Raw genomic sequence first — 54,015 nt, forward strand, 5'->3', positions numbered from 1 at the left:
GGGCCGTCGGGTGATGGCGATGCTCGCGGAGCTGGGTGATCCCGGGCACCGCCGCCGGATGCTCGGCCGGGTGGGGCTGGCGCTGGCCCAGGCCGGCCGGGCGGGTGAAGCCGCCGAGGTGCTGGCCGAGCTTCGGGCCTGCGCCCCGGTGCGAGTGCGGCTGCGTCCCCGGTGGGAACACCCTGTGCCCCGGCAGCGTCCGGCCGCCGCACCGGCCGGCCTGGCCGCCGACCACGGCGGCTGGCGGTGGCCGCACCCCGAGGCGGGAATCTGCGCGCTGATCGAGGGCAATCTCGCGCTGCACCAGGGCGACCGGGAGTTGGCGGCGGAGTGGTTCAGCGCGGCGGCTGAGGCCGGTGCGGATGGTTACCACCGCCGCGACACGGTGGAGGCGCTTGTCGGCCTCGCTGCCAGCACCGGCGATCCGGCCGTGCTGGACCGGTTGGAGCGGGTGTGCCAGGAGGGCGCGATCCGGCTGTTGCCGCACGAGGAGGAGCTGCTCTACGCGCTGGTCGCCGTCCGGGGAGGTCGGGCCGCCCGGTAGAACGATGGGGCCGCCGCGAACGGCGGCGGACCGTGGCGCTGGCCGGAAGCCGGCTCGACGGCCCGTGCCCGCGGCGGGCTCACCGGTCCGTCGAACCTCTGCGTCGGTCGGAGTGGCGCGGGCGAAGAGCCCCCTCGTTGCTAACCCCTCGCTGTCCGCCCGCGCCGGCACCCCCCGGTGATCCCTGCTGAGGCGAAGATTAGCCAGCGGGTGCCCGCCGGTTGGTCCGATTTCGCAATCGGTGTCCGGTGGTCCGGCAGTTCTGCCGGTCTTTCTGCCGGTACGTCTGCCGTCAGGCGGCCGGGCCGTCGGCGTCGCCGCACTGGCTGCCGCTCCCAGCGGTGGCGCAGGGATGTACGGCGTCGCGGACCCGCCGGAGGGCATCGAGCAGCGCCTCCAGCGACTTCGGGTCGAGCTGGCCGAGGAACCACTCCTCGATGATGCGCAGGTGCCCGGGGAGCACCTCGTTCCAGCGCTGCATCCCGGCCTCGGTCACCACCGCGAACGAGCTGCGCCGGTCGGAGGGGCAGGCGCGGCGGGTGAGCAGGCCGTCGCGTTCCATCCGGTCGACCACCCGGGTCACCCCGCTGGTGGAGAGGGTGGTCTGGGCGGCGAGATCGGTCATCCGGAGCTGGTTGTTGGGCGAGCGGGCCAGCCGCGTGAGCACCTCGAACTCGACCGGGGAGAGATCATGTTCTTCGAACTGGGCGGCGAACCGGGCCGACAGCGCGGCGTGCACCTCGTACAGGAGGCCAACGGCGGTGATCCCGGGGGCGTCGAACACGTTCATCACCCCTGCATCCTATCAGTTGTTGACACGGGGAATATTGAGCTGGTTATAGTTGCTACGTCAGCCGTTGGGCTACTAAACCAATCCGGAGGAGCATCATGACCAGCAGCACCGAGGCTGTGACCCGCGAGTGGGAGGGTCTCACCATTCCCACCCCCGGCACGTATGCGCTGGATGCCGCGCACAAGCGCGTCGGCTTCGTTGCGCGCCACATGATGGTGTCCAAGGTGCGTGGCGAGTTCACCGAGGCCGCCGCCACGATCACCGTAGCCGAGGACCCCATGCAGTCCTCCGTCACCGCGACCATCCAGGCCGCCAGCATCCACACCGGCGCGCCTGACCGCGACGGCCACGTGCGCAGCGGCGACTTCCTCGACGTCGAGAAGTTCCAGACCCTGGAGTTCCGCAGCACCGGGGTGAAGTCCCGCCACGGCAACGAGTTCGTCCTCCTCGGCGAGCTGACCATCAAGGACGTGACCCGCCCGGTCGAGCTGCATGTCGAGTTCGAGGGCGTCGGCCGCAGCCCCTTCGGCCAGGACATCTTCGGCTTCTCGGCGAAGACGGAGATCGACCGCGAGGAGTTCGGCCTGACCTGGAACGTCGCGATCGAGAGCGGCGGTGTGCTGGTCGGCAAGAAGGTCAAGATCGAGATCGAGGGCGAGGCCATCCGGCAGGCCTGACCCCGGTTCGTACGCACGGGCCCGCGCCAGACATCGGCGCGGGCCCGGCGTCGTCTTCATGTGCGGATCGTCACCGTTCGGGCACAGAGCTGACCCGATCACGCGGTGCGCCAGCTGGGTAGAGATGCCGTGAGAGCTCATCTCGCGGCGTCCCGGCGGTCCGGTCGCACGGATCGACGGCCGTCCGCCTCTGGTCCTGGCGAGGTGAGCGCTCTTAACGTTATGGGCTGACAACGCGCGTCGGACGGTACGGCTCGGTCGCGCCTTATGCCGGGAGGGGCACATGGGCAGGGACGTCGCGCAGGGCGCCTTCTCCCGGGAGGACCGCGTCCGCTACCGGCAGAAGGTCCGTCGGTGCCTGGACGTGTTCGCCCTGATGCTGGACGACTTCGGCTTCGACGCCGACCGGCCGATGACCGGGCTGGAGATCGAACTCAACCTGATCGACTCGACCGCCGAGCCGGCGATGCGCAACGAGGAGATCCTGGCCCATATCGCCGATCCGCTCTTCCAGACCGAGTTGGGTCAGTTCAACCTCGAACTGAACGCGCTGCCCCGGCTCATCGAGGGCACCGGCTTCGCCGACTACGAGAACGACCTGCGCGGCAGTCTTGCCCGAGCGGACGAGCGCGCCGCCAAGTCGGACGCGAAGATCCTGCTCGTCGGCATCCTGCCCACGCTCACCGAACAGCACCTGATCGCGGACAACCTCTCCACGAACGAGCGTTACCGGGCGCTCAACGACCAGATCGTCGGTGCCCGCGGCGAGGACATCGAGCTCGACATCCGGGGCGTCGAGCGGCTGCGTACGCACACCGACTCGATCGCGCCGGAGGCCGCCTGCACCAGCCTCCAGTTCCACCTCCAGGTCGCACCGGACAGCTTCGCCGACTACTGGAACGCATCGCAGGCCATCGCCGCCGTGCAGGTGGCGGTCGGTGCGAACTCCCCGTACCTCTACGGCCGGCAGCTCTGGGCCGAAACCCGGATCGCCCTGTTCGAGCAGGCCACCGACACCCGCCCGGACGAACTGAAGGCGCAGGGCGTACGACCCCGGGTGTGGTTCGGCGAGCGGTGGATCACCTCGATCTTCGACCTGTTCGAAGAGAACGTCCGGTACTTCCCGCCGCTACTGCCCATCTGCGAGGACGAGGACCCGGTGGAGGTACTGCACGCCGGCGGAGTGCCCAGGCTCGGTGAGCTGCGTCTGCACAACGGCACGGTGTACCGGTGGAACCGGCCCGTCTACGACATCATGGACGGCCGTCCGCACCTGCGGGTGGAGAACCGGGTGCTGCCGGCCGGGCCGACGGTGGTGGACATGCTGGCCAACGCCGCGTTCTACTTCGGCCTGGCCCGCGCGCTCGCGGAGGCGGACCGGCCGATCTGGAGCCAGCTGACGTTCAGCTCCGCCGAGGAGAACTTCCACGCCGCCGCCCGACGCGGCATGGACGCCGTGCTGCACTGGCCGAGGCTCGGCGACGTACCGGTGACGGAGCTCGTGCTGGACGTGCTGTTGCCCAAGGCCGCCGCCGGCCTGGACGGTTTCGGTGTCGCCCCGGCCCAGCGGGATCGCCTGCTCGGCGTGATCGAACAGCGCTGCCGTACCGGTCGCAACGGCGCGGCCTGGCAGACCGAGGCCGTCTGGGCGGCCGAACGGCACCGGGGCATGAACCGTGACGCGGCCCTGCACCACATGGCGCAGCGATACGCCGAGCTTCAGCGCAGCAACGAGCCCGTGCACACCTGGCCGGTCGACTGATCCGGTCGAGGCAGAACTCCGGGCCTGCCCGCGGCGATTCCCCGCGCCGGACGGGCCGACCGTGCCGCCGGTCACCGCGCACCATCGCGATCGCGTTCGATCGACCGTCGGTGCGCCATGCCGTCAGCCGGTCCGACGCGGCGGCCGGGCACGACGGCCGGGCCGGGCCGCCGGCTCGACGAGCTCACCGGCGGCCTGCGGCTCGTTCGGGTCGAGCCGATCCGCTTCCCCGGTACGCGGTGCGGGCACGCGCGGGGCGGTAGGAGCGCGGGGTGGCGTGACGTCGCCGCCGTCGGCGGGACGGGTGCCGGTCGGCGACGGCGTGGCGGCCGCGCCCCCGGTCGAATCGACGGTGGTGCGGGCCGTCACCGCGGGATCGGCGCCGGTCGGGACCGTCGGCTCGGTCGCCCGCTCCGACGTCTCGACCGTCCGCTCGGATCCGCTCGCCGTGCCGGTCGAGGGCGCGGCGGCACGCGACTCGACCCGTCGGGCACGGCCCTGCGCGAGCGCCGCCACCAGCACCGAACCGCCGACCCCGACGATCACCGCGTACGGCGCGATCAGGTGCGCCGACACCTGCTCCGGACTGATCGCGGACAGGCGCGGTACGGCCAGCAGGTACGCCACCGCCACGAACAGCGGCCCGGCCGCGCCGGAGACGGCCGCACCGATCCGGTGTTCGGCCGAGCGGGCGGGGCGCCGGGCGGCCAGCACGCCGACCACCAGCGCGGAGCCGAGGGACAACGCCGCTCCCGGCCAGTAGAGGTAGTCGCGGATCCAGAACTCCGGCCGGTCCGAACTGATCTGCCAGATGCCGAGCTGAGCGCTGGCCAGACCGCGTCCGGCGAGCACCCCGTCGACCACCGCGACCACGGTGAGAAGCCAGAGCCAGGCCACCGTGGCGATCACGTTGCCGGCGGCGGCCCGCGAGCGCAGCGCCCAGAGCGCGGTCAACACACCCATCAGCACGCCGATCGCCGCGTACCCGGCGGCGAGCCGCTGCGGGGTGCCGGTGTCCGGGGCCACCGCGACCCGGGCGGGAACCGCGACCAGCAGCACGGTGACGAGGCCGCCCAGTCCGGCCGCGACAGCGAGGGTGACTCGCCGAAGACTTCCGGCGCCGTTACCCGTTCGCCGGTCGGCCGGCATCGCGTCGTCCTGGCCGTCGAGCTGCGCGGTGCCGGGCCGTGCCGGTTCGGACGAACCGTCGGGCTGCGGTGTGGCGGTGTCGGAACCGGCTCCGAACTCAGTCGGGTCCGGCTCGCGGGTCGTCACCGTCCCGGCGGTGAGCGTGCGCTCGTGCAGCCGGTACGCGCAGATCGCGCCGAGGAGGGTCGAGGTGCCGGCGATCCAGGTGGCCCAGACCAGGCTGGCGACCCACGCCCCCCGGGCCGCACCGGCGTCGGCCGGTGCCCAGTTGATGATGCCCAACCCGTAGCCGAAGCCCAGTTGGGCCGCACCGGTGCCGGCGGCAACGCCGACGGCGGTCGCGATCGATCCTCCCCAGCCGCGTCTGGCCATGCCGGGCAGCGTAACGTCCCGTCGTCGGCGCGGCGAGTCGTCGACAACCGTCCCGCCTGGACGGTGGCGGCGGCGACCAGGCGGGAATCGGTACGGTCGCCGGTGACTGAGGCGGTGTCGGTATGACGGACGGGAACACGAGCGGAACCCTCGGCGGGAGAAGCGAGGGCAGCCCGGGACGGCTCACCGTGGTGCTCGGCGGCGGCATGGCCGCCGTGCTGCTCGCCGCGATCGGTGCGACCGGCGGTTGGCTGTTGGCGGCCGAGGACGTACGCCCGGAGAATCCGGTGGCGGCGCCGAGCGCGACCGGCGCTCCGAGCGATGGTCGCACCGAGCGGCCGACGCCCACGCGGACGACGCCGTCCGCGCCACGTAGTTCGGCGTCGACCCCCTCGGGGTTGACCGTTCCGCCGGTGATCGGCACCGACTTCACCGATGCGCGTGACGAGCTGCGCGACCGTCGGTTGGGCTGGCGACTGGTGTTCGGGGACGGCGTGGGCCGTACCGTCGAACGCACCGACCCCGAGGTCGGCCGCGAGATACGCCGGGGCATGACGGTGACCCTCTACGTGGCCGGGCCGCCGCCGCAGAGCGACGTGCCGGACGTCGTCGGCGACGACTGCGACGAGGCGGCGGATGAGCTGGTCGAGGAGGGCTTCTACCCGCAGTACCGGAGCGGGAAGCAGGGCACTGTGACAAGCCAGGAGCCGTCCGAGGGGAGCCCGGCGCGCTGGAACGACGAGGTTCGGATCTGGTGCGGGTCGCAGGAGCCGAGCCAGCCGGCGCTCTTCCCCGGGTCGGTGACCCCAACGGCCTGACCAGGGTCGGAGGTCGCCCGCCGTCGCCTGCGGGCGGGTCGGCACGTTGATCCGGGCCGATGGTTGCGTGGCCCGCTAGGTTGGCGGACAGAGGACCTGGACGCCCGCCCGGCTCGGGGAAGGACGTGCGATGAGCGACGACCGCCAGGAGCCACCCGCCGGCGACGGTGAAGGCGACGAGACCCGTCCGCTTCCGCGTTCCGGTGCCGAGCCGGGCGACCAGACCCAACGGCTGCCCGGCTCGACGGAGGGCGCCGGCGCGGCGGAGCCCCGGCGTGGACCTTCCGACGAGACGACCCCGATGGGCCGGGCCGGGGACCGCGGCGTCCCGCTACGGCCGGAGCGCGTCCCACCCTGGTCCGGCCGTGCCGAGGTGCCGCCGCCCCGCCCGCCCGACTATCGGGAGCCGGCCGGTGAGTGGTACCCGGAGGATCCGGGCGGGCGACGCTGGTGGCTGCCGATCCTGTGGGGCATCCTCGCGTTGCTCCTGGTGGCTCTGCTCGGCGTCGCGTTGTGGCTGCTGAACAACGCGGCGGACGAGCGGCGCGGCCCCGAGCCGACCGTGTCCCCCTCGCTGACCACCGTCGCGCCGAGCAGCGCCACCCCCACCTCGGCCGAGCCGACGACCGAGTCACCGACCAGTGCCTCGCCGACGGTCACGGAAGCGGTGGAAGTGCCGGTGCCGCCGCTGACCGGCCTGCCGCGGGCGAGCGCAGAGGCGCTGCTCGACCGGCTCGGGGTGAGCTACCGGGTGGAGTTCCGTCCGTCGGAGTTGCCGCCCGGGCGTGTGATCGGCACGGTCCCGGAGGCCGGCACGTTGGTGACCGAGGACGACGAGATCGTGCTCCTGATCTCCGAGACCACCACCACCTCGACGTCTCCGAGCAGCCCGTCACCGTCGGATACCAGCCCGACGGCTACCCCCTGACCAGCGGCGATTCCGCGGCACCGTCGAACCGGCGGTCACCACATCCGTCGTCGGGTGCCGACCAGGCCGAGCCCGGCCAGCGAGATGGTTAGCCCGAGGACGCCGGACCAGAAGAGCACCCGCCGGGTGTCGTCCGGCGAGTGCCGCCCGGTGGCGGTCTCTCCGGCCAGCGCGCCGCCGCCGGAACCGTTCGCCGGATCCCCTCCGGTCTGGTCGGCCGCGGCGTTCGGGTCGTCCAAGGCGTCGGTGTTCTCGTCGTCCAGCGGATCGCTGACGCCGGGCATCCCGTCCCAGCCGGGTTCGTCGTCCGGGTCGGGTGAGGTCCCTTCGCCGATCACGGTGATTTCGGGCGCGGGTACCGGCTCCGGCAGTTGGGTGGTCGAGGAGAGAGCGGGGTCGCGTACCACGACCGCGAGAGTGGTGGCGGCCCCGAAGAGCGCCAGGATTCCGAAGGCGTAGGCGATACGTGAGCGGTGTTGCCGCCGCGCGGCGGGCAGATTGAGCATGGCCATCCCAGGTTCAGGGTCCTGGACGCGCGGGGTGGAACATGCCGGGGTGGGCGTGCCCTGAGTCTAAGGCGAGACACGCCCACAAAATGCGGGTTCGCGGTGCTCAGCCCACCCGAACCGGCGTACGGGAGACCGGCCGACGCTGCCTGGCGGTGTGCGGTCGCTGCTGCGGTACGGGGCGCTGCTGCGGCACCTGCTGCAGCCCCTGCCGCTGGACGAAGATCGACCGCCGGTTGACCGCGTCCCCCGCCGCGTTCAACTCGTAGCCGTCGAGCCAGAGCCAACCGTCGTAGGTCGGCCAGTCGAGCACCCGGATCACCCGGAACTTGATGGGCCGGAGGAACTGGACACTCGCCGCGCGAGTCACGTGCAGTACGTCACCAGAGCGGGGAAGCACATGGGCTCCTGAAGGAAGTTGGCCGGCGGCTTCGCCGGCGAGTCTCGTCGGGGGGACTTTTCACGGGTCGGTTCGTCGAGGTCGTGTCTCGCGTACCGGTGGGTGGTGCGGGTGGTGGTGGTCGGGCCGTACCCGCTGGTGGCGTGCCGCCACCCGACCATCACCCGACTGCTCCCGGGTACCGCGCCCGCCGCCACAGCCAGCTGCCGTGCAGCGGCGAGGTCATCACCCTGGAGCAAATCTGGTTGTCGCCGGCCGGGTCGAGCCACTCGACAGGCCGCCCACGCTGCGTTGATCACCAACGGGTAGGCTGTCGAGACGGTGAGTAACCCCTGCCATACGGACAGACTGCACCAGCGACGTGCTTCATGCAAGTTGCACGTCGACTTTTGCCGATACGTGAGTGCGACACGTAAAACAGCGCTTGAAGCCATCGGCGTCCGGGCGTCACACTGAGAAACGGTTTCGCCCGCCCGCGGCCGGTCGACGACCGGCACCACCTCAAGCCGCGAACCGTCCGTTGTCGAAGCTTCGCGCCACGGCGGACGGCGACCATCGGCGCATTGACCGGAGGTACAGGGCGGGTGAGGGCGAACAGCCGACGATCCGGGACGACGCCCCTCCGCACGCTTCGCGGGCCGGGCACGAGACAGGGCGGGGTGGGCCGGTGAGCGAGCGGCGCAGCCCGACCATCCGACGGCGGCGGCTCGGCGCCGAGTTGCGCCGCCAACGCGAGGCGGCCGGCATCACCATCGAGGTCGTGGCCGAGCAGCTGGAGTGCTCGGCTTCCAAGATCTCCCGGATCGAGACGGGTCACACGACGGCCACCCCGCGCGACGTGCGGGACATGCTCCGGATCTACGGAGTGGTCGGCGTGGAGAGCGACGAGCTGGTCCAGATCGCGCGGGAGGCCCGGCAGAAAGGCTGGTGGCACCCGTACAGCACGGTTCTGGTCGGGGCGTACGTCGGCCTCGAGGCGGCGGCCAGCTCGATCCGCGCGTACGAGCAGCAGGTGGTGCCGGGTCTGCTCGAGACAGAGGAGTACGCCAGCGCGATGATCCGTGCCGCCCGGCCGGACTTCAGCCCGGACCAAGTCGCACAACGTGTCCGTGTCCGACTCGGTCGGCAGTCGTTGCTGACACAGGATGATCCGGTCGATCTGTGGGTGGTGCTCGATGAGACGGTGGTGAGCCGTCCGGTGGGCGGGGACGACGTGATGCGGAACCAGCTGAAACGGCTGGTCGAGGTCGCCGAGCTGCCGAACGTGACGCTGCAGATCCTGCCCTTCGAGGTGGGGGCGCACGCCGGCATGGACGGGACCTTCACCATCCTGAGCTTCCCCGAGGCCGGTGATCCGGATGTCGTGTACGCGGAGAACGCCACGGGTGGGCTCTTCCTCGAGAAGAGCGACGAACTGCAGAAGTACAGCTTCATCTTCGATCACATACGAGCGGCGGCCATTCGTCCGGAGGAGTCCATCGCACACATCGCGAAACTGGTAGAGGAGCCGTTGTGGAAATGGCGACCAAGGAGTTCCCTGTGGACCTGACGCAGGCTACGTGGTTCAAGAGCTCGAAGAGCGGGCCGAACTGTGACAACTGCGTGGAGGTGGCGTACGTGCCTGGGGCGGTCGGTGTCCGGGACTCGAAGGACAAGGCGGGGCCGGCCCTGATCTTCGCTCCGGCTGACTGGCACGCCTTCGTCGCCAGCACCAGGAACGGTGGCTTCGGTTCGCACTGAACCGTTGGGCAGAGCTGGCGGGGCGGGTCCGCGTTCGGATGGCCGGACGCGGACCCGCCCCTCGGCACTCCGAGGTCACCGGCTGATCGCCGTGATACCAGGTTTCGGGCCGTGGCGGGCGAGGATCCGCCGGAAATCCCGTCGCCACATGCGCTCCGCCTCGTTGAACCCGTCGGTACGGCGCCGGTCGAGAACCGGCCACGGGGGATCGGCAACCGAGCGAGGCAGGCGAGACGCATGACGACGATCGGGTCAGAGAACCTCACCAACGGGCCGGGAAAGCCGGAACGGTTCGGTGGCAAGTACCGCGGTGCGCGCCGGGACACCGTCCTGACCGAGGTGGGCTCGACCGACTCCGACTTGTCGGGGCGGGAGACGTCCGCGTCCGAGCCGTCGGCCGCTCCGATCACCCTGCCGTCGCTGGACCCGAACCCGCTCACCGAGCCCTCCTTCCCGCCGACCGGCTGGTCGACCGAGCCCGGTGACTCGCTGGTCGACCACCCGTTGCTGCGCGGACTGCTGATGGAGCTGCCGCCGAAGGGCAGCGTGCCGCCGCCCGGCTGGCTCGACCGCTGGTTCGAGGCGACCCGCGCGATCCTGGAGCTGCTATACGTGCAAGGGACGGCTCGCTCGCGTTGACGCGGTCTCCGGCACGCGGGCCCGCTCGGCGAGCCGGTTGTGCCGTAGCGCGTGCCGAACACCGACGGCAAGGATCCCGAGTGCCCCGGCGGTGATCGCCGGCCCGGTGACACCCGGCGCGGTGAACCGGTCACCGCCGCTCGCCGCAATCATCCCGGCCACCGTCAGCAGGGCGGTGACCTGCAATGGCAGCCCGATCAACGGATGCGCGGCCGCAGCCCGCAGCCCGTACGGCGCGGGCGTCCCCGGCGCCGTGGCGAACGCGCCGGCTCCGGCCCACAGCCGACGCACCCGGCGTACGGTGCAGACGGCGACGACCAGCGCCGGGACGGCGGTCACGTCGAGCGCGGCCGCGGCCCGGTCTGCCGGGGTGTTCCCGGCGCCGAGGAGCCCGGCCACCAGTACGGTCGCAGTCAGCGCGAGCCCGCTCAGGACCAGACCAAGCAGCCATCCGCTGTGCCGGCGGACCGCGCGGGCATTTGCCAGCCGGGGTAGCCCGTCCGCGAGGAGGCCGGCGGCCAGCCACACTGCGGCGACCGGTGGCAGGACGGCGAGATGACTCTCCATGCTGTCAGGATTTCCCGTCCGGACGGCTGGCGAATCCGGGCGGCTCCCCCGTTCGCCCCGGACGCGCTCCCGTAAGGGTCATCCTCGCGCGTTATGAAAGATTCGACATGTTTCTATGTAATACCTCCTCGACCTACTCTCAGCTAGATCGGCTGTCGTCGATCTGAGCGGGCACCCGTCTCGGACGACCGCCGGTCCGAGGGAGGTAGAGAGATGGGTCTTGCCCACAGGTCCGTACTCGTCGGGGTGGCCACACTGAGCATGCTGGCCGCCGCCACACCCGCACTGGCCGCCGAACCGACCGGAACGATCAGATCGGCGGGCGGGGACACCGCCGTGGCCGACAGCTACATCGTCGTCTTCAAAGACACCGCGGTCAGCCAGTCCGCCGTCGGTGACAACGCCGACCGCCTGGTCGGGCGGCACAGCGGGTCGGTCGCCCGCACGTACGACGCCGCGCTGCGCGGATTCGAGGCCCGGGTGGACGCGAAGGCTGCCGCACGGATCGCCGCCGACCCGGCGGTGGCGTACGTCGAGCAGAACCACACCGTCTCGATCGCCGGCACCCAGCCCAATCCGCCGTCCTGGGGGCTGGACCGGATCGACCAGCGGAACCTGCCCCTGAACAGCTCGTACACCTACCCGAACGCGGCGTCCAACGTGCGCGCCTACATCATCGACACCGGTATCCGGTTCACGCACAGCGACTTCGGCGGCCGGGCCGTCTCCGGCTACGACGCGATCGACGGCGGCGCCGCCGACGACTGCAACGGTCATGGCACGCACGTCGCGGGTACGGTCGGTGGCGCCGCCCACGGTGTCGCCAAGGGCGTCCAGCTCGTCGGCGTCCGGGTGCTCAACTGCCAGGGCAGCGGCACCAACGCGCAGGTCGTGGCCGGCATCGACTGGGTGACCGCGAACGCGGTCAAGCCGGCGGTGGCGAACATGAGCCTCGGCGGCTCGGCCAACAGCGCGATCGACACCGCGGTCACCAACTCGATCAACTCCGGCATCACGTACGCCGTCGCGGCCGGCAACGGCGACATCTTCGGCAACCGGCAGAACGCCTGCAACTACTCACCTGCCCGGGTCGGCCCGGCGATCACCGTTGGCGCTACCCAGAACAACGACTCCGCCGCCAGCTTCTCCAACTACGGCACCTGCGTCGACATCCTGGCGCCGGGCGTGAACATCACCTCCGCCTGGTACACGAGCAACACCGCGACGAACACGATCAGCGGCACCTCGATGGCCTCGCCGCACGTCGCCGGCGTCGCGGCGCTCGTGCTCTCCGCCGGCCCGGGGCTGACCCCGCAGCAGGTACGGGACAGCCTGGTCGACAACTCCACCCCGAACGTGCTGACCAACCTGGGCACCGGCACCCCGAACCGGCTGCTCTACGTGGTGAACGGATCCACCCCGCCGCCCACCAACGACTTCTCGGTCTCGGTGTCGCCGACCTCCGGCTCCACCGCGCCGGGCGGATCGGTGACGGCGACCGTGGGTACGGCCACCACGAACGGCTCCGCCCAGTCGGTCAGCCTCTCCGCCAGCGGCCTGCCGAGCGGCGCGACCGCCTCGTTCAGCCCGTCGACGGTGACCTCGGGCGGCTCCGCCACCCTCACCATCGCCACTTCGGCGAGCACGCCGGCCGGCAGCTACCCGGTCACGATCACCGGTACCGGCGCGTCGGCGACCCGTACGGCCACCTACACGTTGACCGTGACCGGCACGGGCGGTGGCTGCTCGGGGACCAACGGAACCGACATCGCCATCCCGGACACCGGAGCCACCGCGTCCAGCTCGATTGTGATCTCCGGTTGCGGCCGCAACGCCTCGGCCAGCTCGCAGGTCCCGGTCAACATCGTGCACACCTACCGCGGTGACCTCGTGATCGACCTGGTCGCCCCGGACGGCTCGGCGTACCGGCTGAAGAACAGCAGCATCTTCGACGGCGCCGACAACGTGAACACCACCTACACCGTCAACCTGTCCAGCGAGGCGGCGAACGGCACGTGGCAGCTGCGCGTGCGGGACGTCTACTCGGGCGACACCGGCTACATCAACACCTGGTCGCTGAATCTCTGAGGCCGGGATCCACGGGGCCCCTTCCGGCGCGTCGCGGAAGGGGCCCCACGCCCTGTCCGCGGTCCCCGTCCGGATCAGTGGGATCGTCTACCATGGATCTCCACTCTCAGCCCCGGGGACGGTTTGCGTGACGCGGAACTGGTCGTGGTTGAAGGAGAACGTGGAGTCGCTCGTCGCCCTGGCGCTCGCCATCACGGCCTGGCACTCGGCACAGGCCGTCCCGACATGACCAACCTGATCGTCGACCGCCCCGGGCGGGTCCCCCGGCGGACCCGCCGGATCCGGCACAGCCCGGACGTCACCCGCGACCTGGCCCGCAGCGTGCGGGCACTGCTCGCCTGACGCGGATTCGAGTCCCGTCGCCGGATGAGCGCGGTCAGACCGCGAAGCTCGCGGGGCGTTCGCTGGTCGGCGCCGGCGGGGCCGCCTTCCAGAACCGGAGCTTCTGCGCGAGCAGGCGGCCCAGGAACGCGGGGTTGAGGATCATGTACCGGCGCCAGAGTCGCTTCGGCTCCAGGCCCAGGCGCCAGAGCCACTCCAGGCCGGCCCGCTGCATCCACGGCGGAGGCTTGCGCAGCAGCCCGGCGTGGTAGTCGAAGGCCGCGCCGACGGCCATGAGCGGCATGTCGAGCAGCGGCCGCATGGCGTACGTGAAGACCTCCTGCCGGGGGCAGCCGAGCCCGACCAGGACGAGCCGAGCCCCGCTGGTCCGGATCCGATCGGCGATCTCGGCATCCTCGCCCGGCTGAACGGCCCGGAACTTGGAGGGCTCCACACCGGCGATCTTGAGCGCCGGGAACATCCGTTCCAGGGCCGGGATCAACCGGGACAACGTCTCCTCGGTCGAGCCGTACAGGTAGACCGGCAGACCCTCGTCGGCGAACCGGGAGAGCACGTGCAGGGTCAGTGTCGGACCGTAGACCCGGTCGGTGAGGCCCGCGTGGTGCAGCAGGTTGAGCGCCCAGCGCACCGGCTGCCCGTCCGGCGTGACGACGTCGAAGGAGTTGAGCCGGGCGTTGTGCGCCGGGTCGAGCACGCCGGTCATCACGCCGTGCACGGCCAGCGCGGTCAGCGCCAGCGGCCGGCGCTCCTGAGCGGCCGCAACAACCTGCTCGGTCGCCTCGGCGTAATCGGTGGCGTCGACGAGGACGCCGAGCACGTTGCGCTTCCGCTGCACGGTCATGCCGAAGGCACCCACTTGTCCACGTTGGCCTCGTAGATCTCCCGCATGATCATGGGCACGTCGTAGACCTGCTTCCACTCGGGATAGTCGGCCTGGAACGCCTCGTTCGAGCCGATCCACCACTTGTGGTCGCCGACCCGGTTGGCCTCGACGTACTCCGAGACCATCTCGTTGCCGGTGATCCGCTCGGCCTCGGCGAACGCCTCCTGCATGGAGGTGTTGGAGTGCCGCCCGCCGCCGAGGTTGTAGACGGCGGCCGAGCGGGGGTTGCGGAAGAACGCCTCGAACGCGGCGACCACGTCCGAGCTGTGGATGGCGTCACGGACCTGCTTGCCCTGGTAGCCGTAGATCCGGTACGTCCGGCGCTCCATGTTGGCCCGCATCACGTAGCCCAGGAAACCGTGCAGCTCCGTGGCCGAGTGGGCCGGGCCGGTCAACGTGCCGCCACGGAAGCACGCCGTACGCATGCCGAAGTAGCGGCCGTACTCCTGCACCATCACGTCCGCGGCGACCTTCGAGGCACCGAAGATCGAGTGCAGGCTGGAGTCGATGGACATGTCCTCCCGGATGCCCTGCTCGTACGGGTGCCCGGGCTCGATCTCCCAGCGGGTCGCGAGCTCCACGAAGGGAAGACTGTTGGGCCGGTCACCGTAGACCTTGTTGGTCGAGCAGTGGATCACCGGTGCCTCGATGCAGTGCTCGCGGACGTTCTGCAGGACGTTCAGCGTGCCGCCGGCGTTGACGTCGAAGTCGGTGAAGGGGTCGCGGACCGCCCAGTCGTGCGAGGGCTGCGCGGCGGTGTGGATCACCACCGCGATGTCCGAACCGTACCGCTGGAAGAGCTTCGCCAGCGCGTCCCGGTCGCGGATGTCGATGGCGTTGTGGGTGTACGCCGAGCCCATTTCCCGGCTCAACCGCTCCACGTTCCACGCGGTCGACGCCTCCGAGCCGAAGAACTGCTGCCGCATGTCGTTGTCGATACCGACCACGTCGAGACCGAGGCCGGCGAAGTGCCGGACCGCCTCGGAGCCGATCAGACCGCCCGACCCGGTCACCAACGCGACACTCACACGCCACTCCTGGTCCATCGGAGGCAGAGACCATCGGAGCATAGCGTGACGCTCGACATGCCCCGATACGTCGCGAGGGCCCCGCAATCCGCGGAGCCCTCGAGTGGTGGTGGGGAAGGGGGGAGTTGAACCCCCACGCCCTTTCGGGCACACGGACCTGAACCGTGCGCGTCTGCCATTCCGCCACTTCCCCGTGGCACAACCAGATCACTGTAACCCGGCCCGACCTCGCCGCCAGCGGCGGGGCCCGGCACATATTACGCTGTCCCGGTCATCGCCACGACCGGCTACCGTTCGTGGCGGACGAAAGAGTAGCACGGTAGAAGTGGCCCGTCCGAACGGGCCAGGACAGGGCGGCCGAGCGGCGTGTGAGCTGCACGCGCGCCGGCCGGATACCATCATGTCCTCGGGACCCGAGGAGGAGCCGGTGAGCGTGCTGCAACGCTTCGAGAAGCGTCTGGAAGGCCTGGTCGAGGGGGCCTTCGCCAAGGTCTTCAAAGGGGTGGTCCACCCCGTGGAGATCCTCAACGCCATGCAGCGGGAGGCCGAGGCGCACAAGGCGATCCTGGCCGGTGGGCGCACGTTGGTGCCCAACCGCTACGTGATCGATCTCTCGCCGTACGACCACAGTCGGCTGGCGCCGTACGCGGCTGCGCTGGCCCAGGAGCTGGCCCAGTCGCAGGCGGAGTTCATCGGCGAGCAGGCCTGGACGGTGTACGGCGACGTGATCGTCGAGATCGAGCGCGGCGAGGGGCTGGACACCGGCATGTTCCGGGTCACCGCCGAGGTCTACACCGGTGGCGACGTCGCCCCGGCCCCGGGCCCCGGCTACGACGCCGGCCCGCCGGCCTATCCCGCGTACGACCAGGGCGGCGGCTACGGTCCCCCGCCGGGACACGGCGGTGGGCGCAACGTACGCCTGGTCTCCGGTGACGGGCGCACCTACCCGTTGCAGATGGGCTCGACGGTCATCGGCCGGGGCGACCAGGCCAACCTGCGGCTGCCCGACGTCGGTATCTCCCGGCGGCACGCCCGCCTGGACTTCGACGGCGGTCAGGTGGTGCTGACCGACCTCGGCTCGACCAACGGCACGATGGTCAACGGCCAGCGGGTCTCGGCCGTCGCCCTCAACCCGGGGGACATGATCCAGCTCGGCACCACCACCCTGACCTTCCGCGTGGACGGCTGATCCGCGTTGCCGGAGCTCGTCATCACCGTCGCCCGGTTCGGGTTCCTGATCCTGCTGTGGATCTTCGTGTTCACGGTGGTCGGCGTCATCCGCCGAGATCTCTTCGCGGGTGCCCGCTCGGGCCGGCTGGTCGCCGCACCCCGGACGCTGGGCGCCGTGACCGGCCAGGCGGCGAAGCCGGCCAAGGTGAAGCGGGGAAGGGCGGCCCACCAGTTGGTGGTGACCGCCGGTCAACTGGCCGGCACTCGAATCACGCTCGGTGAGGCGCAGATCACCATCGGTCGTGCGGAGGACTCCACCCTCGTGATCACCGACGACTATGCCTCGGCGCGACACGCCCGACTCGTGCCGCGTGACGGGCAATGGTTCGTCGAGGACCTCGGTTCGACTAACGGCACCTATCTGGATCGCGCTAAGGTCACCGGACCGACCCCCGTCCCCCTCGGCGTGCCGATCCGGATCGGCCGCACTTCCCTCGAATTACGGCCATGACTCTGACCCTGCGCTACGCGGCCCACAGCGACCGCGGTCTGATCCGAGACGGCAATCAAGATTCCGTCTACGCCGGGCCGCGGCTACTCGCCGTCGCCGACGGCATGGGCGGCATGGCCGCCGGTGACGTCGCCAGCAACATCGTCATCGGTGCCATGGCGCCCCTCGACGAGGACGTCCCTGGAGACGCCCTCGTCGACGCGCTGCGTTCTGCCGTCGGCACCGCCAACCAACAGCTCCGCGACACCGTGGACGCCAACCCCCAGCTGGAGGGGATGGGCACCACGCTGACCGCGACCCTCTTCTCCGGCAGCAAGCTCGGCATGGTGCACATCGGCGACTCCCGTGCGTACCTGTTGCGCAACGGCGAGTTCGCCCAGATCACCAAGGACGACACCTACGTCCAGATGCTCGTCGACGAAGGTCGCATCAGCGCCGAGGAGGCGAGCAGCCACCCACAGCGGTCGCTGCTCACCCGCGCGCTCGACGGCCGGGACATCGACCCGGAGTACTCGGTCCGCCAGGTGCTCCCCGGTGACCGTTACCTGATCTGCAGCGACGGGCTCTCCGGTGTGGTCAGCGCGGACACCATCGCGGAGACCATGCGGGAGTACACCGACCCGCAGCAGTGCGTCGAGCGGCTCGTCCAGCTCGCGCTCCGCGGCGGCGGCCCGGACAACATCACGGTGATCATCGCCGACGCCACCGACCAGGACATCGTCGAGGCGACACCGATCGTGGGCGGCGCCGCCGCCCGGGACCGGGGCATGGCGACCTCGGCGGACACCTCCACTCCGGCCGCCCGGGCGTCGGCGCTCTCCGCGCCGCGCACGCCGGCGCCGGAGGAGCCGCCCGACGAGGAGGAGCCGGAGCGGCGCCGGCACCGGCCGGTGCGCGCCGCCGCGACGGGGCTCGCGCTGCTGGTGATCCTCGGTGGTGGTCTCTTCGGCGGCTGGAGCTACACCCAGCAGCAGTACTACGTCGGTGCGACCGAGGAGGGCCAGGTCGCGGTGTTCCGCGGGATCCAGGGCCAGATCGCCGGCCTGGATCTGTCCACCGTGCACTCCACCAGCCCCGCGGAGCTCGACGATCTGACCCTGGCCGCCCAGGAGCAGGTCAAGCAGGGCATTCCAGCCAAGAGTGAGCCGGACGCCGAGCGTCGGCTGGCCGAGCTGACCAGTGACAGCCCGACCAACCCGAACCTGAAGCCGATCTGCCTGCCGAACTCGCCCACGCCGACCGCCTCGCCGACCGCCTCGCCGAACGCACCGACCTCGTCAACTCCGGTGCCGACCGACGTGGCGACCACACCGACACCGAGCGGCAGTGCCTCCGTCGGCACGCCGACGGCCGGCACCCGCACCCAGACCGTCTCGAACAGCCCCAGCCCCAGCGGCAGCGTGGCCGGCACCGAGCCGACCAGCACGCCCGACGCGCCACCCTCCGACTCGGTTCCGCCGGCGCTCGACCCGGCTGCCTGCCGGTCGCCTGAGTGAGCGTCGGCCCGACCCCGAGGACCCTTCCGTGACCGCAGCGGCCACACCGGCAGCCTCGCCCGCCACAACGGGCGAGCAGCCCGGCGTACGCCTGGCCCGGTCTCGGCGCAACGCCGAACTCTCCCTGTTGCTGCTGGCCATGGTGCTCGTGGCCGCGTACGGGGCGACCGTCGAGGCGACCATGCTCGACACGGTCACCCCGGACTTCTGGATTCCGGCGGCCGCACTCGGCGCCGTCTTCCTCGGTCTCCACCTGGTCATTCGGTTCCTCGCCCCGTTCGCCGACCCGGCCCTGCTGCCGGCGGTGGCACTGCTCAACGGCCTGGGCGTGGGCTTCCTGCGCCGGCTCGACCTGGACGAGGCCGCCCCCGCCGCGCGAGAGGGCCTGGCCGTCTTCGCCGGCACGGGCGGCCGTCAGCTCGCCTGGACGCTCGTCTCGGTGATGCTCGCCGCCGGGCTGCTCATCCTGATGCGCGACCACCGGTCGGTCTCCCGTTACGCGTACACGCTGGGGCTGGCCGGCATCGTGCTGGTGATGATCCCGGCGGTGCTGCCCCGCCGGTTCTCCGAGATCAACGGCGCCAAGCTTTGGATCAAGTTCGGCGATGCCTTCTCCATCCAGCCCGGCGAGTTCGCCAAGCTGGCGCTGCTGGTCTTCTTCGCCTACTACCTGGTGCGCAAGCGCGAGGTGCTGTCGCTGGCGAGCCGCCGCTTCCTCGGCATCGACTTCCCGCGGGGACGCGACCTCGGCCCGGTGGTCGTGGTCTGGCTGATCAGCCTCCTGGTCCTGGTCTTCGAGAAGGACCTCGGCACCTCGCTGCTCTACTTCGGCATGTTCGTGGTGACGCTGTACATCGCCACCGAGCGGGTCAGTTGGCTGCTCATCGGTCTGGTGCTCTTCTTCGGCGGCGCCTACCTCGCGTACGTCCTCGGTGACCTCGTCGGCGGGCCGTTCGCCAACTTCTACCTGCGGGCGCAGATCTGGCTGGACCCGTTCGCCGACCCGCACAACGACGGCTACCAGTTGGTGCAGGGGCTGCTCGCGCTCGGCACCGGTGGGCTGTTCGGTGCTGGACCTGGCGGTGGCCAGCCGGGGCTGCTGCCCGAGGTGCAGAACGACTTCATCTTCGCGGGCCTGGGTGAGGAGATCGGCCTCTTCGGCCTCTCCGCGCTGCTCGTCATCTACCTGCTGATCGTCGAACGGGGGTTGCGCGCCGCGCTGGCGGTCCGCGACTCGTTCGGCAAGCTGGTCGCCGGAGGTCTGGCGTTCACCCTCGGGCTCCAGGTCTTCGTGATCGTCGGCGGGATCAGCAAACTCATCCCGCTGACCGGGCAGACCACCCCGTTCCTCTCCGCCGGTGGCTCCTCGTTGATGGCGAACTGGCTGCTCATCGCGGTGCTGCTGCGGATCTCCGACGGGGCCCGCCGGCCGGTGACCGGTGGGGGCGCGCCGGCACGACCCTCGGGCGGCCCGCCGGAGCAACTGCACGGTGCCCCCACGGAGGTGATCAGGCCGTGAACGCACCCCTGCGCCGCGCCGGTGTCGTCGTCATGATTCTTTTCGGGCTGCTCTTCGCGAACCTGAACTGGATTCAGTCCTACAAGGCGGACGAATACCGCAACAGCGACTACAACGGCCGGGTCCAGGTCGCCGAGTACGAGCGCAAGCGCGGCAACATCGAAGCCGGCGGCACGGCCCTGGCCACCAGCAAGGACACCGGCGGCAAGCTGAAGTTCCTGCGTACCTATCCGGCCGGGGCGGAGTACGCCCACGTGCTCGGCTACAAGCCGGTCAACCTGGCCGAAACCGGCATCGAGCGGGTGGAGGACGAGTTCCTGGCCGGCACCAGCGACCAGCTGATCGGCGACCGGATCAAGGACCTCTTCACCGGTGACCAGACCGGCGGCGGCAACGTCCTGCTCACCCTCTCGAAGAAGGCCCAGGACACGGCGTACAACCAGCTGCGGAACAACACGCTGGGTGTGAAGCGCGGCGCCGCGATCGCCATCGACCCGCGTACCGGGGCGGTGCAGGCACTGGTCTCCATGCCCAGCTTCGACCCGAACCCGCTGGCCAGCCACGACAGCACGAAGGCCGCCGCCGCGTACAACGAGTTGGAGAAGGACCCGGACGGCCCGCTGAAGAACCGGGCGCTCGGGGAGGTCCTGCCGCCCGGCTCCACCTTCAAGATTGTGGTCGCCGCGGCGGCGCTGGAGAACGGCGTCGGCAAAGATACGAAGATCCCCGCCGGTGCCAGCTACACCGCGCCGACCTCGGGCACCCCCATCCGCAACGCGGAGCCGAGCATCTGCCCGGAATCGCAGGTAACGCTGATCGAGGCGGTCACCGAGTCCTGCAACACGGGTTTCGCCCAGCTCGGTGTGCGGCTCGGTGCCGATGCGATCAAGGAGAAGGCTCGGCAGTTCGGCTTCGAGCAGGACGACCTGACCGTCGGTCAGCTCGGTGAGAGCGGGATGCCGGTGGCGGCCAGCCGGACCGGGGACATGCAGAACCCGGACGGCAGCACCGACCCGGCCGCGTTGGCCCAGTCCTCCATCGGCCAGAACAACGTGCGGATGACCCCCCTGCAGGGTGCGCTGATCGCCGCCGCCGTCGCCAACAAGGACGGCAAGCAGATGCGTCCGTACCTGGTGCGGCAGATGCTCGGTCCGGACCGGACCACCAGCTACTACACCGCCGAGCCGCGGGAGCTGCGGCAACCGATCAGCGGCCAGGTCGCGAGCGACCTGCGGGACATGATGGTCAGCGTGGTCGAGAACGGCACCGGCCGCAGGGCGCAGATCAACGGCTACACGGTCGGCGGCAAGACCGGCACCGCCCAGTCCGCACCGAACCGGCCCGACCACGGGTGGTTCATCGGGTTCGCCCTGGACAAGAACGGCACCCCGATCTCCGCCGTCTGTGTCGAACTGGAGCAGGCCGGGCCGGGCGGCAGCGGCGAGGCCGCGCGGATCGCTGGCAAGATCATGCAGGCCGTCGTCTCCGACCCCGGGAGTCGCTGACATGCTCAGCCCCGGGGTCCAGCTCGGCAACCGCTACCGCCTCGACGAGCGGATCGCCAGCGGTGGCATGGGTGACGTGTGGCGCGGTACCGATCAGGTGCTGGGCCGGACCGTCGCCGTGAAGAGCCTGCTCCCCGCACTGCTCGACGAACCGGGCTTCGCCGAACGGTTCCGCGGCGAGGCCCGGACCATGGCCACCATCAACCACCCCGGCGTGGTGGACGTCTACGACTTCGGCAACGACCAGCAGATCGCCTTCCTGGTGATGGAGTACGTCGAAGGTGACCCACTCTCGGCGACGCTGAGCCGGGTCGGGCGACTCACCCCGGCCCGAACGATGGCCCTGGTCGCCCAGGCTGCCGACGCGTTGCACGCCGCCCACGAGAAGGGGATCGTGCACCGCGACGTGAAGCCGGGCAACCTGCTCGTCCGGCCGAACGGCACGCTGGTGCTGACCGACTTCGGCATCGCCCGCTCCGACATGGTGGGGCAGCTCACCGCGGCCGGCTCGGTGCTCGGCACGGCCTCCTACATCTCGCCCGAGCAGGCCATGGGTCAGGTCGCTTCACCCGCCTCCGACGTCTACGCGCTCGGGGTGGTCGCGTACCAGTGCCTCGCCGGCCGCCGCCCGTTCGAGGGGGACAACCCCCTCGAGATCGCCATGAGGCATGTCCAGGAGATGCCCCGGCCACTTCCCGCCGACATCCCGCCGCAGGTGCGGTCGGTGGTCGAGCGGGCGATGGCCAAGGACCCGGCGGCCCGCTGGCCGACCGCCGCCTCGCTGGCCGGGGTGGCCCGCCAACTGAAGGCGGCGTTGTCCCAGCAGGCCCGGGCCGGCACGCAGTCCCGGCCGATCTCGGGCGTCCCGGCGTCGCCGGCCGCCCCGCCCGGGCGGGCCCAGGTGCCGGCCCCGCAGCAGTCGCGCCCGATGGCAGCGCCGCACCGGCCGCCGGCCCTCGCGTCGCCGGTGCCGCCGCCCGCTGCCGTTCCGCGTCCCGGCGTTGCCGTGCCGACCCAGCCGTCGCGTCCCACCGCGGTAGCTCCGGCCCTGGGGCAGCCTCCCCGATCGCCGATTGCTGCGGCCAGTTACCCGCGCGGCGCTGCCTCGGTGCCGCAGGCGCCCGCCCGGCCGGCTCCGCCCCCGGCGTACGTGGGGCAGGCCGGTCCGACGCTGCCGCCGCCCGTTCCGGGACGCTCCCGGCCGGGAATGGTGCTCGTGGCCGTGCTGATGGCCGTACTGGTCCTTGTCTGCTCGGGCGTGATTTCGTACAACTTGCGTAAGAGGGGCCAATCGGCACCGGTCACACCGCAGACAGTGGCCTCCGGCGCGCTACGGTTCGACGGACGCGAAGATCTGACCCGGACGTCGTACCGTCAGTTCGAGCGATTCCGACTGGCGAGCGGCGAGACGACGACGAGCGAAGGACGACAGACGCGATGACAGCCCAGGCCCGCCTGCTCGGTGGCAGGTATCAGGTCGGCGAGCTGCTCGGCTACGGTGGCATGGCCGAGGTGCACCGCGGTCGCGACCTCCGGCTCGGTCGGGACGTCGCAATCAAGATGCTCCGGACGGATCTCGCCCGGGACGCCACCTTCCAGATGCGGTTCCGCCGGGAGGCGCAGAACGCGGCGTCGCTCAACCATCCGGCGATCGTGGCCGTCTACGACACCGGCGAGGAGACCGCGCCCACCGGTGAGACGCTGCCGTTCATCGTCATGGAGTTCGTCAACGGTCGAACCCTCAAAGAGGTGCTGGGCGCCGAGGGGCGGCTCCAGCCGCGGCGGGCGCTGGAGATCTGCGCCGACGTGTGCGCGGCGCTGGAGTTCAGCCACCGGCACGGCATCATCCACCGGGACATCAAGCCCGGCAACGTGATGCTCACCCAGACCGGCCAGGTCAAGGTCATGGACTTCGGTATCGCTCGGGCCCTGGCCAGCGGTGCGACCACCATGACGCAGACCAGCGCGGTGATCGGCACGGCGCAGTACCTCTCCCCGGAGCAGGCTCGGGGTGAGGCGGTCGACGCCCGCTCCGACGTCTACGCGGCCGGCTGCGTGCTCTTCGAGCTGCTCTGCGGGCACCCGCCGTTCGTCGGGGACAGTCCGGTGAGCGTCGCCTACCAGCATGTCCGGGAGGCGCCGCCCACGCCGAGCGACATCAACCCGGACGTCAACCCGGCGGTCGACGCGATCGTGCTGAAGGCGCTGTCGAAGAACCCGCTGAACCGTTACCAGAGCGCTGCCGAGATGCGGGCCGATCTGCTGCGGGCCGCCGCCGGCCGGCCGGTGCTGGCCACCCCGGTGATGCGCGAGCAGGAGACCATGCCGATGGCCCCGGCCGCGGCCGCCGCGGGCTACCCGGCCGGTGGCGGTGCGGCCCCGCCGACGCGGCAGATTCCGGCCCGGGTCGGTGACCCGCGTCGCCGCCGGGCGTCGTCCTGGCTGATCGCGCTCTTCTCGGCGGTGGGTGTGCTCGCGGTGATCGCGCTGGTCGCCGCCCTGCTCATGAACGGCACGGGGGAAGACCTGCGCCGGGTGCCGACGCTGACGGGCATGACCCAGGCGCAGGCGTTCCAGGAGATCCAGAATGCCGGATTCGCGCCGCAGGCCGGCGAGCAGGTGAACAACTCCACCTGTGAGAAGGGCAAGGTGGTCTCGCAGAACCCGCTCCCGGACACCGAGCTCGAGCCCACCCGCACGGTGACCATCCAGGTCTGCGGGGGGCCGGCCACGCAGACGATCCCGAACGTGGTCGACTCCAGTTTCGAGAGCGCCAAGCGTCAGCTCGAGGGCCTGGGCTTCGTGGTCGATTCGAAGGAGAAGGACAGCGCGCGGGAGAAGAACACGGTCCTCGACATGGATCCGGAGCCCGGCAAGGAGGTGGCCGAGGGCACCAAGATCACCCTCACCGTCTCCAAGGGCAACGTGCGTCAGGTGCCCCGGGTGATCGGCGCCACCGAGGACGACGCGCGGGAGGAACTCGAGGACGCCGGTTACCGCGTGCGGGTCCGCGAGGGGAGCGAGGTTCCCGCGGACCAGGCCGGTCGCGTCGAGCGGCAGGACCCGGAGCCGGGCAAGGACCTGCCGCGCGGCCAGCAGGTGACGATCTATGTGACCGTCCCCGCGCCGGAGGCACCACCGAGCGACCCGACCACGCCCCCGGCGACGCCGACGACGACGCCGACCACGCCGGGCACGGGCAACGGTGGCGGTGGCGGTCTGCCGATGCTTCCGCCACCGTCGGGCACGTTCTCCCGCAACGACTGACCGTACGACCCGGCCGGGTCGACCACCCGGCCGGGTCGACCTGCGGGTCAGGCGGCGCTGAAGGCAGCCAGGCGGCGGGCGTCGACCTCGGCGGCCAGCGCCGGTGCCCGCTCCAACGCCTCGGGGTGGCCGCAGGCGGCCAGCCAGTTGGCGAGCATCAGGTGACCGCCCTCGGTGAGGACGGACTCCGGGTGGAACTGCACGCCCTCGATCGGAAGGCTGCGGTGACGCATCGCCATCACCACGCCGGAGCCGGTCCACCCGGTGACCTCAAGCTCGTCCGGCAGGGTCTCGGGTAGTACGGCGAGCGAGTGGTAGCGGGTGGCGGTGAACGGGTCCGGCAGCCCCGCGAGTACGCCCACCGAGTGGTGCCGTACCTCGGACGTCTTGCCGTGCAGCAACTCTGGGGCGCGGGCGACGGTAGCGCCGAAGGCCTCTCCGATCGCCTGGTGACCGAGACAGACGCCGAAGATGGGCAGCTCGCCCGCGTACCGCCGGATGACGTCCAGGCAGATGCCGGCGCGGTCCGGGCTGCCGGGCCCGGGTGAGAGCAGGATGCCGGCCGCGCCGACCTTCCCCACCTCGGCGACGTCGATCTCGTCGTTGCGGCGTACCTCGCACTCCACCCCGAGTTGGCCGATGTACTGCACCAGGTTGAACACGAACGAGTCGTAGTTGTCGATCACAAGGACGCGCATCGTCTCACCGGCTCGGAGTGGTGGGTGGGGTGTTGTTCCGCCCGGTGTCGTACGGCAGGTCGTGCTCGTCGCCGGGCGGAGCGTCTCCGGGTATCACGTCACCGGCCGGGTCACCGGGAACCTCGGAGTCCTGGGTGACCTGCACGTCGTCGAAGGGAAGCAGCGGCTCGGCCCACGGAAAGACCACGTACCAGAGCAGCGCCACCGCCGCGGCGGCCAGCAGTACGGACCCGGCGAGTTTGCCGACCACGCCGAACGGGAGTTTGCGCCAGATCCACGCGTACATCGCCCGTCAGCCTCCCAGCTCTGTCGGCTTACCCGCCGTCTTCGGCTGCGTCCGGTCCAACTCGGCGTGGATGATCAACCGCTGGTAGTTGTCGAACTTGGGATTGCACGTGGTGAGGGTCAGCATGCGCCGGGTGGGCGTCTCGCCGGGCTTGCCGGGCACCGGCGCCACGACCTCGACCTGGGTGGGCTTGACGATCCGGGTCTGGGCGACCTTGTAGATGTACCAGTCGGTCTTGCTCTCGACCACTATCGCGTCGCCGTCGCGCAGCTCGTCCAGCCGCCAGAACGTGGCGCGGTTGCGGTGCCCGGCGACGGAGAAGTTACCGACCTGGCCAGGCAGGGCGCTGTCCGGGTAGTGGCCCGGGGCGTACCGGATGTCCGCCTGGGTCACGCCCTCGACGACGACCCAGTTCTTGTCGAGCTTCGGGATGTAGAGACCCGCGATGGGCTTGCCATGGACGGGCGGGGACGGCTTGGCGGAAGGCGTGGCGGCGGCAGCGGAGACCGTCGGATCCCCGGTCGGCCCCCACGCCTGCGCGAGCTGCTGGCTGAGGTCGTTCTGGTGGGCGTCGACGATCGCGGACTTGCCCCAGACCTCGTAACCGGCGAAGAGCAGTACGACCAGGCCGAAGGTCATCAGGACCTCGCCGGTTACCCGCAGGCCGCCGCGCACCCGTGAACCGAACGACGGTCGGGTCAGCTCCGAGTAGACGCTCCGGTAACCCTTGCCTGTCTGCTCGGGGCGTAGCTGGACGACTCGCTCGCCCCGCCGGGGGCGCGGCGGCTCCGCAGGCCCGGCGTCGGCCGGCTCTTCGGTCTCCGGCGGCTTGGGGACCGCGCCCATCAAGGCGGTGGAGTCGAGCGCCGGACGCCGCGTCGGGGCGGCGGAGACGGCCGGGATGAGTGCGGTGGCCGCAGGGTCGGCGGCCGGCGGGCCGGGGGCGATCGGCGCGCCCGAGGGGCGTTCGCCGCGCGGGGTGACCCTGGGTATGAAGGCTGTCGGGCTGTCGCCGGTGCTGGTCGGCGGACGCCCGGAGCCGGGTGCCGGGGCCCCGGCGGCGGGTGAGTGGTTCGGGTATCCACCGGGAGCGGCCGGAGCCCCGACGGGCGGATGGTTCGGGTGGCCGCCGGGGATGGCGGGCCGGACGGCGGCGTCGGGGGCGCGCGGAGGCTGCGACGGCCGGTTCGGGCTCTCGCCCTCGGTCGTCGGGCGTGCCGGTGGTCCGCCGTCGGCAGCGAAGGAGCTTCCCGGCCCGGTGGGGGACGCCGGCCGCGTGGTGCCGGGCCATGGCGGCGGCGCGTCGTACCGCACGGCCGGACGGGTCGGCGGCCGGTCCGGATCCGGGGCGAACCGACCGGTGCCTCCTGGATGGGTACCGTCCTCCGGCGAGCTCGGCTGGGGGCGCGCCGGCTGATCCGGCGGAGGGGACGCCTGCGCGGTGATGTCGCCGGCAGCCGGTGGTTGACCGACCCGCGGCGGCAGTACGGGCTCGGGCCAGGCATTCCGGGCGCGCGTCGCGCCCGGCTCGGCGCGGTCGACCTTGGGCAGGAACGCGGTCGGCTCGTCGGTCTGGCCGCGGTGCCGCCCGTCGGGTCGGTCGTCGTCGTTCACTGGAGCACCTTCGCCGAGCGGTTCAATGAAGCACCTTCGCCGAGCGCAGTCCGGTCGAGTCCTCGAACGCCGGCACGGTCACCGTGGAGACGCTCTCCCGGTAACCGAGCTGATAGTGCTCGACCGCGTCCCTGAACAAGCGGACTCCCTCAGACCCGGCGAGAGCCTGCTGCAGGGAAGCCGGATCGCCGATTGCTACGATCTTGAATGGTGGGGAGTACACCCGGCCGTGCAGCAGCAGGGTGTTACCGACGCAGCGTACCGCGCTGGTGGCCAGCACGCGGACGTTCATGATTGACATGGCCTCCGCGCCGCCGGCCCAGAGCGCGTTCACCACCGCCTGGACGTCCCCCTGGTGGACCACCAGGTCGTCGTTGCTGGCCCCCTTGGGTAGCCGCTGGTCGTTGCGGCGGGGCGCGTCGTTGAGTTCGACCGTGAGGCCGACGCCGGTCAGCGCGGTGAAGCCGGCCGTCTCCAGGCTTCCGGCGGCACGGTCCTGCTGGGCCTTGATCGGGCCGTCCTGCGCGCCGAGCGCGGTGGTCCGCTCCTCGATGTCCTGGCGCAGCGTCGCCGCCCGGCGCTCGCTCGCGGCCACCTGCTGCCGGCGTTCCTCGATCAACTGGGTGAGCTGGGGGCGCCGGTCCTCGCGCAGGGCGATGCCGCCTGCGGTGGTCGCGGTGGTGGTGAAGAGCAGTCCGGCCGCGGCGGCGATCACCGGTACGCCGATGGACCAGCCCGGCCGTCGTTGCCGCGGGCGCCGTGGCAGTAGCCCGGCGACGGCGCGCCGGAGCACCTTCCGCCAGGAGGCAGCGCCGGATGTGTACTCCACCGAGCGTTCCTTCCCGTCATCCGCCGCGTCGCGACCGGGGCGGTGATCCGAATACTTTCGCCTTTTCCGGTCACTCCGCGCACCGGCCTGACCCCATTCGTGGATTGGACGGGCCTTCCGGACTACGCTAGCTGTCGAACATTATTGGCCATGGACCGTCGCCTTCGCGCCCGGTTGTCAGGCCGGACGAGGTCGCAATAACCCCCTCTGGAGAGCGTCGTGCCCAAGTCTCAGGTTCGTAAGAAGAAGGTGTACACCCCGCCGACGGACGTACGCCCGACGGCTACGGCGGCGACGCGCAAGCCTAGCCCGGTCTGGCTGCCGATCGCGGCGGTCGCCTTGATCGTCGTCGGCATCGGCTGGCTGGTGGTCTACTACCTCTCCGAGCAGGCGTACCCGGTCCTGTCGTGGGGTTACTGGAACCTCGCGGTGGGCTTCGGCGCGATGGTCGCCTCCCTCATCCTGCTCTCGCGCTGGCGCTGACCACGGCCGGCGGCTCGCCGCCGGCCGTGCTCCGGGCCGATCCATCTCACTCGACGTGCCCCTGCCCGGCGGTTTCGGGCGGGGGCCCCTATGGTGTGCGCAGGGCGGCGCGGCCCGGGTGCGAGACGACTCACGTTACTGCTGGGTAACCTTGCACGTAGGCTGCACCGCATGACCGGGCGGAGCGCGGTCATCGATCGGTCCGGTCGAGGGTGTGGCAGCGGCGGCTCGTCGCCCGCGGCCTGACCCGGCCCGGTCGCCGACGCTCGACAGGCAGCAGACCGGGAGGCCAACTCGATGGGCAGCGTCCAGATCGTCGCCACGATCCTCGCGGCCGCCATCACCGCCGTGGCGGTGTGGCTTGCGGTGCGCGCGGTCACGAAGATGACGGCCGTCATCCGGCTCGGGCAGCCCGCGCCGGAGCGGTTCGCCGACAAGGGCGCCCGCACGAAGAAGATGCTGGTGGAGACCGCCGGTCACACCCGCATGCTCAAGTGGGGCCTGGTGGGCGCGGCGCACTGGTTCGTGATGGTCGCGTTCATCGTACTGTCGCTGCTGGTGCTCGAGGCGTACTTCGAGGTGGTCAGCACCGGCGGTGAGCTGCCGATCATCGGGCACTGGACGGTCTTCGGCCTGGCTACCGAGATCATCGGCGTGCTCGGCCTGGTCGGCATCCTCGTGCTGATGGGGATCCGGCTACGCAACCGGCCCAGCCGGCCGGGCGGTCGCTCCCGGTTCACCGGCTCGACCATGTGGCAGGGCTACTTCGTCGAGTGGGTCGTGCTGCTGGTCCTGATCTTCGGGTTCCTGATCCGCGGCTTCAAGGTGGCCACCGACCACTTCGAGTACCCGGTCTGGGCCACCCCGGTCAGCCATGCGCTCGGCAACTCCCTTCCGGCCTGGGAGGCCGGCGTCAGCGTCGCCGCGCTCATCAAGATCGTCATCTCGATGACCTGGCTCATCGTGATCTCGCTGAACGTCACCATGGGCGTGGCCTGGCACCGCTTCCTGGCGTTCTTCAACATCTTCTTCAAGCGTGAACCGGCCAAGGCCGCCGGCTCCGGCCTCGGCGCCCTGCGCCCGATGACCAGCAACGGCAAGCCGCTGGACTTCGAGGAGGCCGACCCCGAGAAGGACCAGTTCGGTGTCGCCCAGGTGGAGCAGTTCACCTGGAAGGGCCTGCTCGACTTCAGCACCTGCACCGAGTGCGGCCGCTGCCAGTCGCAGTGCCCGGCCTGGAACACCGGCAAGCCGCTGTCGCCGAAGCTGCTGGTGCTGAGCCTGCGCGACCACGCGTACGCCAAGGCGCCCTACCTCCTGGCCGGCGGCGGCAAGGACCTGACCGGTGAGGAGAAGGCCACCGCCGCGCAACTCGCGCACGTCGACGTGCTCGCCCTCGCCGAGGCCGACAAGCCGCTCATCGGTACGGCGGAGGAAGGCGGCGTCATCGACCCGGACGTGCTCTGGTCCTGCACCACCTGTGGTGCCTGCGTGGAGCAGTGCCCGGTCGATATCGAGCACGTCGACCACATCGTCGACATGCGCCGCTACCAGGTGCTCATCGAGTCGAGCTTCCCGTCCGAGGCCGGCGTCATGCTGCGCAACCTGGAGAACAAGGGCAACCCGTGGGGTGCCCCGCAGAACACCCGCGAGGACTGGACCAAGGGCCTCGACTTCGAGGTGCCCCGGGTCGGGGAGGTCGACGACTTCGAGTACCTCTTCTGGGTCGGCTGCGCGGGCGCGTTCGAGGACCGGGCGAAGAAGACCACCCGAGCGGTCGCCACGCTGCTGAACGAGGCCGGCGTCTCCTTCGCCATCCTCGGCGAGGGCGAGACCTGCTCGGGTGACCCGGCCCGCCGGATCGGCAACGAGTTCGTCTTCCAGATGCTCGCCCAGCAGAACGTGGAGACGCTCAACGAGGCGTTCGAAGGCCGCGAGAAGAGCAAGCGCAAGATCGTCGCCAGCTGCCCGCACTGCTTCAACACCCTCGGCAACGAGTACGGGCAGCTCGGCGGCGAGTTCGAGGTGGTGCACCACACCCAGCTCCTCGCCCACCTGGTGGCGACCGGGAAGCTCACCCCGGTGCAGCCGGTCGACGGCGGGGTCACCTACCACGACCCGTGCTACCTCGGCCGGCACAACCGGGTGTTCGCCCCGCCGCGAGAGGTGCTCGGCACCGCCATCGAGGGCGAGCTCACCGAGATGCCGCGCAACAGCGAGCGCTCCTTCTGCTGCGGCGCCGGCGGCGCACGCATGTGGATGGAGGAGAAGATCGGCAAGCGGATCAACGTCGAGCGCGTCGAGGAGGCCATGGCCACCGGTGCGAAGACGGTCGCGGTCGGCTGCCCGTTCTGCTCGACCATGCTCAGTGACGGCGTGAACGGCAAGGGAGCCGGCGAGCAGGTCGAGGTGATCGACGTGGCGAGCGTGCTGCTCCGCTCCGTGAAGCCGGAGCAGGCCCAGGGCGACAAGCAGGCCGAGCCGGTAGCCGGCTGAGGCGTACGCCCGGATCATCCGCAACGACGACGGCGGTGGCACCTGCCACCGCCGTCGCGCGTGCACCCTCGGTACGCGGCCCGTCCCGCAGACGTGACGACGCGCGGGCTCGCCTTGATTCCGCTTCGGCGCTTCCCTATCGTGGGGCACCGACCGCTGTGGGTCGTCTGCCCTCGCCCCCTTCCCCTCTGCGAGGCGCCCGGCGGTCGGTCGCTAAGGAGTCGGTGCCGGTGGCAACCATGCCCCCTCATCGTCACGCACCGGGACGTCCCGCTCGTCCGGGTGGCCTTCGCCGGGCTGCCCATCGTCTGCTCACACTGGTCGCCGCTGCGGCCGTCGGTGCCGGCCTGCTCGCCGTGCCGGCCCACGCCGAGCCTTCGGTCGAGGAGATCGAGGCGCAGATCGACAAGCAGTGGGAGCAGCTGGAACCCACGATCGAGCAGTACAACAAGGTGCGGGCGCAGCTGAAGGCCAACCAGAAGAAGTCGGCCGCGCTGGAAAAGAAGATCGAGCCGCTCTCTCTCCAGACCGAGCTGGCGATGACCCGGGTCGGTGACCTCGCCTCCCGCTACTACATCAGCGGGCCCTCACAGGACCTCGGCGCGCTGTTGCTCAGCGCCAAGCCGGACACGCTCACCGAGCAGCTGACCATCCTGGACCGGCTGGCCCGGCAGGAGCACAAGCAGGTCGAGGGCATCCTCAAGGTCCGCGCGAAGTACGACGCGGAGAAGCAGAAACTCGACGCGCTCATCGCCACCCAGACAAAGCAGAAGAACGACCTGGCCGCCAAGAAGAAGAGCATCGACGCCGAGATCAAGCGGCTCGAGAAGACGCTGCCGAAGAGCGTCGTCATGCCGGAGAACTGCCCGACCGTCAAGGGAGTGGTCAGCGGGGCGGCCCGCACGGCGATCCAGACGGCCTGCAAGCAGGTCGGTGACCCGTACGTGTGGGGTGCCACCGGGCCGAACTCGTTCGACTGCTCCGGCCTGACGCAGTACGCCTACAAGGCGGCCGGGATCAGCCTGACCCACTTCACCGGTGCCCAGTGGAACGAGGGCAAGGCCATCCCGCGCTCCGAGGCGCGCCCGGGTGACCTGGTCTTCTTCTTCAGCGACCTGCACCATGTCGGGCTCTACCTCGGCAACGACCAGATGGTGCACGCACCACGGGCCGGCAAACCGGTACAGGTGGCGAGCATCAACTACATGCCCGTCGCCGGCTTCCGACGACCCGGCTGATCCACCACGTACGCCGAGGGCCCCCGGTCGACCGACCGGGGGCCCTCGCGTTTCTCGTGACGCTCATCGAGCCAGGTGTCGGAGCCGGCTCGGCGCGGTGCCCGAGCCCGTTCCGTACGGCGGAACGACCCGCTCGGCGGGGTGCCGCACCCCGTCCGTCAGCGGGGTGCGCCCACCGCGGACGGGAGCAGCAGCACGTCGTCGAGGTTGACGTACATGATGCGGTGGCCGAACTGGATCTGCACGTACCGCAGGTCGCCCCGGATCACCGTCCAGTCGCCTGGGGACGAGCCGTCGAAGGTGGAGGCCTTGTAGTACTCGCTCGGCAGCACGTCGCCGACCGCGTACCGCTGCCCGGCGGTGAGCGTGTACTGCATCGGGGAGATCGTCTGGTACGGCACGCCGGCCGGGTAGGCGGCCTGCTCCGGGTAAGCCCGGCCGTAGACGGGGATAGTCGCCTTCCCCGGCTTCGGAGTCACCACGAACCCGGTGGCCCACTTCGCGGTCGGTGCCGAGGCCGGGTTGTGGAACCACGCCTTCTGGCCGAGGTACCAGATCGCCGTCCAGTCACCGCGGACCTCGGCCACCGCGTACGTCTGGCCTGCCGAGGCCCGGGCACCGTGGTCGGAGATGTACATGGTGTTCGGCGAGCCGTCCGGACGGAGACCCAGGTCGTTGACCAGTGGGGCGTCGTGGCTCGGCGCGTTGTGCAGGATGACCGCGGAGGAACCCCGTAGCGGGCAGGGCTCGGCCGGCGGCGGCGGGCTCGGCACGCCCGGCGGCTGCTGGTTGCAGCCGACGAACGCCGGCCGGTTGACGGCGAGGTCCGGGTCGATGGTGACCAGGCCGGTCCATTTGGTGCCGGTGGTCCGGAACGGCGCCTTCAGCAGATCGAAGTAGTGCGACCAGTCCCAGTACGGGCCCGGGTCCCAGTGCATGTCGGCCACGGTCGAGGCGACGGTGCCGGGAACGTTGTCGTGCCCGATGATGTGCTGCCGGTCCAGCGGGATGCCGAACTTCAGCGCCAGGTGCCGGACCAGCTTGGCCGAGGCCCGGTACATCGCCTCGGTGTACCAGGTGCCATGGCCGGCGAAGCCCTCGTGCTCGATGCCGATCGACTTGGCGTTCACGTACCAGTTGCCGGCCTGCCAGCCGACGTCCTTGGTCCGAACGTGCTGCGCGACGTGGCCGTCCACCGAGCGCAGCGTGTAGTGCCAGCCCAGGTAGTCGGCCTGCTGCACGAGGCCGACGCTGGGCTCGTAGTACCCCTCGGTGTCGTGGATGACGATGTACTCGATCTTCTGCTGGGCCGGCCGGTCGCCCAGGTCGTGGTTGCCGTAGTCGCCGGCGCCCGGGCCGTACTGCTCGTACGGCGCGGGAATCCACTCGCAGCCGAGCCGGACCGGGCACTCCACCCGGTCCGGGCGCTGCGACTTGCGCAGCCCGAGGCGGTGCACCGTGTCCGCCCGCGCGGTCACCGGGTGCGCGGCGAGGGTGACCTGGTGGCCGTCGTCGGTTCGTCGGTTCGCACCGGCGCGGATCTGGTCGTACACCTCGTCCGCGAAGGCGGAAGCGGTCTCCTCGGTGTCGGCTCCCGAGTAGCGCGCCACCGCGCCGTACCAGATTCCCGGGTCGGTCTCCGAGCCGACCGGGCCGCCCAGCTGCTTCTGGTACGAGGCGAGCAGCGCCGCGCCGCCACGGATGTTGGCCGCCGGGTCGGTACGGAGTGCCCTGGCGTCGGCCCCGGTGAGCGCTGCGGCGGCCTGAAGGGTCTGTAGCGCCGCGGACGCCGGCGCGGCGGACGGTTCGGCTCCTCCGGGCGCGGCGACCGTCAGCGGCCGGGAGGTGTCGCCGCGCGGGTCCTCGCCTTGGTGGACGTGGTGGCCCGCGGTCAGGCTCGCGACGTGAGCCGCGTCGGTGAGGTGCAGCGGCCCGTAGCCGCCGCTGGTGCTGGGCCTGCCGGCGTGGGTGTCCCACCTGGACTCCAGGTAGGAGACGCCGAGCAGGACGCTCTCCGGCACGCCGTATTCCTTCGCCGCGGCGGCGTACTGCTGCTGACGGTCGCCGGCCGGCGCGGCCCCGGCCGGGCCGCCGGTCAGTGGCACGGCCGCGGCGGCGGTGACCACCGCGGCGGCGAGCAGGGCGCGCCTGCTCCTCGACATGGTCGATCGTTGCATCGAACCCCCAGGTACGGATGGGTCTTAGGTATTGGTCACCTTCGCTCCACCGTCGCGCCCTGGTCAATACCTTTCCATTGATCGGGGGGTTCGGAAGAAAATCTTCGGAATCGCACGAGGGGTGCGCTCCCGCTGCGTCACACACGGAGTGTCACCGTCTGACGGGTTGCGGATCGGTAACGGCGCTCTCTAGGCTGATCATTCGTCGGCCGGCAGCAGGTCCGTCCAACCCGGGCGGTAACGGTCCGACACCGCCGAGTCGCTCGCCGAGCGAGCCGGGGACCCAGGTTTCCGGGGTGAATCCGCAGCCACTGCGGTAGGGCGCCGACCTTCCCGCCCGAACCCGTCAGCTAACCCGGTAGGCGGTCAGGAAGAAGGAGTACGGAGCCCGGTGGCACACCATGCCCCGCGGCCGCCGTCCGGACGGTCGGCGACAGCCGGCCCGACGACGGGTGCGCCGCGTCCACGCTGGTCCCGCATCACCACCGTCCTCGCCGCCCTCATCGGCGTCAGCGTCGTCCTGACCGGCGGTGCCACAGCGGCGCACGCCGACCCGTCGGTCGCCGAGATCGAGCGCCAGATCGACCAGGACTGGAACAAGCTCGAACCCGTGATCGAGCGGCACAACGCCACCCGTCAGGAGCTCGTGGCCAAGCGCAAGCAGGCCGATGCGCTGGCTGCTCGGATCAAGCCACTGCAACTCCGGATCGACCAGGCCATGGACAAGGTCGGCGTGCTCGCGGTGCGGGCGTACAAGGGTGAGAACCTGTCCACCGTCAACGCCCTGCTCGGCAGCCAGTCACCGAGTGACGTCGTCGGCCAGCTGGAGCTGCTCGACCGGTTCGCCCACAACCAGCAGACGGACGTCGCCCAGGTCGTCGACCTGCGCGACGAACTGGCCCGGCAGAAGGCGCCGCTGGACGAGCTCGTCGCCCAGCTGACCCGGACCGAGGCCCAGCTGGCCGCGAAGAAGAAGCAGATCAACGCCGAGATCGACCGGCTGCAGAAGCTGCGGATCAAGGTGTACGGCAACGGCGGCGGCGGCCCGCTGCGTCCGGCCCCGTGCCCGGCCACCTATCCGGGTGGCGCCGCCGGGGTGGCGGTGAAGTTCGCCTGCGCCCAGATCGGCAAGCCCTACGTATGGGGAGCCGACGGGCCCGACTCGTACGACTGCTCCGGGCTCATGCTCGCGGCCTGGGCCAAGGCCGGGGTGTCACTGCCGCACAACGCCGCGCAGCAGCGCAGGGTGACGAAGACGGTGAGCCGTGCCAACCTCCGCCCCGGCGACCTCGTCTTCTACTACAGCGACCTGCACCACGTCGGCATGTACGTCGGCGGCGGATGGGTGGTGCACGCCTCCCAGGCCGGGGTGCCGATCAAGATGAAGAAGGTCGACGACGGCCCCATCCACAGCTTCGGTCGTCCCGACTGATCGTTCCGCGCAGAGGCCCCTTCCACCGAGTGGGAGGGGCCTCTCCGTGCGCCTGGTGAGGCGCGAGGTGCGTCGGGTTCCGGGGCCGATCGCCGGTCAGCGGGTGGGCCAGGTGCGCCAGTTCTGCCACGCCCGGCTCGGCGTCGGGCCACGCTGACCCTGGTAGCGCGAGCCGTAGACGGCCGAACCGTACGGGTGCTCGGCGGGTGACGAGAGCCGGAAGATGCAGAGCTGGCCGATCTTCATGCCCGGCCAGAGCGTGATCGGAAGGTTCGCCACGTTCGACAGTTCCAGCGTCACGTGGCCGGAGAATCCCGGGTCGATGAAGCCGGCGGTGGAGTGGGTCAGCAGGCCGAGCCGGCCCAGGCTGGACTTGCCCTCCAGCCGGCCGGCGAGCTGCTCGCCGAGCGAGATCACCTCGAGCGTCGAGGCGAGCACGAACTCCCCCGGGTGCAGCACGAACGGCTGCCCGTCGGGTACCTCGACCACCGATGTCAGGTCGTCCTGCTGCTGTGCCGGGTCGATGTGCGTGTAGAGGTGGTTGTTGAAGACCCGGAAGAGCCGGTCGAGACGTACGTCGATGCTCGACGGTTGCACCAGGGTGGGCTCGAACGGCTCCAGCCCGAGCGTGCCGGCCTTGATCTCGGAGACCAGGTCGCGGTCGGAGAGCAGCATCGCACCACCATAGCGAGGCCCGTTCGGACGACTCGAATCCGGTGTCGGTGACCAGCGCGTCGTGTCGCTCGTCGAACATTTGTTCGATAGAATGCCTGCATGGCTTCCTGGTCCGAATTCGCAGCTGACGAGCCCCGGCTCGCCGACGGGATCCGCGTTCTCATGCAGCAGTACGGTCCGGGCTTCGGCTATCTGGCCACGGTCCGTGCCGACGGCGGGCCCCGGGTGCACCCGGTGTCTCCGGTGATCACCGACGAGGGGCTCTTCTGCTTCATCATCGACTCGCCCAAACGGCGTGACCTGGAGCGGGACGGGCGCTACGCACTGCACTCCTTCCCGCCGGAGGAGACCGATGACGAGGCGTACGTGGCGGGGCACGCCCACCCGGTCACCGACCAGGCCCGGGTGGCCCGGCTCGCGGCCAGGGCCGGGGCAGCGTCCCAGGTCGACTGGCGGCTCTTCGAATTCACCGTCGACGTGGCCATGCTGACTCGGCGCGACTCCGGCAGCGCCGGTGGGCCGGGCGAGGGGTGCGGCCGCCCAGGCGTGCAGGTCTGGCTCGACCCGCACGCGGACGATCGGCCGGCCGATCTGACTCCGGTCGTACCGCAGGCTCGTCCCGCCCGCCACGGGCGCCGCGACGTCCACCGCTCGGCAGCCTGAACGCGTTCCTGGGGAGTGAAACGTCGGCGCCGGCCCTTGTCCGTCCAGAGGGCCGGCGCCGACGTTACGTGTCGACGTCAGGCCGCGCGGTAGGCGTTCCACGCGGTCAACATGCGGCTCGCCTGCCCAGGGGTGAACTGGTACATGCACGAGTCGTAGGTGTAGTCCATGAAGTTCGTGATCGGGTCCAGGCCGGCAGCGCTGCAGGTGTTCCGACCGGTCGGGCACTCGTACGCCGGCGTGGCCTCGGCCGGGGTGTCATCGACACTGTCGCCCGAGCCGGAGCAGCCGCCCTGGAAGGTGTGGTAGAGGTTCAGCCAGTGGCCGACCTCGTGGGTGGCGGTGTCGCCCTGGTTGTAGTTGGTCTCGTTGCCGCCCGGCAGCGACTCGTTCAGCACGACCACGCCGTCGGCGCTGTTGAGCCGTCGTTGCGGGAAGGTCGCCCAGCCGAGCAGGCCGGGGGTCACGTCGCCCAGGTAGAGATTCAAGGTGTTCTTGCCGCCCTCACGCAGCGCCGACTTCATCGAACGCTCGGCCGAGGAGCCGTCGAGGATCGGGTACCAGGACGGGTTGACCACTCGATTGATCTTGCTGAGCTGGAAGGCGAAGGCCGTGGCCGCTCCGCCGGTCGCCCCGCTGTACGCCTGGTTCAGCACGGTGATCTGGTTGTTGATCATCGAGTCCGGGATGTTGCCGCCGGCCCGGGTGCTGTTCTCCTGGATCACGTGCACGACCACCGGGATCGTGACGGTGGCGAGCGGTGCGACAGCGCCCGTACGCCGGTTGGCGCGCTCGCGGAGCGCGGCGGCCAGGTCGGCCTCGCGCTCCTTGATCTGGGTGGCCGTCAACTCGTTCGGCTCGTGCTTGGCGGCGCTGCCCGCTTTGACGCGGGCGTCGGCGTGGGCGTCGGCTGGCTCGACGCAGGTGCCCGCAGGGGCGGCGGAGACGGCCGAAGCGGCCGGAAGGACGCCCACGGCGGCCGTGCTGAGCAGCAGCGCGAGGGTCGTGGACGCGACGCCGGCGGTACGCCGGGTCAGCAGATTGGGACGGAGTCCCATGGGCCCACCTCTTTCTGGCAGCGCGACAGGAGGTGTGTCACGCCGTGGCTGAGAACGTGAGGCAGACGCTACAAGTCATCGAGAGATTTGAGAACACCTATACCTTGCCATGGTGAAACCATCTGTCGGGGCGTGAGCGCTGGTCCGCCAGCCCGTCCGGCGCCGGGTTGCAGCCGGTGTGCCAAGGGGGTACCTGGATGCGGGTGACCGGTGACTCGGGTACAGTGGTGCCGCTGCGGGTGTAGTTCAATGGCAGAACATCAGCTTCCCAAGCTGACAGTGCGGGTTCGATTCCCGTCACCCGCTCCAACCGAAAGGCCCTGGCCAGGACGCAAGTCCCAGCCAGGGCCTTCGATGTTCCACGGGCCGCCAGCGCCCGATGGGCCATCCACGGGCCACTAGCCACGCTTCTTACCGGCCTTATTGCCCTTGCCCGTCGCCTTGTCCGAGGGGCCGGCCGCCGACTTCTTGGCCTTCTTGCGCTCGGCCTTCACCGCGTCGCTCACCGCCTGGGCGATGGCCCGATCCGCCTCCGAGCTGGCGTGCTGGTAGATCATGGCCGCCTGGGGCGAATCGTGGCCCGCTCAAGACCGGCGACGGGCAAAGATGATCCCGCCGAGCGAGCTCTCGGCCGAGGTGAGAGTCATCTGTGCCTCGACCGTGAAGCCGCCTTCTTGCAGCCATGCCGCCACCCGAGCGGGCTGCCGACGGTGGACGTAAACCTTCATCGGGTGGCCGCCGTAGCCCTGAGTCTTGAGCCGTGATTCGTCACCGACGTGGAAGCTGAGCAGTAGAGGGCTGCCGGGACGCAGCACTCGTCGGAAGTGTGCGAAGACCGAGCCGACCTGGTTGTCGGGAATGTGGATCAGCGAGTACCAGGCGACCAAGCCGGCGACCGAGCCCTCAGCCAGGTCCAGGTCGGTCATGGAGCCCACCTCGAACCTCAGCCCCGGATGGTCACGCCGAGCCACCTCAATCATCACTGGCGACAGGTCGATTCCGAAGGCGTCCACGCCGAGCTTGTGCAGGTGGGCGGTGATGCGCCCTGATCCACAGCCCACGTCCACGACTGGCCCACCACCAGCGGCCTGAACGAAGCTGGCGAACAAAGCCAGAGTCGCTCGTTCGTAGGGCGTTTCATCCAGGAAGTTGCGCAGAAGATCCGCATAACTAGCAGCGACTGTGTCGTAGGAGGTGCGAGTGTCCGCCATCCAGCCCTCAACGCCCATGGCGGCAACGCTAGATCAAGCGCTGCGAGGCGGTTGTCCTCGTCGAGCGGATCATGCGGTACGACTTTGCGGACTTCGCCGAGCGGGGCGACTGGCTGGACCGCCTCGAACGCGACCTGGGCTACCCGGACATCTCGGATCTGATCTACGCAGTCACGCCGGAGTTGACGACGGCCGAGGTCGTCGACCGCGCCAGCGCCTACCAACCGATCGCGAGGCGCTCCACACCATGGACGCCGCCGTCGGCCAACTAACCGCACTTGTCGCCGGACGGCCTACGACTGCCCGACGAGGAGATCCGCTGCACCACCGTCCGCGCCGTCGCTGTTGTATTTTCGGCCGGTTCGCCGGCGGTCAGGCAAGTAGCGCCCGAAGTTGACCTATTGCGTCCAGCAGCTCGGCGCGGTGCTTGCCAAGCTTGATCCACGCGGGCAAGCGTTCAACCAGGCTCTGGCTTCCCATGTACTGGCCGCGTTCCCGCAACCGAGCGGACACGTACGCCTCCAGCAGGTCCAGGTGCTCGACGTTGTACGCCCAGAGCACCCGCCCACGGCACTCCAGCGAGAGCCAGAGGGGCAGGCCGAAGTACGGGTCGTTCGGACCCGAGAACTCAGGCAATGCGCGCGCGTTGTTAGCGAGGCGAGGAGCCTCCCAGAGTTCCGTATACGCGCACCCCAGACAACTGAGCCGACGGCGAAGCCAGAAATCACGCCGGGAGCTGCCGACCGACTCAGGGTCAGGACGGACCGAAGCCCGGCCGGCACAGCGCGGGCAACGGACGAAGATCTCGTCAGAAGACAAGCCACACAGCCTGGACTTCGGATCGCGGAAGCGTCCCGCGCTGCCTTCCCCGGCTGCTGTCGAATTCGACTGTGCGCTCATCGATACAGCCAACACCTCCGACTACCGCCGTCACCAACGGATTTCCGGCGGAGCAACGCCGGGCTCCCGGACCGGCGGCGATACCTGGGCTTCGGTGCGGATCGTCATGACAACCGTCGTGGGTCCCTTCACGACTAACGACACCTACCCTCGGACGTGTGGGTCCAGAGCATCGAGGACATGGCGAACACGGATCCCTCGAAGCGGATCAACTGGCAGATCTCCCTCCTCGGCGGTCACGAGCAGCGTGTTGGCGGCAGGGCCGACGACACCGCGGTCGTCACGTCGATCGGCGGCGCCGACATCGACCTCACCGGCGCCGAGCTGGCTCCCGAGACGACGTTGACGAAGGTGTCGCTCATCGGCGGGGTGAAGCTCCGGGTGCCCGCCGACACCCACGTCGAGATCGAGGGCTTCCACCTGTTCGGCGGGCGCAGGGTCGAAGCGGGTACGCCCTCGCCGTCGGCCCCCGTCGTCCGCGTTCGCGCCTACGGCATCATCGGCGGGGTCAGGGTGAGCCGCCTGTGACCGCGGGTGACGACGAGTGGAGGGCGGCCGGCCGAATCCGCCGGGAGCAGGTGAACGATTGCGTCGGGATGGCACCGTGATCGCGTGCATGCTGCGCTCACCCGGCTCGATACCCCGCCCTGGCGGATCGTCGGCCGTGTTCTGCTGATGGTGGCCGGCGGCCTCTTGCTCTGGCTGCCGATCCACACCCAGAGCGCGCTGGACGACTGGGCGGTCGAACTGCGGGCGGGCGGCGAGCCGGCGCAGGCGATCATCTTCGACCGGGTCACGAAGGGCCGCGGCAAGACCACCATGTACTTCCGCTACGACTTCGATGGCCGGACGTACGAGCAGGAGGTCCCCTGCGTCGAGGTGTGCCGGTCGTACGGCGAAAAGGTGGGGGTCTGGGTCAACCGTTCGGACCCGACCGATTTCGTCACCGACTTCGACCAGCTCAGCGGGCACCGAGGCCGCCTACAGGGCGGGCTGGGTGCGGCCGGTTTCGTGGCCCTGCTCCTAGGGGTGCTGACGACGTTGTCCAGCATTCCGTGGCGGCGCTGGTTGCCCGGGCGCAGGCTGCCTCGGCCTGCTCGAACAACCGCCGGTGGTCCGTTCACGAGCAGGTCGAAGCACAAGCGACGGCGCGGTCAGGAAGCGACACGTCGGAGGCCGAGCGGGGAGGCCGTTCGGTCAGACCGCCAGGTCGAGGACGTGCCTGCGCCCGGGGCGGCCGCTCAGCACGACCGCACCGACGGGTGTGAAGCCGGTACGCCGCAACACCCCGAGTGAGCCAGCGTTGTCGAGCGCGGCCGACGCGTACAACCGGCGCAGCCCGTACTCATCCCTGGCCAGCGCGCAGACCCGGCGGACGCCGTCAGTGGCCACGCCGCGACCGGTCACCCGCTCCGCGACCCGGAAGCCCAGATCCGCGCTGCCGTCTGCGGAGATGTCGACCAGGTTGAACCGACCCAGCACCGACCCGTCGGCGTCGACCAGGACGTGGAAGTGGCACAGCCCGGCGGCCTGCTCGGCGAGCAGCTCAGCCTGGCGGGTGGCGAACCTGGTGAAGTAGTCGTCGCCCCGGTCAGGCACCGAGCGGGCGAAGAACTCCCGGTTTGCCCGCTCGAAGTCGAGCAGCGCGTCCGCGTGGCCGGCGGTCAGTTGGCGAAGCTCGGGCACCGCGCCAACCTAGCGGCCGGTTCGACCCGTGTCACCGGTTTATTGCGCGAACTCCGGGGCGGCGGTGGCGAGCGGATCGGCGTCGCGGCGGGGCACAGTGGCGAGCGCCAGCGCGAAGAGCGCGCAGCCCGCCCCGACCACGAAGAAGAGGGAGAGCGCGGGCTGGCCGAGCCACTCCCAGAGCGGGTGCCACACCGGGTGTGGCTCGTCGCGGTGGTGTCCGAGCAGCTGTGGCGCGGTGAGCAGCACGGGCGCCCACCAGAACAGCATGGTGATCGCGTACAGGACGGTCACGCCGTTGCCGGCGGGGTGCGGAGGCCGCGTCCGCCGGCTCGCCCAGGCGAAGACCAGCCCGCCGAGGAGGGCGCCGACGAGGCCACCGCCGATGCCCGCGGGCAGCACGGCGGGCGGGGTGGCCCGGTACACGGCCACAGTGAGGTGCGTGCCGTCGATCGACGGGTTCGCGAGCCAATGGATGTCGAGGGCGGTGTCGTCACGACGTGCGACGAGGCTGACGTTGCTCGGCCCACCGGTCGGCGTGCAGCCGCCGCCGGCCCGGCAGGTCACCTCGGGTACGACGTGTGGCGGGAACGTACGCCAGCCGGTCTCGCGGAGCCGGCGTTGCGCGAGCGCGAGCGTCTCCTGCTGTGCAGCCGGAGGCACCGCCTTGACGGTCGCCACGGTCGTGCCCTGCTGGTACTCGCCGCCGTCGGGGAACAGCACGGCCTTGAGGTTCCCGGGACGCAGCGGCTGACTGTAGAAGGTGAAGAGCGCCGGCCCCGGATCGACCTCGTTGATCTCGTATCCGGGGAGCACCTCGGCGACGATCGCCGTGGTCTCGGTGGCATCCGGCAGCGGCCGCGCGGTGTGCCAGGCGGCCCAGGTGGCGAGCGCGGCACTGAAGAGCCCGCAGATGACGGCCGTGAGCGCCGCCCAGACGACGACGGTACGACTCTCCGGCCTACCCAGGCGTGCGCGCATGCCGGACGTTATATCGATGATCAACGTATGGTCAAGGTAACCGCCGGCCGCCGGACTAGGCTGCGATCATGCGTATTGGCATCGTGATCCTTCCTGACCAACGCTGGGCGGAGTCGCAGCGGCGCTGGCGGCAGGCGGACGAGTGGAACTTCGACCACGCGTGGACGTACGACCATCTGGGCTGGCGTGACCTGGTCGACGGACCCTGGTTCGACTCGATGACCACGCTCACCGCGGCGGCCACCGTGACGTCGCGGATCAAGCTCGGCACCCTGGTCGCCTCGCCCAACTTCCGCCATCCGGCCGCCTTCGCTCGGCAGATCACCGCGCTGGACGACATCTCCGGTGGCCGTACGCTGCTCGGCGTCGGTGCCGGCGGTATCGGCTTCGACTCCGCCGTACTGGGTGGAGAGACCCTTCCCCCGCGGCAGCGGGTGGACCGGTTCGCCGAGTTCGTCGAGCTGCTCGACCTGGTGCTACGGGAGGACGGCACGACCTGGCGCGGTGAGTGGTTCGCCGCCGTCGACGCCCGGAACAACCCCGGCTGCGTGCAGACGCCCCGCGTGCCGTTCGTGGTGGCCGCGAACGGGCCCCGCTCGATGCGGCTGGTGACGCGCTTCGGCCAGGGCTGGGTCACCACGGGTGACGGTGGTGACGATCTGGAGAGCTGGTGGGCCGGGGTCGCGGAGCTGTCGAAGCGGCTGGAACGGACGTTGGACGAGGCCGGTCGTGATCCGGCCACCATGGACCGCTACCTCTCGCTGGACGCGGCCCCGGTCTTCTCGCTGAGCAGCGCACAGTTCTTCGCCGATCAGGTCGGGCGTGCCGCCGAGCTGGGTTTCACCGACGTGGTGACGCACTGGCCGCGGGCCAGCAGCTGGTACGCGGGCGACGAGGAGACCCTGGTGGACGTCGCCACCCGGCTGCTGCCGGAGCTGCGCCGAGCCTGAGCCGCTCCGGGTCGACCGGCCCGTCAGGTGCCGATGACACCGTCGTCGGTCGGGAGGAGGCGGAAGCGTAGGCAGACCACGTCGGTGTCGTCCGTGACCGGGGTGCCGAGTCGCGCCCAGTACGCTGCGTGGCCCGAGCGCCAGTCCTCGATCGACGGGTCACCTTCACCCTCCGAGCGGGCGAAGTCCCAGCTGACGTCGGCGAAGCGGACCACCTCGACGGCGGTGACCTCCACGACCCCGACCAGGTGGTTGTCGTCGTCGACCAGTACCAGCCGTTCGCCGACGTGCTCCAGGTCCTCGCGCTCCTCGGCGTACTCGGTGAGCAGGCCGGCGGTCGCCGTCTTCACCCCGGCGAGCACCAGGCCGTTCAGCGTGCTCCGCAGCTCACCGGGAGTGCCGAGGGCGAGGGTGCGCAGTTCGCCGATCCGAGGCCACATCCTGCCGAGGCTAGGCGAGCGCGGGACCGGGCGCCGCTGCTTTTCCCGGCCCGGGTCGGGGCGATTGCTGCGCGGCTCGCTCGTTGGCCCCGGGCGGCTGTGGTCGGGCGTACGGTGACGGGAGCGGCAGTCGACCACGGGAGGCGACCATGGCGAAGCGACGTGCGGTGTTCATCCCCGGCATGGGGTACGACACCCGGGCGCCGTTGTTCGCGTACGTCGGGGAGTCGCTGCGCCGGGCCGGGTTCGCCCTCCACGAGATCGGTTGGGAGTTCCCGGCCGGACTCGCCGCCGAGCAGCACGGCCCGTGGGTGGCGGAGCGCGTCCGTCCGACCCTGACCGAGTCGACCGACCTGTTGGTGGGCAAGTCGGTCGGTAGCCTCGCCGCGCCGCTCGCCGCCGACCGGGCGCTGCCGGCGGTCTGGCTCACCCCGCTGCTGCACCTGCCCGAGGTGGTCGACGCGTTGCAGCGCGCGGAAGCCCCGTTCCTGCTGATCGGGGGTGCCGCGGACCGGACGTGGGACAGCGCGGCGGCCCGCCGGCTCAGCCCACACCTGGTGGAGATCCCGGAGGCGGACCATTCGCTGTTGTTGCCGGGGCCGCTGGTCCGCTCGGCCGAGGCGCTGGGCCGGGTCTGCACCGCCGTCGAGGAGTTCGTTCAGGTCATGTGGGGGAAGTAGCCGGCGACGTCGGTGTGCGCCGAGGGACGCGCGACCGGCTCGACCGAGGTCAGTCGTTCAGGTCGGCGCCCGAGACCAGCCCGCGTACCCGCAGCTCGGCGGCGGTCTCCGGGGTGCAGTCGACGGCTACGGCGGCGGTGCCGAGGGGTTCGGCCCCACGCGTCCGGCAGATGTCGTAGAGGGCGCGTACCTGCGCGCCGGTCGCCACCCAGTCGTCCACCACCAGCACCCGGTCGCCGGGGCCGAGGTGTCGCTCCCGTACGGCCAGGTCGACCTGACGGCCCCGGAAGTCCGGCGGGCTCTGCGCCCAGGTCAACGGGCCGGGCGGCAGCCGTCCGTCGCCGGGCTTGTGTGCCGGTACGAAGCCGACGCCGAGCGCGGTGGCGGCCAGCGGGCCGACCAGCAGGCCGGTGACCGCGGGGGCGAGCACCACGGTGGGCCGGGCGGCGCGGAACGGCGCCACGAGGGCCGGCCCGAGCGCGGCCAGTACGTCCGGGTCCCGCCACCAGCCGGAGATGTCGCTGACCAGGTGGGTCGAGCCGGGCCCGGGGTCGAGCCACTGGAACAGTTCGACAAGACGTTGGCTCAGTGCAGCGGGCATCTGCCCATCTTCCGGCAGCTGCCGGGGCGGGCGGTGGGCCGGGGCGGTGGTAGGGCCGGATCCGATCGCGGTTCCGGGCGAGGCAGGCCGCCCGGTGGATCACGGGTCGGATGATCGGGTACACGTATGCCTGCAAATACGGGCATACCACCGTGATCACGTTGACTTCGGAAGTGCCTCTCTCGTTACGGTCCGACCCGGCTTGTTCAGCGGACGAAAGGACCGGGCTGGTGGCTGCTAGGCACTCCCGTACCCGCAGGATCTTCTCGCCGGCCGGTATCGCGGCGACGGCGGCGCTCGGCGTCGCGCTCGCGGTCGGGGGCGCCGTCGGCGCCGTGCACCTGACCTCGGGTACGGACTCCCGGCCGGTCGCCATCGAGCTGACCCCCAGCACCGTGCCCACCAGCCTGGCGCCCAGCTCGCCCGCCGCGTCGCCGAGTCCCAGCGTGACGCCGAGCGCCACCGCCACCGCCAGCCCGGCACTGACCCGCTCCCCGCAGGCAGCCTCCCGGGGCAAGGCGCGTACGGCCGCCCCGAAGCCGACGGCGAAGAAGACCACGCCCGCGCCGAAGGTGGTCGACAGCGGCTCCTGCGGTGCCTCCTTCTACTCCGATGGCCAGCTGACCGCGAGCGGGGAGTCGTTCAACCCCGACGCGCTGACCGCGGCGCACAAGACGCTGCCGTTCGGTACGAAGGTCCGAGTGACCAACCCGGCGAACGGGAAGTCGGTCGTGGTACGGATCAACGACCGCGGCCCCTTCATCGACGGGCGCTGCCTCGACCTGTCCCGGGCCGCCTTCGCCGACATCGCCTCCCTCGACGTCGGCGCGATGACCGTCCGGTACGAGGTGCTCGGCTGAGCGGATGTCCGACGGCGATCCGGCCGACGTCACGATCCGGCCGGACAGAACCTGCTCGGACGACGGGCCAGGTTCATTCACCCGTTCACGTCGATCAGGCATGCTGTCCTTCGTACGTACACATCCCTTCCAGTCGGGCCGAAGCCCGCTGAGCCCCGGATCCCGCGCCGGTCTCGGCGCGGCCGTCGCCCTGCTCGCGATCGTCTCCGCGGTGGAGCTGGCGGACGGCCGCGCGGCGCACTACATCGCGCTGATGGCGGCGGCGCCCTTCCTGGCCGCCGCGCTGGCGTCCTGGCGGGTGGTGCTGGGCGTCGGCGTCGCCGCCACCGCCATCGGCGCCACCTTCGCGGCCACTGCCATGAACACCACTGACGCCTCCTGCGAAAAGTCCGTCTCCCTGATCAACGGGATGAGCGTGGTCGGCATCGCGCTCGCCACCGGGATCGCGGTGGCGGTGGCCTCGGTTCGACAACGGCAGGCCGAGCGGATCGCCGAGTTGTCCAAGCTCGCGGCGGTGGCCCAGCAGGCGGTGTTGCGTCCGCTCGGCCCGCAGGTCGGCACGCTGTCGGTCGCCGGACGCTACATCTCGTCGACCGCGACGGCGGAGATCGGCGGCGACCTGTACGAGGCGCTCGACACCCCGTACGGCGTACGCATGATCATCGGTGATGTGCGCGGCAAGGGGCTGGACGCCGTACGGCTGGCGAGCATCGTGCTGGGGTCGTACCGGCACGTGGCGTTCGAGCGGGCCGACCTGCGTGCCGTCGTCGCCGATCTGGACCGCGCGGTCGCCCGCAGCGTCGGTGACGAGGATTTCGTCACCGCCGCGCTCGTCGAGGAGCGGGGTGGGACGCTCACCATCGTCAACTGTGGACATCCGCCGCCGCTGCTGCTGCGGCGGGGCGCGGTGATCCCGCTCGAACCACCGGCACCGGCGCCCCCGCTCGGGTTCATGCCCGCGGTGCGGCCGCGGGTCGAGCGGCTGGAGCCGGGCGACCGGCTGCTGCTCTTCACCGACGGGCTCGGTGAGGCGCGCCGCGACGGCGAGTTCTTCCCGACCGCGGACCGGGCCTGGCGGCTACTGGGCCACGGCACCGTCGCCGACGGGCTCGCGTCTCTGGAGACGGCCCTGGTCGAGTGGGTGCACGGCCGCCTGGACGACGACATCGCCCTGGTCCTGATGGAGTACACGGGTGCGCGCACCGGAGCGACGGCGGCCGTGCCGAGCTGGGAGGTCGGCGCTCCCGAGAGCTGACGCCGCTCGGCGACGCGTGTCTTCGTCACGCCGGCGCTGCGGTTGCATAGCGTGACCATTGATCAGCGAACACGCATCGTAGTCGCGAGCGCCGGACGGCCACCTCCGCTTCGCTCGCTTTGCTCTGCACCCGAATACGCGCCACGGCTCTGACCTGCTCCTTCTTTCTGGCAGCCGCCGCGCGGATCGATTCGAACAGCGACTATCGGTTAGCGGTGCGTAGATGGGTGCAGAGCAAAGCGTCCGGATGAGGGTGGCCGGACCGGAGGCTGTGTTGCGCTCGGTGACACCGCACCGGCGTGGAGGCCAGGGTTGGTGCCGAGATCGGCGGCGAGAGTCACACCTCGTCCGCCCGCTGCTACGCCCGGTACGCCCACCGTGATTGTGTAATCGCCGTCACTTCGGTGATCGGCTTGTCGCTGTCTACTTGCCGGTAATAGAGTCGGAGTTACTGATCGGTAACACCTGTCCGGAAGCGGGGCCAGTGAGCATGACCCACTACAAGAGCAACCTGCGGGACCTCGAGTTCAACCTGTTCGAGGTCTTCGGGGCGGACCGGGCGTTCGGCCAGGAGCCGTACTCCGAGCTCGACACCGACACCGCGCGCAGCATCCTCGCCGAGGTCGACCGCCTCGCCCGGGAGGACCTGGCCGCCAGCTACACGGACAGCGACCGCAACCCGCCGGTCTTCGACCCGGCCACGCACACCGCGCCGCTGCCGGAGTCGTTCAAGAAGTCGTACCGGGCCTTCATGGAGTCGGAGTTCTGGCGGCTGGACCTGCCGCCCGAGCTCGGCGGCACCAACGCTCCGCGGGCCCTCTGGTGGGCCCTCGCCGAGCTGGTGCTCGGCTCCAACGCTCCGGTCTGGATGTACGCGTCCGGCCCGTCCTTCGCACACGTGCTGCACGTCGAGGGGACCGAACGGCAGAAGAAGTGGGCCAAGCTCTTCGTCGAGAAGCAGTGGGGCTCCACCATGGTCCTCACCGAGCCGGACGCCGGCTCGGACGTCGGCGCCGGCCGCACCCGGGCCGTCCCGCAGCCGGACGGCTCGTGGCACATCGAGGGCGTCAAGCGTTTCATCACCTCGGGCGAGCACGACCTGACCGACAACATCGTCCACTACGTACTGGCCCGCCCGGTCGGTGTAGAGGGGGTCGGTGGCCCGGGCACCAAGGGTCTCTCGCTCTTCGTCGTGCCGAAGTACCACTTCGACGAGGAGACCGGTGAGCTGGGCGAGCGCAACGGCGTCTTCGCCACCAACGTCGAGCACAAGATGGGGCTGAAGGTCTCCAACACCTGCGAGCTGACCTTCGGCGAGCACGGCGTACCGGCCAAGGGCTGGCTGATGGGCGACAAGCACGAGGGCATCCGGCAGATGTTCATGATCATCGAGTACGCCCGGATGATGGTCGGCACCAAGGCGATCGCCGCCCTCTCCACCGGCTACCTGAACGCCCTCGAGTACGCCAAGAACCGGGTCCAGGGCGCCGACCTCGTCCAGCAGGCCGACAAGACCGCGCCGCGGGTCACCATCACCAACCACCCCGACGTCCGGCGTTCGCTGCTGCTGCAGAAGTCGTACGTGGAGGGCTTGCGGGCGCTCGTCCTGTACACCGCCTGCTGGCAGGACAGGGTGGCCATCGCCGAGGCGGCCGGTGACGAGAAGGCCACCAGGCTCGCCAAGCGGGTCAACGACCTGCTCCTGCCGCTGGTCAAGGGCGTCGGCTCGGAGCGGGCGTACGAGCTGCTCGGGCACGAGGCCCTCCAGACCTTCGGCGGCTCCGGCTTCCTCCAGGACTACCCGCTGGAGCAGTACGTCCGCGACTCCAAGATCGACACTCTGTACGAGGGCACCACGGCGATCCAGAGCCTCGACCTGGTGTTCCGGAAGATCGTCCGGGACAACGGCAAGGCCCTGGCGACGGTCGCCGGCGAGATCCAGGACTTCATCACCTCCGAGGGCGGCAACGGCCAGCTCAAGGAGGAGCGCCAGGTGCTCGGCAAGGCGCTCGCCGAGGTTCAGACGATGCTCGGCGTGATGACCGGCTGGCTTGGCGCCGCGCAGGGCGGCGACGCCCGGGCCCTCTACAAGGTCGGGTTGAGCAGCCGGCGGTTCCTGCTGGCGATCGGTGACCTGGTCGTCGGCTGGCTGTTGCAGAAGCAGGCCGAGGTGGCGCTGCGTGCGCTGAACGGTGAGCTCACCGCCGCCGACCAGGCGTTCTACACCGGCAAGGTCGCCGCCGCCCGGTTCTTCGCGCGGGAGGTGCTGCCCCGCATCGGCGCCGACCGACGGATCATCGAGGGCACCGACCTGGACATCATGGACCTGCCGGAAGAGGCGTTCTGACCGGGCCGCCCATGACACGGAACGGACGGCCGCACCTTCCGCGGTGATGACCGGCACGACGGCCGACGGGAAGCAACCCGTCGGCCGTCGGCGTTCCGGTGCTCCGCACAAACGGCTGGATCGCACCGGCGAACGGGGCCGTGCCGCCGGGTTAGGACACGCATTCGGCAACCCCCGCCGGGTAGCCGACCGTCGTGGCGGGTAACCCCAGCGAGACCACGTCGGAACACGCCCGAACCCATCGCACGGGGGAGTCCAGCGGACATGGGCATTGGTAGCGGCATCTTCCTGATCGCGGTCGGCGCGATCCTGACCTTCGCCATCAGAGCCAACGTCTGGTGGGTCGACCTGCGCGCGGTCGGCTGGGTGTTCATCCTGGCCGGTCTGGCCGTCCTGCTCACCACGCTCTGGTACTGGCAGGATCGGCGCAAGCGGGCACGAACTCTCATCGTCGAGGAGAACCGGCTGTCCCATCCCACCGCGATGATGCCGCCGCCTCCCGACCCGCCCCCGCCCACCGCGCCGCCCTCCTGAGCCGCGTAGCGCTGAGCCACCCGTCCACTGGCGGGTGGCTCAGCTTCGTGCGGTGTACCGGTCGGTGAGCTGGGTCCTGCCACGGTCGAGCTCCGCCCAGGGGCCAGAGCTCCGGTGCACCGCGAGCTCCGTCGTCCGTAGCTCCTCCGGAGTCCGCCCTCCGTCGAGCAGCGCGGAAAGCAGCGAGATGCCCGGATTGTGGGCGATCAGCAACACCGTCCGGGCGGTCGGGTCGACCCGGCGGACCAGCGCCAACAGGTCATCAGGGTGCGCCTCGTACGCGTCGGCCTCGTACCGGACATCCGGGCGGGGACCGGCGGAACCGCCCTCCGGCGGCGAGCCGGTCATCCCCATCGCCACACCGTGCCAGGTCTCCCGGGTGCGCCGGGCGGTCGAGCAGAGCACCACGTCCGGCAGCAGGCCGTGCTTGGCCAACCAGGCGCCGGCGGACTCGGCGTCGGCCCGCCCCCGAGTGCTGAGCGGGCGATCCGCGTCCGGCCCCTCCTCGGACTGCTCGGCCTTCGAGTGGCGCAGCAGCACCAGTGTCCGGGCTCCGGCGTACGCGTCCGTCATGCCCCCAGCTTGCCCGATTGGCGATCACGGTGCCGGGGTAAGTCGATGGATGCCGCAACCTCACCGATGGCCGCGGCGGGAGTTATCGCCAGCTGACAGCCGAGGAGGCGACCGATGGGCATTGGTGGCAGCATTTTCCTGATCGCGCTGGGTGCGATCTTCGCGTTCGCCGTGGAGGCCGACCTCGGTTGGCTCGACCTCGCCGTCGTCGGGTGGGTGCTGATGCTCGCCGGCGTCGCCGGCCTGCTCGTCACCCTCTACTTCTGGAACAACCGCCGGCGCACGGTGGTCACGACCGCCCCGGCCCGCACGGACCGCGTGGTCACCGACCGGGTGGTGCCGGCCCAGGACGCCCGGGTCGTCGAGGAGTACCGCGAGGTACGCCGGCCGGGTCACCCCGTCTGACCCGTGCCCACTGATCGTCGAGGGCCCCGCGACACCGCGAGGCCCTCGATCTGTGTTCAGGCGAAGAGAGCGAAGTAGATCGCGACGTGGTGACAGATCGCGGCGAGCAGTGTGCAGGCGTGGAAGAACTCGTGATGCCCGAAGACGGTGGGCCAGGGGTTCGGCCGGCGCAGCGCGTAGAAGACGGCTCCGACGCTGTAGACGGCCCCGCCGGCGAGCAGCAGCACCAACGCGGTCACCCCGCCCTCGTGCAGGATCTGCGGGAGCATCGCCACCGCCACCCAGCCGAGCGCCAGGTAGAGCGGAGCGGAGACCCAGCGCGGTGCGTGCGGCCAGATCAGCTTGAGCGCCACGCCCGCGAGCGCGCCGCCCCAAACCAGCGAGAGCATCACCGTCGCCGGGCGTGCCTCCAGCAGCAGTACGCAGAACGGCGTGTACGTGCCGGCGATGAACACGAAGATCATCGAGTGGTCCATCCGGCGCATGACCTGGTAACCGCGCTCCGACCACACCCGACGGTGGTAGAGCGCGCTGGTGCCGAAGAGCCCGCAAACGGTCAGGCTGTAGATGGCGCAGCTGATCACCGGTGCCCAGCCGGGGCGGGTGGCGGCGATCGCGCAGAGCACGATCCCGCAGACCACGGCCACGAAGAACGCGTACGTGTGCAGCCAGCCGCGCATCCGGGGCTTGCCGATGTCGACCGGCTTGAGCCGGAGCGGTGCGGAGGTGGTCACGCGAACAGGTTACGACACCGTAGGTTACTTGTAGGTAGTGCGCCTCGTCACCCCAACGCATCGACGGATGCAGGTTCCCGTATCCAGCCCGGTTGGGCCAAGATGGCGGCATGCGGATCCGACCCGTCGGGGCGCACGCCCTGCTGCTCGACCTCGCGCCCGACCGCGAGTCCACCCGGGCCGAGGTGGCCGCCCGGGTGGAGGCGTGGCGGGCGGAGCTGGCCCACCGGCGCGACCTGGGCGAGCTGACCGTCGTCGAGATCGTCCCGGCGGCGACCACCGTGCTGCTCGACGGGGTGCCCGATCCGGAGGCGACCGGCCGCCTGATCACCGGCTGGACGCCACGGCCGGCCACCGCCGGCAGCACCGCCGACCCGGTCGAGGTCCCCGTCACCTACGACGGGGAGGACCTGCCAGTCGTCGCGCGGCACTGGGACACCAACGTGGCCGATGTGGTGGACCGGCTGACCCGCACCGAGTTCCGGGTGGCCTTCTGCGGCTTCGCACCCGGCTTCCCCTACCTCACCGGACTCCCCGACGCACTCGCGCTGCCCCGGCTGCCCACTCCACGTCCCCGCGTCCCGGCCGGCTCGGTCGCCCTGGCCGGCCCGTACGCCGGGATCTACCCGGCTCCGTCCCCGGGCGGATGGCTGCTGGTCGGGCGGACCGGGCTGGTGCTCTTCGACGTCACCGCCGACCCGCCGTCCCGGCTCGGCCCCGGCACCCGCGTCCGGCTGGTACCGGCATGACCAGCGAACTAGTCGTGCTCCGGGCCGGGGCGCTCACCACCGTGCAGGACCTCGGTCGACCCGGCCACGCGCACCTCGGCGTGCCGCGCTCCGGTGCCCTCGACCCGGCGGCGCTCCGGCTCGCGAACCGGCTGGTCGGCAACCCCGAGGGCACGGCCGGGTTGGAGATCACCGTGACCGGCTGCGCGCTGCGGCTCACCCGGGCGGCCACCGTCGCGGTCACCGGCGCCGAGGCGGACATCCGCGTCGGGTCCCGCCCGGGCGACACCGGCCGACCCCTGTCCGTACCGGCCGGGACGGTGCTACGGATCGGCGCGACCCGCAACGGCGTACGCAACTGGCTGGCCGTCTCCGGCGGCGTCGACGTGCCACCCGTACTGGGCAGCCGGGCCACCGACACCCTGTCCGGGCTCGGACCGGCCCCGCTGCGCGACGGTGACCGGATCCCCCTCGGCACGCCGGTCGGGCCGCCCGCACCTGTCGACCTGACCGTCGGTCCGCCGCCCCGCGACGAACTGCGGCTCGCCGTACGGCTCGGCCCGCGCGACGACTGGTTCACCCCGGCGGCGCTGGACCAGCTCTTCGGCACGGCGTACACGGTGAGCCCGGTGATCAACCGGGTCGGCGTGCGACTGGCCGGCGCGGCGCTGCCCCGCGCGGTCGCCGGCGAACTGCCCAGCGAAGGGATCGTGCTCGGCGCCGTCCAGGTGCCGGCGGACGGCCAACCGTTGATCTTCCTGGCCGACCATCCGACCA

At 70.7% G+C, this 54,015-nt stretch carries 57 protein-coding genes, 2 tRNA genes and 1 riboswitch (2 of these 60 only partly in view); of the genes, 34 read left to right on the forward strand and 25 right to left on the reverse strand.

All coding sequences use genetic code 11. The features are described from left to right. Positions 1-544: the final stretch of a helix-turn-helix domain-containing protein gene (locus AB0F98_RS09845; RefSeq protein ID WP_357731543.1), read on the forward strand. It extends 2,129 nt beyond the left edge of the window; 544 of the gene's 2,673 nt are visible here — the last part of the coding sequence; the start codon falls outside the window, past its left edge; the stop codon is at positions 542-544. Positions 545-836: 292 nt separating this feature from the next. Here the strand turns inward: AB0F98_RS09845 and AB0F98_RS09850 are convergent, their stop codons facing one another. Beyond that, positions 837-1,334, reverse strand: coding sequence for a MarR family transcriptional regulator (locus AB0F98_RS09850; RefSeq protein ID WP_357732448.1), 498 nt, complete (start codon positions 1,332-1,334; stop codon positions 837-839). A gap of 98 nt (positions 1,335-1,432) precedes the next feature. Here AB0F98_RS09850 and AB0F98_RS09855 point away from each other — a divergent pair, with 98 nt between their 5' ends. Both AB0F98_RS09855 and AB0F98_RS09860 read left to right on the forward strand, forming a co-directional pair. Next, on the forward strand, positions 1,433-2,014 hold the full coding sequence (locus AB0F98_RS09855) for a YceI family protein (protein ID WP_357731546.1): 582 nt from the start codon (positions 1,433-1,435) through the stop codon (positions 2,012-2,014). 283 nt (positions 2,015-2,297) lie between these two features. Further along, the gene (locus tag AB0F98_RS09860) at positions 2,298-3,776 is read left to right on the forward strand and encodes a glutamate--cysteine ligase (RefSeq protein WP_357731549.1); all 1,479 of its coding nucleotides are present in this window, start codon (positions 2,298-2,300) and stop codon (positions 3,774-3,776) included. A 123-nt stretch (positions 3,777-3,899) separates the two neighbouring features. Here the strand turns inward: AB0F98_RS09860 and AB0F98_RS09865 are convergent, their stop codons facing one another. Further along, on the reverse strand, positions 3,900-5,297 hold the full coding sequence (locus AB0F98_RS09865) for a hypothetical protein (protein WP_357731552.1): 1,398 nt from the start codon (positions 5,295-5,297) through the stop codon (positions 3,900-3,902). A gap of 122 nt (positions 5,298-5,419) precedes the next feature. On the opposite strand from AB0F98_RS09865, the gene AB0F98_RS09870 reads away from it, so the two are divergent. Together AB0F98_RS09870 and AB0F98_RS09875 are read left to right on the forward strand one after the other, a co-directional pair. Next, positions 5,420-6,115: a PASTA domain-containing protein gene (locus AB0F98_RS09870; RefSeq protein ID WP_357731555.1), complete on the forward strand. Its 696-nt coding sequence runs from the start codon at positions 5,420-5,422 to the stop codon at positions 6,113-6,115. A 130-nt stretch (positions 6,116-6,245) separates the two neighbouring features. Next, positions 6,246-7,043, forward strand: a complete 798-nt coding sequence (locus AB0F98_RS09875) for a PASTA domain-containing protein (RefSeq protein ID WP_357731558.1) — start codon at positions 6,246-6,248, stop codon at positions 7,041-7,043. A 35-nt stretch (positions 7,044-7,078) separates the two neighbouring features. On the opposite strand, the gene AB0F98_RS09880 is transcribed toward AB0F98_RS09875, so the two are convergent. From AB0F98_RS09880 to AB0F98_RS09890, 3 genes are all read right to left on the reverse strand, one after another. Further along, the gene (locus AB0F98_RS09880) at positions 7,079-7,555 is read right to left on the reverse strand and encodes a hypothetical protein (protein ID WP_357731561.1); all 477 of its coding nucleotides are present in this window, start codon (positions 7,553-7,555) and stop codon (positions 7,079-7,081) included. Between the two features lie 100 nt (positions 7,556-7,655). Then, positions 7,656-7,949 (reverse strand): hypothetical protein, encoded by a 294-nt coding sequence (locus tag AB0F98_RS09885; protein ID WP_076468599.1) that lies wholly within the window; start codon positions 7,947-7,949, stop codon positions 7,656-7,658. Next, complete coding sequence (locus tag AB0F98_RS09890; RefSeq protein WP_357732518.1) at positions 7,916-8,113, reverse strand: hypothetical protein; 198 nt, start codon at positions 8,111-8,113, stop codon at positions 7,916-7,918. The genes AB0F98_RS09885 and AB0F98_RS09890 overlap by 34 nt, the downstream gene beginning before the upstream one ends. 503 nt (positions 8,114-8,616) lie before the next feature. Here AB0F98_RS09890 and AB0F98_RS09895 point away from each other — a divergent pair. The 3 genes from AB0F98_RS09895 to AB0F98_RS09905 all read left to right on the forward strand — a co-directional run bounded on the left by AB0F98_RS09895 (position 8,617) and on the right by AB0F98_RS09905 (position 10,328). After that, complete coding sequence (locus tag AB0F98_RS09895; RefSeq protein ID WP_357731566.1) at positions 8,617-9,498, forward strand: helix-turn-helix transcriptional regulator; 882 nt, start codon at positions 8,617-8,619, stop codon at positions 9,496-9,498. Then, positions 9,468-9,689 (forward strand): DUF397 domain-containing protein, encoded by a 222-nt coding sequence (locus tag AB0F98_RS09900; RefSeq protein WP_357731569.1) that lies wholly within the window; start codon positions 9,468-9,470, stop codon positions 9,687-9,689. The genes AB0F98_RS09895 and AB0F98_RS09900 overlap by 31 nt, the downstream gene beginning before the upstream one ends. 237 nt (positions 9,690-9,926) lie before the next feature. After that, on the forward strand, positions 9,927-10,328 hold the full coding sequence (locus AB0F98_RS09905) for a hypothetical protein (protein WP_357731572.1): 402 nt from the start codon (positions 9,927-9,929) through the stop codon (positions 10,326-10,328). Here AB0F98_RS09905 and AB0F98_RS09910 read toward each other — a convergent pair. Next, positions 10,296-10,895, reverse strand: coding sequence for a hypothetical protein (locus AB0F98_RS09910; RefSeq protein ID WP_357731575.1), 600 nt, complete (start codon positions 10,893-10,895; stop codon positions 10,296-10,298). The two genes, AB0F98_RS09905 and AB0F98_RS09910, sit on opposite strands and share 33 nt — an antisense overlap. A 213-nt stretch (positions 10,896-11,108) precedes the next feature. Here AB0F98_RS09910 and AB0F98_RS09915 point away from each other — a divergent pair, with 213 nt between their 5' ends. Further along, positions 11,109-12,983 carry a S8 family serine peptidase gene (locus tag AB0F98_RS09915; RefSeq protein ID WP_357731578.1) on the forward strand — a complete coding sequence of 625 codons (1,875 nt, stop codon included), beginning with the start codon at positions 11,109-11,111 and terminating at the stop codon, positions 12,981-12,983. A gap of 376 nt (positions 12,984-13,359) precedes the next feature. Here AB0F98_RS09915 and AB0F98_RS09920 read toward each other — a convergent pair whose 3' ends face one another. From AB0F98_RS09920 to AB0F98_RS09930, 3 genes are all read right to left on the reverse strand, one after another. Continuing rightward, positions 13,360-14,166, reverse strand: coding sequence for a WecB/TagA/CpsF family glycosyltransferase (locus AB0F98_RS09920; protein ID WP_357731581.1), 807 nt, complete (start codon positions 14,164-14,166; stop codon positions 13,360-13,362). Beyond that, entirely contained in the window at positions 14,163-15,278 is a 1,116-nt protein-coding gene (locus tag AB0F98_RS09925) for an NAD-dependent epimerase/dehydratase family protein (RefSeq protein WP_357731585.1), read from the reverse strand. The genes AB0F98_RS09920 and AB0F98_RS09925 overlap by 4 nt, the downstream gene beginning before the upstream one ends. Positions 15,279-15,343: 65 nt before the next feature. Next, a tRNA-Leu gene (locus AB0F98_RS09930) sits at positions 15,344-15,429 on the reverse strand. A 207-nt stretch (positions 15,430-15,636) separates the two neighbouring features. On the opposite strand from AB0F98_RS09930, the gene AB0F98_RS09935 reads away from it, so the two are divergent. Genes AB0F98_RS09935 through pknB form a run of 7 tightly spaced genes read left to right on the forward strand, consistent with a single transcriptional unit; the run spans position 15,637 to position 24,704 of the window. Next, positions 15,637-16,425 carry a DUF3662 and FHA domain-containing protein gene (locus tag AB0F98_RS09935; protein WP_357731589.1) on the forward strand — a complete coding sequence of 263 codons (789 nt, stop codon included), beginning with the start codon at positions 15,637-15,639 and terminating at the stop codon, positions 16,423-16,425. A gap of 6 nt (positions 16,426-16,431) precedes the next feature. After that, the gene (locus AB0F98_RS09940; RefSeq protein WP_357731592.1) at positions 16,432-16,917 is read left to right on the forward strand and encodes an FHA domain-containing protein; all 486 of its coding nucleotides are present in this window, start codon (positions 16,432-16,434) and stop codon (positions 16,915-16,917) included. Continuing rightward, on the forward strand, positions 16,914-18,413 hold the full coding sequence (locus tag AB0F98_RS09945; protein WP_357731594.1) for a protein phosphatase 2C domain-containing protein: 1,500 nt from the start codon (positions 16,914-16,916) through the stop codon (positions 18,411-18,413). The genes AB0F98_RS09940 and AB0F98_RS09945 overlap by 4 nt, the downstream gene beginning before the upstream one ends. 28 nt (positions 18,414-18,441) lie before the next feature. Continuing rightward, positions 18,442-19,932, forward strand: a complete 1,491-nt coding sequence (locus AB0F98_RS09950) for an FtsW/RodA/SpoVE family cell cycle protein (protein ID WP_357731597.1) — start codon at positions 18,442-18,444, stop codon at positions 19,930-19,932. Next, positions 19,929-21,437 (forward strand): penicillin-binding transpeptidase domain-containing protein, encoded by a 1,509-nt coding sequence (locus AB0F98_RS09955; RefSeq protein WP_357731600.1) that lies wholly within the window; start codon positions 19,929-19,931, stop codon positions 21,435-21,437. The genes AB0F98_RS09950 and AB0F98_RS09955 overlap by 4 nt, the downstream gene beginning before the upstream one ends. 1 nt (position 21,438) lies before the next feature. Then, a complete protein-coding gene (locus tag AB0F98_RS09960; protein ID WP_357731603.1) occupies positions 21,439-22,878 on the forward strand; it encodes a protein kinase in 1,440 nt (479 codons plus the stop codon). Then, positions 22,875-24,704, forward strand: coding sequence for a Stk1 family PASTA domain-containing Ser/Thr kinase (gene pknB / locus AB0F98_RS09965; RefSeq protein WP_357731606.1), 1,830 nt, complete (start codon positions 22,875-22,877; stop codon positions 24,702-24,704). Before AB0F98_RS09960 ends, pknB begins: the two co-directional genes overlap by 4 nt. A gap of 47 nt (positions 24,705-24,751) precedes the next feature. On the opposite strand, the gene AB0F98_RS09970 is transcribed toward pknB, so the two are convergent. Genes AB0F98_RS09970 through AB0F98_RS09985 form a run of 4 tightly spaced genes read right to left on the reverse strand, consistent with a single transcriptional unit; the run spans position 24,752 to position 28,131 of the window. Further along, positions 24,752-25,402 (reverse strand): aminodeoxychorismate/anthranilate synthase component II, encoded by a 651-nt coding sequence (locus AB0F98_RS09970; protein WP_357731609.1) that lies wholly within the window; start codon positions 25,400-25,402, stop codon positions 24,752-24,754. Positions 25,403-25,406: 4 nt separating this feature from the next. Next, a complete protein-coding gene (locus tag AB0F98_RS09975; protein WP_357731612.1) occupies positions 25,407-25,688 on the reverse strand; it encodes a hypothetical protein in 282 nt (93 codons plus the stop codon). Positions 25,689-25,694: 6 nt separating this feature from the next. Continuing rightward, positions 25,695-27,302, reverse strand: a complete 1,608-nt coding sequence (locus AB0F98_RS09980) for a class E sortase (RefSeq protein WP_357731615.1) — start codon at positions 27,300-27,302, stop codon at positions 25,695-25,697. 22 nt (positions 27,303-27,324) lie between these two features. Continuing rightward, the gene (locus AB0F98_RS09985) at positions 27,325-28,131 is read right to left on the reverse strand and encodes a DUF881 domain-containing protein (protein WP_355149133.1); all 807 of its coding nucleotides are present in this window, start codon (positions 28,129-28,131) and stop codon (positions 27,325-27,327) included. 219 nt (positions 28,132-28,350) lie between these two features. On the opposite strand from AB0F98_RS09985, the gene AB0F98_RS09990 reads away from it, so the two are divergent. The 3 genes from AB0F98_RS09990 (at position 28,351) to AB0F98_RS10000 (ending at position 32,348) form a co-directional block, all read left to right on the forward strand. Further along, entirely contained in the window at positions 28,351-28,614 is a 264-nt protein-coding gene (locus AB0F98_RS09990) for a cell division protein CrgA (protein ID WP_076468631.1), read from the forward strand. A 297-nt stretch (positions 28,615-28,911) separates the two neighbouring features. Then, positions 28,912-31,110, forward strand: coding sequence for a (Fe-S)-binding protein (locus AB0F98_RS09995; RefSeq protein WP_357731620.1), 2,199 nt, complete (start codon positions 28,912-28,914; stop codon positions 31,108-31,110). A gap of 224 nt (positions 31,111-31,334) precedes the next feature. Then, the gene (locus tag AB0F98_RS10000) at positions 31,335-32,348 is read left to right on the forward strand and encodes an NlpC/P60 family protein (RefSeq protein ID WP_357731623.1); all 1,014 of its coding nucleotides are present in this window, start codon (positions 31,335-31,337) and stop codon (positions 32,346-32,348) included. Positions 32,349-32,506: 158 nt separating this feature from the next. Here AB0F98_RS10000 and AB0F98_RS10005 read toward each other — a convergent pair whose 3' ends face one another. Next, the gene (locus AB0F98_RS10005; protein ID WP_357731626.1) at positions 32,507-34,510 is read right to left on the reverse strand and encodes an N-acetylmuramoyl-L-alanine amidase; all 2,004 of its coding nucleotides are present in this window, start codon (positions 34,508-34,510) and stop codon (positions 32,507-32,509) included. Positions 34,511-34,767: 257 nt separating this feature from the next. Next, positions 34,768-34,904, forward strand: a riboswitch (cyclic di-AMP (ydaO/yuaA leader). 12 nt (positions 34,905-34,916) lie between these two features. Here AB0F98_RS10005 and AB0F98_RS10010 point away from each other — a divergent pair. Then, entirely contained in the window at positions 34,917-35,957 is a 1,041-nt protein-coding gene (locus AB0F98_RS10010; protein WP_357731629.1) for an NlpC/P60 family protein, read from the forward strand. A gap of 96 nt (positions 35,958-36,053) precedes the next feature. On the opposite strand, the gene dcd is transcribed toward AB0F98_RS10010, so the two are convergent. After that, entirely contained in the window at positions 36,054-36,632 is a 579-nt protein-coding gene (gene dcd, locus AB0F98_RS10015) for a dCTP deaminase (RefSeq protein ID WP_076468637.1), read from the reverse strand. A 99-nt stretch (positions 36,633-36,731) separates the two neighbouring features. Here dcd and AB0F98_RS10020 point away from each other — a divergent pair, with 99 nt between their 5' ends. Further along, positions 36,732-37,295: a pyridoxamine 5'-phosphate oxidase family protein gene (locus AB0F98_RS10020; RefSeq protein ID WP_357731632.1), complete on the forward strand. Its 564-nt coding sequence runs from the start codon at positions 36,732-36,734 to the stop codon at positions 37,293-37,295. A gap of 77 nt (positions 37,296-37,372) precedes the next feature. Here AB0F98_RS10020 and AB0F98_RS10025 read toward each other — a convergent pair whose 3' ends face one another. Then, positions 37,373-38,353 (reverse strand): zinc metalloprotease, encoded by a 981-nt coding sequence (locus AB0F98_RS10025; protein ID WP_357731635.1) that lies wholly within the window; start codon positions 38,351-38,353, stop codon positions 37,373-37,375. Positions 38,354-38,588: 235 nt separating this feature from the next. On the opposite strand from AB0F98_RS10025, the gene AB0F98_RS10030 reads away from it, so the two are divergent. Beyond that, a tRNA-Gly gene (locus AB0F98_RS10030) sits at positions 38,589-38,662 on the forward strand. 89 nt (positions 38,663-38,751) lie between these two features. On the opposite strand, the gene AB0F98_RS10035 is transcribed toward AB0F98_RS10030, so the two are convergent. After that, a complete protein-coding gene (locus tag AB0F98_RS10035) occupies positions 38,752-38,910 on the reverse strand; it encodes a hypothetical protein (protein ID WP_357731637.1) in 159 nt (52 codons plus the stop codon). Positions 38,911-38,937: 27 nt separating this feature from the next. Next, positions 38,938-39,582 (reverse strand): class I SAM-dependent methyltransferase, encoded by a 645-nt coding sequence (locus AB0F98_RS10040; protein ID WP_357731640.1) that lies wholly within the window; start codon positions 39,580-39,582, stop codon positions 38,938-38,940. Positions 39,583-39,635: 53 nt separating this feature from the next. Here AB0F98_RS10040 and AB0F98_RS10045 point away from each other — a divergent pair, with 53 nt between their 5' ends. After that, complete coding sequence (locus AB0F98_RS10045; RefSeq protein WP_357731643.1) at positions 39,636-39,836, forward strand: e9imm peptide; 201 nt, start codon at positions 39,636-39,638, stop codon at positions 39,834-39,836. A 100-nt stretch (positions 39,837-39,936) separates the two neighbouring features. Here the strand turns inward: AB0F98_RS10045 and AB0F98_RS10050 are convergent, their stop codons facing one another. Beyond that, the gene (locus AB0F98_RS10050) at positions 39,937-40,200 is read right to left on the reverse strand and encodes a hypothetical protein (RefSeq protein ID WP_357731646.1); all 264 of its coding nucleotides are present in this window, start codon (positions 40,198-40,200) and stop codon (positions 39,937-39,939) included. Between the two features lie 444 nt (positions 40,201-40,644). Here AB0F98_RS10050 and AB0F98_RS10055 point away from each other — a divergent pair, with 444 nt between their 5' ends. Together AB0F98_RS10055 and AB0F98_RS10060 are read left to right on the forward strand one after the other, a co-directional pair. Then, on the forward strand, positions 40,645-40,992 hold the full coding sequence (locus tag AB0F98_RS10055; protein WP_357731649.1) for a LiaF domain-containing protein: 348 nt from the start codon (positions 40,645-40,647) through the stop codon (positions 40,990-40,992). Between the two features lie 84 nt (positions 40,993-41,076). Beyond that, a complete protein-coding gene (locus AB0F98_RS10060; RefSeq protein WP_357731652.1) occupies positions 41,077-41,760 on the forward strand; it encodes a hypothetical protein in 684 nt (227 codons plus the stop codon). On the opposite strand, the gene AB0F98_RS10065 is transcribed toward AB0F98_RS10060, so the two are convergent. Both AB0F98_RS10065 and AB0F98_RS10070 read right to left on the reverse strand, forming a co-directional pair. Then, positions 41,662-42,150: a GNAT family N-acetyltransferase gene (locus tag AB0F98_RS10065; RefSeq protein ID WP_357731656.1), complete on the reverse strand. Its 489-nt coding sequence runs from the start codon at positions 42,148-42,150 to the stop codon at positions 41,662-41,664. The genes AB0F98_RS10060 and AB0F98_RS10065 overlap by 99 nt on opposite strands. A 39-nt stretch (positions 42,151-42,189) precedes the next feature. Continuing rightward, positions 42,190-43,131: a hypothetical protein gene (locus AB0F98_RS10070; protein WP_357731660.1), complete on the reverse strand. Its 942-nt coding sequence runs from the start codon at positions 43,129-43,131 to the stop codon at positions 42,190-42,192. Between the two features lie 68 nt (positions 43,132-43,199). Here AB0F98_RS10070 and AB0F98_RS10075 point away from each other — a divergent pair, with 68 nt between their 5' ends. After that, the gene (locus AB0F98_RS10075) at positions 43,200-44,081 is read left to right on the forward strand and encodes an LLM class flavin-dependent oxidoreductase (RefSeq protein ID WP_357731663.1); all 882 of its coding nucleotides are present in this window, start codon (positions 43,200-43,202) and stop codon (positions 44,079-44,081) included. A 23-nt stretch (positions 44,082-44,104) separates the two neighbouring features. Here the strand turns inward: AB0F98_RS10075 and AB0F98_RS10080 are convergent, their stop codons facing one another. Further along, positions 44,105-44,521: an ASCH domain-containing protein gene (locus AB0F98_RS10080; protein ID WP_357731667.1), complete on the reverse strand. Its 417-nt coding sequence runs from the start codon at positions 44,519-44,521 to the stop codon at positions 44,105-44,107. A gap of 149 nt (positions 44,522-44,670) precedes the next feature. Between AB0F98_RS10080 and AB0F98_RS10085 the strand changes: the two genes are divergently transcribed. After that, positions 44,671-45,201, forward strand: coding sequence for an alpha/beta hydrolase (locus AB0F98_RS10085; protein ID WP_357731671.1), 531 nt, complete (start codon positions 44,671-44,673; stop codon positions 45,199-45,201). Positions 45,202-45,250: 49 nt separating this feature from the next. Here the strand turns inward: AB0F98_RS10085 and AB0F98_RS10090 are convergent, their stop codons facing one another. Then, complete coding sequence (locus AB0F98_RS10090; protein WP_357731674.1) at positions 45,251-45,802, reverse strand: phosphoribosyltransferase; 552 nt, start codon at positions 45,800-45,802, stop codon at positions 45,251-45,253. A 230-nt stretch (positions 45,803-46,032) separates the two neighbouring features. Here AB0F98_RS10090 and AB0F98_RS10095 point away from each other — a divergent pair, with 230 nt between their 5' ends. The 4 genes from AB0F98_RS10095 (at position 46,033) to AB0F98_RS10110 (ending at position 50,798) form a co-directional block, all read left to right on the forward strand. Beyond that, complete coding sequence (locus tag AB0F98_RS10095) at positions 46,033-46,662, forward strand: septal ring lytic transglycosylase RlpA family protein (protein ID WP_357731677.1); 630 nt, start codon at positions 46,033-46,035, stop codon at positions 46,660-46,662. Between the two features lie 100 nt (positions 46,663-46,762). After that, entirely contained in the window at positions 46,763-47,917 is a 1,155-nt protein-coding gene (locus tag AB0F98_RS10100; RefSeq protein WP_357731680.1) for a PP2C family protein-serine/threonine phosphatase, read from the forward strand. Positions 47,918-48,407: 490 nt separating this feature from the next. After that, entirely contained in the window at positions 48,408-50,264 is a 1,857-nt protein-coding gene (locus AB0F98_RS10105) for an acyl-CoA dehydrogenase (RefSeq protein ID WP_357732451.1), read from the forward strand. Between the two features lie 264 nt (positions 50,265-50,528). Continuing rightward, entirely contained in the window at positions 50,529-50,798 is a 270-nt protein-coding gene (locus AB0F98_RS10110) for a DUF6458 family protein (protein WP_076468661.1), read from the forward strand. Positions 50,799-50,837: 39 nt separating this feature from the next. Here the strand turns inward: AB0F98_RS10110 and AB0F98_RS10115 are convergent, their stop codons facing one another. Next, positions 50,838-51,371 carry a histidine phosphatase family protein gene (locus AB0F98_RS10115; protein ID WP_357731684.1) on the reverse strand — a complete coding sequence of 178 codons (534 nt, stop codon included), beginning with the start codon at positions 51,369-51,371 and terminating at the stop codon, positions 50,838-50,840. Between the two features lie 114 nt (positions 51,372-51,485). On the opposite strand from AB0F98_RS10115, the gene AB0F98_RS10120 reads away from it, so the two are divergent. Continuing rightward, a complete protein-coding gene (locus tag AB0F98_RS10120) occupies positions 51,486-51,776 on the forward strand; it encodes a DUF6458 family protein (RefSeq protein ID WP_357731687.1) in 291 nt (96 codons plus the stop codon). Positions 51,777-51,832: 56 nt separating this feature from the next. Here the strand turns inward: AB0F98_RS10120 and AB0F98_RS10125 are convergent, their stop codons facing one another. Beyond that, entirely contained in the window at positions 51,833-52,510 is a 678-nt protein-coding gene (locus AB0F98_RS10125) for a hemolysin III family protein (protein WP_357731690.1), read from the reverse strand. Between the two features lie 110 nt (positions 52,511-52,620). Here AB0F98_RS10125 and AB0F98_RS10130 point away from each other — a divergent pair, with 110 nt between their 5' ends. Beyond that, positions 52,621-53,259 carry an allophanate hydrolase subunit 1 gene (locus AB0F98_RS10130; protein WP_357731693.1) on the forward strand — a complete coding sequence of 213 codons (639 nt, stop codon included), beginning with the start codon at positions 52,621-52,623 and terminating at the stop codon, positions 53,257-53,259. Beyond that, positions 53,256-54,015, forward strand: partial view of a biotin-dependent carboxyltransferase family protein gene (locus tag AB0F98_RS10135; RefSeq protein ID WP_357731696.1) — the 5' portion only. It continues 98 nt past the right edge of the window; the window shows 760 of its 858 coding nt (coding positions 1-760); the start codon lies at positions 53,256-53,258; its stop codon lies beyond the right edge, outside the window. The genes AB0F98_RS10130 and AB0F98_RS10135 overlap by 4 nt, the downstream gene beginning before the upstream one ends.

This window comes from Micromonospora sp. NPDC023737, assembly GCF_040639715.1.
In the GTDB taxonomy this organism is placed as follows: Bacteria; Actinomycetota; Actinomycetes; order Mycobacteriales; family Micromonosporaceae; genus Micromonospora.

Excerpts from the sequence above, each read along its gene's own strand:
- AB0F98_RS10130 (WP_357731693.1), top strand. The coding sequence starts at position 52,621 with ATGCGGATCCGACCCGTCGGGGCGCACGCCCTGCTGCTCGACCTCGCG.
- AB0F98_RS10080 (WP_357731667.1), bottom strand. The coding sequence starts at position 44,521 with ATGTGGCCTCGGATCGGCGAACTGCGCACCCTCGCCCTCGGCACTCCC.
- AB0F98_RS09925 (WP_357731585.1), bottom strand. The coding sequence starts at position 15,278 with ATGCTCCGATGGTCTCTGCCTCCGATGGACCAGGAGTGGCGTGTGAGT.
- AB0F98_RS10120 (WP_357731687.1), top strand. The coding sequence starts at position 51,486 with ATGGGCATTGGTGGCAGCATTTTCCTGATCGCGCTGGGTGCGATCTTC.
- AB0F98_RS09945 (WP_357731594.1), top strand. The coding sequence starts at position 16,914 with ATGACTCTGACCCTGCGCTACGCGGCCCACAGCGACCGCGGTCTGATC.
- AB0F98_RS09995 (WP_357731620.1), top strand. The coding sequence starts at position 28,912 with ATGGGCAGCGTCCAGATCGTCGCCACGATCCTCGCGGCCGCCATCACC.
- AB0F98_RS09870 (WP_357731555.1), top strand. The coding sequence starts at position 5,420 with ATGACGGACGGGAACACGAGCGGAACCCTCGGCGGGAGAAGCGAGGGC.
- AB0F98_RS10055 (WP_357731649.1), top strand. The coding sequence starts at position 40,645 with ATGGCGAACACGGATCCCTCGAAGCGGATCAACTGGCAGATCTCCCTC.
- AB0F98_RS10025 (WP_357731635.1), bottom strand. The coding sequence starts at position 38,353 with ATGGGACTCCGTCCCAATCTGCTGACCCGGCGTACCGCCGGCGTCGCG.
- AB0F98_RS09975 (WP_357731612.1), bottom strand. The coding sequence starts at position 25,688 with ATGTACGCGTGGATCTGGCGCAAACTCCCGTTCGGCGTGGTCGGCAAA.
- AB0F98_RS10075 (WP_357731663.1), top strand. The coding sequence starts at position 43,200 with ATGCGTATTGGCATCGTGATCCTTCCTGACCAACGCTGGGCGGAGTCG.
- AB0F98_RS10020 (WP_357731632.1), top strand. The coding sequence starts at position 36,732 with ATGGCTTCCTGGTCCGAATTCGCAGCTGACGAGCCCCGGCTCGCCGAC.
- AB0F98_RS10045 (WP_357731643.1), top strand. The coding sequence starts at position 39,636 with ATGCGGTACGACTTTGCGGACTTCGCCGAGCGGGGCGACTGGCTGGAC.
- AB0F98_RS09900 (WP_357731569.1), top strand. The coding sequence starts at position 9,468 with ATGGCGACCAAGGAGTTCCCTGTGGACCTGACGCAGGCTACGTGGTTC.
- AB0F98_RS10040 (WP_357731640.1), bottom strand. The coding sequence starts at position 39,582 with ATGGGCGTTGAGGGCTGGATGGCGGACACTCGCACCTCCTACGACACA.
- AB0F98_RS10035 (WP_357731637.1), bottom strand. The coding sequence starts at position 38,910 with ATGATCTACCAGCACGCCAGCTCGGAGGCGGATCGGGCCATCGCCCAG.
- dcd (WP_076468637.1), bottom strand. The coding sequence starts at position 36,632 with ATGCTGCTCTCCGACCGCGACCTGGTCTCCGAGATCAAGGCCGGCACG.
- AB0F98_RS10070 (WP_357731660.1), bottom strand. The coding sequence starts at position 43,131 with ATGCGCGCACGCCTGGGTAGGCCGGAGAGTCGTACCGTCGTCGTCTGG.
- AB0F98_RS09860 (WP_357731549.1), top strand. The coding sequence starts at position 2,298 with ATGGGCAGGGACGTCGCGCAGGGCGCCTTCTCCCGGGAGGACCGCGTC.
- AB0F98_RS10105 (WP_357732451.1), top strand. The coding sequence starts at position 48,408 with ATGACCCACTACAAGAGCAACCTGCGGGACCTCGAGTTCAACCTGTTC.
- AB0F98_RS09875 (WP_357731558.1), top strand. The coding sequence starts at position 6,246 with ATGAGCGACGACCGCCAGGAGCCACCCGCCGGCGACGGTGAAGGCGAC.
- AB0F98_RS10115 (WP_357731684.1), bottom strand. The coding sequence starts at position 51,371 with ATGACGGACGCGTACGCCGGAGCCCGGACACTGGTGCTGCTGCGCCAC.
- AB0F98_RS10085 (WP_357731671.1), top strand. The coding sequence starts at position 44,671 with ATGGCGAAGCGACGTGCGGTGTTCATCCCCGGCATGGGGTACGACACC.
- AB0F98_RS09910 (WP_357731575.1), bottom strand. The coding sequence starts at position 10,895 with ATGGAGAGTCATCTCGCCGTCCTGCCACCGGTCGCCGCAGTGTGGCTG.
- AB0F98_RS09880 (WP_357731561.1), bottom strand. The coding sequence starts at position 7,555 with ATGGCCATGCTCAATCTGCCCGCCGCGCGGCGGCAACACCGCTCACGT.
- AB0F98_RS09855 (WP_357731546.1), top strand. The coding sequence starts at position 1,433 with ATGACCAGCAGCACCGAGGCTGTGACCCGCGAGTGGGAGGGTCTCACC.
- AB0F98_RS10110 (WP_076468661.1), top strand. The coding sequence starts at position 50,529 with ATGGGCATTGGTAGCGGCATCTTCCTGATCGCGGTCGGCGCGATCCTG.
- AB0F98_RS09915 (WP_357731578.1), top strand. The coding sequence starts at position 11,109 with ATGGGTCTTGCCCACAGGTCCGTACTCGTCGGGGTGGCCACACTGAGC.
- AB0F98_RS10005 (WP_357731626.1), bottom strand. The coding sequence starts at position 34,510 with ATGTCGAGGAGCAGGCGCGCCCTGCTCGCCGCCGCGGTGGTCACCGCC.
- pknB (WP_357731606.1), top strand. The coding sequence starts at position 22,875 with ATGACAGCCCAGGCCCGCCTGCTCGGTGGCAGGTATCAGGTCGGCGAG.
- AB0F98_RS10090 (WP_357731674.1), bottom strand. The coding sequence starts at position 45,802 with ATGCCCGCTGCACTGAGCCAACGTCTTGTCGAACTGTTCCAGTGGCTC.
- AB0F98_RS09935 (WP_357731589.1), top strand. The coding sequence starts at position 15,637 with ATGTCCTCGGGACCCGAGGAGGAGCCGGTGAGCGTGCTGCAACGCTTC.
- AB0F98_RS10100 (WP_357731680.1), top strand. The coding sequence starts at position 46,763 with ATGCTGTCCTTCGTACGTACACATCCCTTCCAGTCGGGCCGAAGCCCG.
- AB0F98_RS09865 (WP_357731552.1), bottom strand. The coding sequence starts at position 5,297 with ATGGCCAGACGCGGCTGGGGAGGATCGATCGCGACCGCCGTCGGCGTT.
- AB0F98_RS09920 (WP_357731581.1), bottom strand. The coding sequence starts at position 14,166 with ATGACCGTGCAGCGGAAGCGCAACGTGCTCGGCGTCCTCGTCGACGCC.
- AB0F98_RS09905 (WP_357731572.1), top strand. The coding sequence starts at position 9,927 with ATGACGACGATCGGGTCAGAGAACCTCACCAACGGGCCGGGAAAGCCG.
- AB0F98_RS09850 (WP_357732448.1), bottom strand. The coding sequence starts at position 1,334 with ATGAACGTGTTCGACGCCCCCGGGATCACCGCCGTTGGCCTCCTGTAC.
- AB0F98_RS09960 (WP_357731603.1), top strand. The coding sequence starts at position 21,439 with ATGCTCAGCCCCGGGGTCCAGCTCGGCAACCGCTACCGCCTCGACGAG.
- AB0F98_RS09970 (WP_357731609.1), bottom strand. The coding sequence starts at position 25,402 with ATGCGCGTCCTTGTGATCGACAACTACGACTCGTTCGTGTTCAACCTG.